This window comes from Acinetobacter portensis (assembly GCF_010646905.1).
In the GTDB taxonomy this organism is placed as follows: domain Bacteria; phylum Pseudomonadota; class Gammaproteobacteria; order Pseudomonadales; family Moraxellaceae; genus Acinetobacter; species Acinetobacter portensis.
Genome location: NZ_JAAARQ010000002.1, coordinates 1,441,788 through 1,499,458, shown reverse-complemented (window position 1 = coordinate 1,499,458; position 57,671 = coordinate 1,441,788). Strand labels below are relative to the sequence as shown.

Annotated in this window: 52 protein-coding genes and 1 pseudogene (1 of these 53 only partly in view); 26 read left to right on the top strand and 27 right to left on the bottom strand. The window is 37.5% G+C overall.

What is annotated here, in order from left to right; translation table 11 throughout:
• The 4 genes from GTK57_RS07145 to gluQRS all read left to right on the top strand — a co-directional run.
• On the top strand, nucleotides 1-372 hold the 3' portion of the coding sequence (locus GTK57_RS07145) for an NUDIX domain-containing protein (RefSeq protein WP_152873711.1). Its footprint begins 249 nt before the window's first position; 372 of the gene's 621 nt are visible here — the last part of the coding sequence; the start codon falls outside the window, past its left edge; it ends in the stop codon at nucleotides 370-372.
• A gap of 5 nt (nucleotides 373-377) precedes the next feature.
• Nucleotides 378-1,190, top strand: coding sequence for a 3',5'-cyclic-AMP phosphodiesterase (cpdA, locus tag GTK57_RS07140; protein ID WP_407925918.1), 813 nt, complete (start codon nucleotides 378-380; stop codon nucleotides 1,188-1,190).
• Nucleotides 1,191-1,406: 216 nt separating this feature from the next.
• On the top strand, nucleotides 1,407-1,934 hold the full coding sequence (dksA, locus tag GTK57_RS07135; protein ID WP_152873713.1) for an RNA polymerase-binding protein DksA: 528 nt from the start codon (nucleotides 1,407-1,409) through the stop codon (nucleotides 1,932-1,934).
• Between the two features lie 3 nt (nucleotides 1,935-1,937).
• Nucleotides 1,938-2,855 (top strand): tRNA glutamyl-Q(34) synthetase GluQRS, encoded by a 918-nt coding sequence (gene gluQRS, locus GTK57_RS07130; protein WP_163122166.1) that lies wholly within the window; start codon nucleotides 1,938-1,940, stop codon nucleotides 2,853-2,855.
• 84 nt (nucleotides 2,856-2,939) lie between these two features.
• On the opposite strand, the gene ftsW is transcribed toward gluQRS, so the two are convergent.
• From ftsW to GTK57_RS07105, 5 genes are all read right to left on the bottom strand, one after another.
• Nucleotides 2,940-4,136 (bottom strand): putative lipid II flippase FtsW, encoded by a 1,197-nt coding sequence (ftsW, locus tag GTK57_RS07125; RefSeq protein ID WP_152873715.1) that lies wholly within the window; start codon nucleotides 4,134-4,136, stop codon nucleotides 2,940-2,942.
• Between the two features lie 19 nt (nucleotides 4,137-4,155).
• Nucleotides 4,156-5,502 carry a UDP-N-acetylmuramoyl-L-alanine--D-glutamate ligase gene (gene murD, locus GTK57_RS07120; protein ID WP_163122163.1) on the bottom strand — a complete coding sequence of 449 codons (1,347 nt, stop codon included), beginning with the start codon at nucleotides 5,500-5,502 and terminating at the stop codon, nucleotides 4,156-4,158.
• Between the two features lie 165 nt (nucleotides 5,503-5,667).
• Nucleotides 5,668-5,919 (bottom strand): DUF6587 family protein, encoded by a 252-nt coding sequence (locus GTK57_RS07115; RefSeq protein WP_152873717.1) that lies wholly within the window; start codon nucleotides 5,917-5,919, stop codon nucleotides 5,668-5,670.
• A gap of 33 nt (nucleotides 5,920-5,952) precedes the next feature.
• A complete protein-coding gene (gene feoB, locus GTK57_RS07110) occupies nucleotides 5,953-7,806 on the bottom strand; it encodes a ferrous iron transporter B (protein ID WP_163122160.1) in 1,854 nt (617 codons plus the stop codon).
• Nucleotides 7,803-8,057: a FeoA family protein gene (locus GTK57_RS07105; protein WP_163122157.1), complete on the bottom strand. Its 255-nt coding sequence runs from the start codon at nucleotides 8,055-8,057 to the stop codon at nucleotides 7,803-7,805. Before GTK57_RS07105 ends, feoB begins: the two co-directional genes overlap by 4 nt.
• Nucleotides 8,058-8,230: 173 nt before the next feature.
• Here GTK57_RS07105 and xerD point away from each other — a divergent pair, with 173 nt between their 5' ends.
• From xerD to thrC, 4 genes are all read left to right on the top strand, one after another.
• Entirely contained in the window at nucleotides 8,231-9,148 is a 918-nt protein-coding gene (xerD, locus tag GTK57_RS07100; protein ID WP_152873719.1) for a site-specific tyrosine recombinase XerD, read from the top strand.
• A 101-nt stretch (nucleotides 9,149-9,249) separates the two neighbouring features.
• Nucleotides 9,250-10,062 carry a DsbC family protein gene (locus GTK57_RS07095; RefSeq protein WP_152873720.1) on the top strand — a complete coding sequence of 271 codons (813 nt, stop codon included), beginning with the start codon at nucleotides 9,250-9,252 and terminating at the stop codon, nucleotides 10,060-10,062.
• A gap of 123 nt (nucleotides 10,063-10,185) precedes the next feature.
• Entirely contained in the window at nucleotides 10,186-11,490 is a 1,305-nt protein-coding gene (locus GTK57_RS07090) for a homoserine dehydrogenase (protein WP_163122154.1), read from the top strand.
• Between the two features lie 57 nt (nucleotides 11,491-11,547).
• Nucleotides 11,548-12,687 (top strand): threonine synthase, encoded by a 1,140-nt coding sequence (gene thrC / locus GTK57_RS07085; RefSeq protein WP_152873722.1) that lies wholly within the window; start codon nucleotides 11,548-11,550, stop codon nucleotides 12,685-12,687.
• Nucleotides 12,688-12,788: 101 nt separating this feature from the next.
• Here thrC and GTK57_RS07080 read toward each other — a convergent pair whose 3' ends face one another.
• Complete coding sequence (locus tag GTK57_RS07080) at nucleotides 12,789-13,847, bottom strand: serine hydrolase (RefSeq protein WP_163122151.1); 1,059 nt, start codon at nucleotides 13,845-13,847, stop codon at nucleotides 12,789-12,791.
• A gap of 218 nt (nucleotides 13,848-14,065) precedes the next feature.
• Between GTK57_RS07080 and gacA the strand changes: the two genes are divergently transcribed.
• The 3 genes from gacA to GTK57_RS07065 all read left to right on the top strand — a co-directional run bounded on the left by gacA (nucleotide 14,066) and on the right by GTK57_RS07065 (nucleotide 17,724).
• Nucleotides 14,066-14,701 carry a response regulator transcription factor GacA gene (gacA, locus tag GTK57_RS07075; RefSeq protein WP_163122148.1) on the top strand — a complete coding sequence of 212 codons (636 nt, stop codon included), beginning with the start codon at nucleotides 14,066-14,068 and terminating at the stop codon, nucleotides 14,699-14,701.
• Nucleotides 14,702-14,727: 26 nt separating this feature from the next.
• Nucleotides 14,728-16,299 carry a sensor histidine kinase gene (locus GTK57_RS07070; RefSeq protein WP_163122145.1) on the top strand — a complete coding sequence of 524 codons (1,572 nt, stop codon included), beginning with the start codon at nucleotides 14,728-14,730 and terminating at the stop codon, nucleotides 16,297-16,299.
• 72 nt (nucleotides 16,300-16,371) lie between these two features.
• The gene (locus GTK57_RS07065; protein WP_407925929.1) at nucleotides 16,372-17,724 is read left to right on the top strand and encodes a sigma-54-dependent transcriptional regulator; all 1,353 of its coding nucleotides are present in this window, start codon (nucleotides 16,372-16,374) and stop codon (nucleotides 17,722-17,724) included.
• 7 nt (nucleotides 17,725-17,731) lie between these two features.
• Here the strand turns inward: GTK57_RS07065 and GTK57_RS07060 are convergent, their stop codons facing one another.
• The 4 genes from GTK57_RS07060 to lptF form a co-directional block, all read right to left on the bottom strand.
• Nucleotides 17,732-18,904 (bottom strand): S41 family peptidase, encoded by a 1,173-nt coding sequence (locus GTK57_RS07060; RefSeq protein WP_163122139.1) that lies wholly within the window; start codon nucleotides 18,902-18,904, stop codon nucleotides 17,732-17,734.
• Between the two features lie 18 nt (nucleotides 18,905-18,922).
• Complete coding sequence (gene gpmI, locus GTK57_RS07055; RefSeq protein ID WP_163122136.1) at nucleotides 18,923-20,470, bottom strand: 2,3-bisphosphoglycerate-independent phosphoglycerate mutase; 1,548 nt, start codon at nucleotides 20,468-20,470, stop codon at nucleotides 18,923-18,925.
• Between the two features lie 124 nt (nucleotides 20,471-20,594).
• On the bottom strand, nucleotides 20,595-21,665 hold the full coding sequence (gene lptG, locus GTK57_RS07050; protein ID WP_163122133.1) for an LPS export ABC transporter permease LptG: 1,071 nt from the start codon (nucleotides 21,663-21,665) through the stop codon (nucleotides 20,595-20,597).
• A gap of 1 nt (nucleotide 21,666) precedes the next feature.
• Nucleotides 21,667-22,767, bottom strand: a complete 1,101-nt coding sequence (gene lptF / locus GTK57_RS07045; protein WP_152873729.1) for an LPS export ABC transporter permease LptF — start codon at nucleotides 22,765-22,767, stop codon at nucleotides 21,667-21,669.
• A 149-nt stretch (nucleotides 22,768-22,916) separates the two neighbouring features.
• Between lptF and GTK57_RS07040 the strand changes: the two genes are divergently transcribed.
• From GTK57_RS07040 to blhA, 3 genes are read left to right on the top strand one after another with little or no spacing between them, the layout of a single operon-like run.
• Nucleotides 22,917-24,365, top strand: a complete 1,449-nt coding sequence (locus tag GTK57_RS07040) for a leucyl aminopeptidase (RefSeq protein ID WP_163122130.1) — start codon at nucleotides 22,917-22,919, stop codon at nucleotides 24,363-24,365.
• On the top strand, nucleotides 24,358-24,765 hold the full coding sequence (locus GTK57_RS07035) for a DNA polymerase III subunit chi (protein WP_163122127.1): 408 nt from the start codon (nucleotides 24,358-24,360) through the stop codon (nucleotides 24,763-24,765). Before GTK57_RS07040 ends, GTK57_RS07035 begins: the two co-directional genes overlap by 8 nt.
• A gap of 21 nt (nucleotides 24,766-24,786) precedes the next feature.
• Entirely contained in the window at nucleotides 24,787-25,392 is a 606-nt protein-coding gene (gene blhA / locus GTK57_RS07030) for a cell division protein BlhA (protein ID WP_152873732.1), read from the top strand.
• An 81-nt stretch (nucleotides 25,393-25,473) separates the two neighbouring features.
• Here the strand turns inward: blhA and GTK57_RS07025 are convergent, their stop codons facing one another.
• The 7 genes from GTK57_RS07025 to glnK all read right to left on the bottom strand — a co-directional run bounded on the left by GTK57_RS07025 (nucleotide 25,474) and on the right by glnK (nucleotide 31,624).
• Nucleotides 25,474-26,019: a VTT domain-containing protein gene (locus GTK57_RS07025; RefSeq protein ID WP_152873733.1), complete on the bottom strand. Its 546-nt coding sequence runs from the start codon at nucleotides 26,017-26,019 to the stop codon at nucleotides 25,474-25,476.
• Between the two features lie 109 nt (nucleotides 26,020-26,128).
• Complete coding sequence (locus tag GTK57_RS07020) at nucleotides 26,129-26,788, bottom strand: riboflavin synthase (protein WP_152873734.1); 660 nt, start codon at nucleotides 26,786-26,788, stop codon at nucleotides 26,129-26,131.
• Between the two features lie 25 nt (nucleotides 26,789-26,813).
• Nucleotides 26,814-28,106 carry a DNA adenine methylase gene (locus tag GTK57_RS07015; protein WP_152873735.1) on the bottom strand — a complete coding sequence of 431 codons (1,293 nt, stop codon included), beginning with the start codon at nucleotides 28,104-28,106 and terminating at the stop codon, nucleotides 26,814-26,816.
• A complete protein-coding gene (gene ribD / locus GTK57_RS07010; protein ID WP_163122121.1) occupies nucleotides 28,103-29,209 on the bottom strand; it encodes a bifunctional diaminohydroxyphosphoribosylaminopyrimidine deaminase/5-amino-6-(5-phosphoribosylamino)uracil reductase RibD in 1,107 nt (368 codons plus the stop codon). Before ribD ends, GTK57_RS07015 begins: the two co-directional genes overlap by 4 nt.
• Before the next feature lie 20 nt (nucleotides 29,210-29,229).
• Nucleotides 29,230-29,694, bottom strand: coding sequence for a transcriptional regulator NrdR (nrdR, locus tag GTK57_RS07005; RefSeq protein ID WP_152873737.1), 465 nt, complete (start codon nucleotides 29,692-29,694; stop codon nucleotides 29,230-29,232).
• 136 nt (nucleotides 29,695-29,830) lie between these two features.
• The gene (locus GTK57_RS07000) at nucleotides 29,831-31,222 is read right to left on the bottom strand and encodes an ammonium transporter (protein ID WP_152873738.1); all 1,392 of its coding nucleotides are present in this window, start codon (nucleotides 31,220-31,222) and stop codon (nucleotides 29,831-29,833) included.
• A 63-nt stretch (nucleotides 31,223-31,285) separates the two neighbouring features.
• Nucleotides 31,286-31,624 (bottom strand): P-II family nitrogen regulator, encoded by a 339-nt coding sequence (glnK, locus tag GTK57_RS06995; protein WP_086174160.1) that lies wholly within the window; start codon nucleotides 31,622-31,624, stop codon nucleotides 31,286-31,288.
• A gap of 276 nt (nucleotides 31,625-31,900) precedes the next feature.
• Between glnK and GTK57_RS06990 the strand changes: the two genes are divergently transcribed.
• On the top strand, nucleotides 31,901-32,125 hold the full coding sequence (locus GTK57_RS06990) for an accessory factor UbiK family protein (RefSeq protein ID WP_152873739.1): 225 nt from the start codon (nucleotides 31,901-31,903) through the stop codon (nucleotides 32,123-32,125).
• A gap of 69 nt (nucleotides 32,126-32,194) precedes the next feature.
• Nucleotides 32,195-33,682 carry a YifB family Mg chelatase-like AAA ATPase gene (locus GTK57_RS06985; RefSeq protein ID WP_152873740.1) on the top strand — a complete coding sequence of 496 codons (1,488 nt, stop codon included), beginning with the start codon at nucleotides 32,195-32,197 and terminating at the stop codon, nucleotides 33,680-33,682.
• 60 nt (nucleotides 33,683-33,742) lie between these two features.
• Here the strand turns inward: GTK57_RS06985 and GTK57_RS06980 are convergent, their stop codons facing one another.
• Nucleotides 33,743-34,522 (bottom strand): TorF family putative porin, encoded by a 780-nt coding sequence (locus tag GTK57_RS06980; RefSeq protein ID WP_163122118.1) that lies wholly within the window; start codon nucleotides 34,520-34,522, stop codon nucleotides 33,743-33,745.
• A gap of 581 nt (nucleotides 34,523-35,103) precedes the next feature.
• Between GTK57_RS06980 and GTK57_RS06975 the strand changes: the two genes are divergently transcribed.
• The gene (locus GTK57_RS06975) at nucleotides 35,104-36,381 is read left to right on the top strand and encodes an OprD family outer membrane porin (RefSeq protein ID WP_163122115.1); all 1,278 of its coding nucleotides are present in this window, start codon (nucleotides 35,104-35,106) and stop codon (nucleotides 36,379-36,381) included.
• A gap of 93 nt (nucleotides 36,382-36,474) precedes the next feature.
• Here the strand turns inward: GTK57_RS06975 and ppa are convergent, their stop codons facing one another.
• Nucleotides 36,475-37,011: an inorganic diphosphatase gene (ppa, locus tag GTK57_RS06970; RefSeq protein ID WP_152873743.1), complete on the bottom strand. Its 537-nt coding sequence runs from the start codon at nucleotides 37,009-37,011 to the stop codon at nucleotides 36,475-36,477.
• 122 nt (nucleotides 37,012-37,133) lie between these two features.
• Nucleotides 37,134-37,535 (bottom strand): MAPEG family protein, encoded by a 402-nt coding sequence (locus GTK57_RS06965; RefSeq protein ID WP_163122113.1) that lies wholly within the window; start codon nucleotides 37,533-37,535, stop codon nucleotides 37,134-37,136.
• A gap of 110 nt (nucleotides 37,536-37,645) precedes the next feature.
• Between GTK57_RS06965 and GTK57_RS06960 the strand changes: the two genes are divergently transcribed.
• Nucleotides 37,646-38,026 carry a hypothetical protein gene (locus tag GTK57_RS06960; protein ID WP_163122110.1) on the top strand — a complete coding sequence of 127 codons (381 nt, stop codon included), beginning with the start codon at nucleotides 37,646-37,648 and terminating at the stop codon, nucleotides 38,024-38,026.
• 42 nt (nucleotides 38,027-38,068) lie between these two features.
• Here GTK57_RS06960 and GTK57_RS06955 read toward each other — a convergent pair whose 3' ends face one another.
• The 6 genes from GTK57_RS06955 to GTK57_RS06930 all read right to left on the bottom strand — a co-directional run bounded on the left by GTK57_RS06955 (nucleotide 38,069) and on the right by GTK57_RS06930 (nucleotide 46,570).
• Entirely contained in the window at nucleotides 38,069-39,745 is a 1,677-nt protein-coding gene (locus tag GTK57_RS06955) for an AMP-binding protein (protein ID WP_163122107.1), read from the bottom strand.
• Nucleotides 39,746-39,889: 144 nt separating this feature from the next.
• The gene (gene parC, locus GTK57_RS06950) at nucleotides 39,890-42,109 is read right to left on the bottom strand and encodes a DNA topoisomerase IV subunit A (RefSeq protein WP_152873747.1); all 2,220 of its coding nucleotides are present in this window, start codon (nucleotides 42,107-42,109) and stop codon (nucleotides 39,890-39,892) included.
• Nucleotides 42,110-42,272: 163 nt separating this feature from the next.
• The gene (niaP, locus tag GTK57_RS06945) at nucleotides 42,273-43,589 is read right to left on the bottom strand and encodes a niacin transporter NiaP (protein ID WP_163122104.1); all 1,317 of its coding nucleotides are present in this window, start codon (nucleotides 43,587-43,589) and stop codon (nucleotides 42,273-42,275) included.
• A 132-nt stretch (nucleotides 43,590-43,721) separates the two neighbouring features.
• Entirely contained in the window at nucleotides 43,722-44,366 is a 645-nt protein-coding gene (locus GTK57_RS06940; RefSeq protein WP_152873749.1) for a trimeric intracellular cation channel family protein, read from the bottom strand.
• 60 nt (nucleotides 44,367-44,426) lie between these two features.
• On the bottom strand, nucleotides 44,427-44,894 hold the full coding sequence (locus GTK57_RS06935) for a YchJ family protein (RefSeq protein WP_152873750.1): 468 nt from the start codon (nucleotides 44,892-44,894) through the stop codon (nucleotides 44,427-44,429).
• Nucleotides 44,895-44,992: 98 nt separating this feature from the next.
• Complete coding sequence (locus GTK57_RS06930) at nucleotides 44,993-46,570, bottom strand: TerC family protein (protein WP_152873751.1); 1,578 nt, start codon at nucleotides 46,568-46,570, stop codon at nucleotides 44,993-44,995.
• Between the two features lie 314 nt (nucleotides 46,571-46,884).
• On the opposite strand from GTK57_RS06930, the gene GTK57_RS06925 reads away from it, so the two are divergent.
• Entirely contained in the window at nucleotides 46,885-47,502 is a 618-nt protein-coding gene (locus GTK57_RS06925) for an LOG family protein (RefSeq protein ID WP_152873752.1), read from the top strand.
• A 66-nt stretch (nucleotides 47,503-47,568) separates the two neighbouring features.
• Here GTK57_RS06925 and GTK57_RS06920 read toward each other — a convergent pair whose 3' ends face one another.
• The gene (locus GTK57_RS06920; RefSeq protein ID WP_163122101.1) at nucleotides 47,569-48,537 is read right to left on the bottom strand and encodes a hypothetical protein; all 969 of its coding nucleotides are present in this window, start codon (nucleotides 48,535-48,537) and stop codon (nucleotides 47,569-47,571) included.
• A gap of 273 nt (nucleotides 48,538-48,810) precedes the next feature.
• On the opposite strand from GTK57_RS06920, the gene mdtD reads away from it, so the two are divergent.
• From mdtD to creD, 7 genes and pseudogenes are all read left to right on the top strand, one after another.
• Nucleotides 48,811-50,202 (top strand): multidrug transporter subunit MdtD, encoded by a 1,392-nt coding sequence (gene mdtD, locus GTK57_RS06915; RefSeq protein WP_163122098.1) that lies wholly within the window; start codon nucleotides 48,811-48,813, stop codon nucleotides 50,200-50,202.
• Nucleotides 50,203-50,278: 76 nt separating this feature from the next.
• Nucleotides 50,279-51,040 carry a glycoside hydrolase family 25 protein gene (locus GTK57_RS06910; RefSeq protein ID WP_163122095.1) on the top strand — a complete coding sequence of 254 codons (762 nt, stop codon included), beginning with the start codon at nucleotides 50,279-50,281 and terminating at the stop codon, nucleotides 51,038-51,040.
• 160 nt (nucleotides 51,041-51,200) lie between these two features.
• Nucleotides 51,201-52,259 (top strand): DNA polymerase IV, encoded by a 1,059-nt coding sequence (gene dinB, locus GTK57_RS06905; protein WP_163122092.1) that lies wholly within the window; start codon nucleotides 51,201-51,203, stop codon nucleotides 52,257-52,259.
• A 228-nt stretch (nucleotides 52,260-52,487) separates the two neighbouring features.
• The gene (gene shiA, locus GTK57_RS06900; RefSeq protein WP_163122076.1) at nucleotides 52,488-53,804 is read left to right on the top strand and encodes a shikimate transporter; all 1,317 of its coding nucleotides are present in this window, start codon (nucleotides 52,488-52,490) and stop codon (nucleotides 53,802-53,804) included.
• A gap of 104 nt (nucleotides 53,805-53,908) precedes the next feature.
• A pseudogene (gene creB, locus GTK57_RS06895) lies at nucleotides 53,909-54,619 on the top strand (two-component system response regulator CreB).
• A gap of 3 nt (nucleotides 54,620-54,622) precedes the next feature.
• Complete coding sequence (gene creC, locus GTK57_RS06890; RefSeq protein WP_163122071.1) at nucleotides 54,623-56,086, top strand: two-component system sensor histidine kinase CreC; 1,464 nt, start codon at nucleotides 54,623-54,625, stop codon at nucleotides 56,084-56,086.
• Between the two features lie 88 nt (nucleotides 56,087-56,174).
• Nucleotides 56,175-57,560 (top strand): cell envelope integrity protein CreD, encoded by a 1,386-nt coding sequence (gene creD, locus GTK57_RS06885; protein WP_163122068.1) that lies wholly within the window; start codon nucleotides 56,175-56,177, stop codon nucleotides 57,558-57,560.
• Nucleotides 57,561-57,671 lie beyond the last annotated feature (111 nt).

Sequence of the window (57,671 nt, the reverse complement as noted above, 5' to 3'; positions counted from 1 at the left end):
GATGAAAGTTCTCCATGGCAACTTGAGATTATTGCGGGTGTACTCGATGGTGATGAATCACCTGAAAGTTGTATCCGTAGAGAATCTTTAGAAGAATCTGGATGTGAAGTAGATGACTTAGAGCATCTCTTTACATTTTACCCATCTGCTGGCGCTTGCTCAGAACTTTTTCATTTATATAGTGCTCAAGTTAAATTACCCAAAGAGGGTGGCATTTTTGGTATGCCAGATGAAGGGGAAAATATCTTACTTCATTTGATTAGCTATCAAGACTTAGCCACACTTTTAACAAATGGACGTTTAAGAAATGCACCTGTCATTATGGCTTTACAATGGTTAAAACAACATATTAAAACCATAAAGGATGTCTAAAGGGGATGGACATGGCTTTATCAGAAAATAATAATCAAAAAGATTTAACGGTCATACAAATTTCAGATACACATCTGATGAATAGAGATGATTTAGAATTTTTACAGATGAATCCATCTGAAACATTTCGTGCCGTTATAAAAGATATTCAACAAAAATATTCACATGCCGACACTATATTTCATACAGGTGATTTGGCTCAAGTTGCTATTCCTGAAACATATTCCAACTATTTAACGTTTATGAATACATTAGGAATTCCACATTATCAGATTCCGGGCAATCATGATAAAGCTGAATATTTTCCATTTTATAAAAATCAAAACCAAGTTCATGCAATTCAAATTGGGAATTGGACTGTCATTTTATTAAATAGTGCAGTCAAAGGTCAGGTTCATGGTTGGATCGATGATGAGCAATTACAACAACTTGATACGATTCTGACAACCCATAAGAATCAACATATCATTATTACGTGTCATCACCATCCTTTAGAAATGGAATCTCGATGGATTGATAATCACAAACTCAAAAATAGTGGAAATTTAACTGATATTTTAAAAAATCATCAAAATATTAAAATTGTTCTTTTTGGTCATGTCCATCAGGACTCAATCAACCTCTGGAATAATATTTATTTCTACTCTACACCCTCTACTTGCGTACAGTTCAAACCCAAAAGTGATAATTTTGCACTCGATGATACCGCACCAGGTTATCGGGTACTTCATTTAAAACAAAATGGAACTTTTAGTACAGAAATACAAAGAGTTGAAGAATATAAACCTAAAATTAATTTAGAAATTTCAGGTTATTAACTTTTCATTTTATACTTTATGCTTTATTTTATTGCCTGATAAATAAAGAATGGCGGGTCAAATCCAAAACATCAAAGACTATCAAAATACATAAAAAGTCTATATGATGACGACCCCCAAAGATCGTTTATCTATGTGGGGAGTGTGGAAACAGACACTTGCATATCACCATATTTTTTGCGTATTGATGTACGTATATGATGAGGAATGCCTTACATGGCGAATGACAATCAAAATCAAGTATTGGACGAACAAACAAATATTGTAGAAGAAAAATCTACAAAACGAGTGCGTAAACCAAAGTCAAAAGCATCAGAAGGTGGCACAACCGCTAGCTTATTTGGTATTGAGCCTTATCAGCCTAAAAAAAATGAAGACTATATGTCCGAAGGGCAACTCGAACATTTCCGTAAAATTCTTTTAGCATGGAAAGAAGAGTTAATGTCTGAAGTGGATCGTACTTTAAATACGATGCAGGATGAAAATACGGCGCTTCCAGATGTGAATGACCGTGCAACACAAGAAGAAGAATTTGCGATTGAATTGCGTACACGTGACCGTGAACGTAAACTCATTCGTAAAATTGAGCAGTCTATCGAAGCAATTAAAAACGATGACTATGGCTTCTGTGAAACATGCGGTATTGAAATCGGTTTACGTCGCTTAGAAGCACGTCCAACTGCAACACTTTGTATTGACTGCAAAACATTAGCAGAAATCAAAGAGAAGCAAAATAACGGTTAATTCATGTTATTCAGTAATCCATCCCTGCCCCTTCCTTTAAAAAAGGAAGGGAAAGAAGTGAATTACGTGGGTCGGTTTGCGCCATCGCCAACCGGCCCTTTACATTTTGGGTCTTTAATTACAGCTGTTGCGAGTTATTGCGATGCAAAAGCCAATCGAGGGCTTTGGCATGTTCGTATTGAAGATACCGACATCCCCCGAATTTATCCGGGTAGTGAAGATCATATCCTTCAATCTATACATGCATTTCAGTTTGAACCCGATTCAGAAATTATCTTCCAAAAAGACCGCTTAGACATTTATGAAGATGTGATTCAGCAATTACATCAAAAAAAAATGGTCTATGCCTGTCAATGCACTCGAAAAATTTTGGGTTCTAACCATATTTATGTAGGAACGTGTCGAGATCTTGCCCTTTCTTTTGATCAGCAAGCGATTCGTGTAAAAGTTGAAAATCTTGAAATCTGCTTTCAAGATGTACTTCAAGGTCAACACTGCTCTAACTTAGCAACCGATTTAGGCGATTTTGTTTTAAAACGTCGTGATGGCATTATCAATTATCAACTTGCCGTTGTTGTAGATGATTATTTGCAAGGTATGACGCATGTCGTTCGTGGTGCCGATTTACTTGATAATACGGAACGTCAAATTTGGTTAGGTGAATTATTAGACTACCCTCGCCTTGAATATATCCATTTACCACTTGCAATGAATGATCAAGGGCAAAAGTTATCTAAGCAAAATATGGCACAAGCACTCGATTTGAGTAAGCCTTCCGAGCTTTTACAACAAGCATTACAGGCCCTCAAACAGCCTTCTGTTGAACTTGATGCGCCCAATAAAATGCTGAAACAAGCAATTGCTCAATGGGATTTAAATCTTATTCCAAAACATACCAACCTAGATGGCTTTTACATCTAATAGATTTAAAGTTTTAAACAAAAAAACCGAGCATTTTAAATACTCGGTTTTTTAAAAATTGCCACTTATAAATAGATGAATCGCTTAGAAACTTGACTCTTCACGACTAGGATTAGCATCCTTCGTTGTTGATTCAATCTTAAGAATAAGGCTAATCATCACAGCACAAACAATAAGAGATGAACCACCATAACTAATAAAAGGAAGTGTTAAACCTTTTGTTGGCAACATGCCCATATTCATGCCCGCATTTACCAATATCTGCATTAAGAAAATAATACTAATACCGTAAGCCAAATAACCTGCTCGAAGATATTGATTTTTCAAAGCACGATGACCAATTCGGATGCAGCAAACCAGCATAATAAAAGAAAGTCCTAAGACAATCGAAATACCGAAAAAGCCAAATTCTTCACCTAGAATTGCAAGCATAAAGTCTGTATGTGCTTCGGGTAAATAAGACATTTTTTGAATACTATGCCCTAAACCAACACCAAACCACTCTCCTCGACCAAATGCCATTAACGCATTTGAGAGCTGATAGCCCGCGCCTAATGGATCACTCCAAGGATTCGAAAATGACATTAAACGTGCAAAACGGTAAGGCTCAAATACAATAAGCACAAATAATGCTGCAAGCATTGCACCAAACGCTGTCGCAAACTGAATTAACGGCGCACCTGCAAGGAAAAACACACCAAGCATGGTTAAAGCAATTACAACCGTTGCACCTAAATCGGGTTCAGCCATGATAAGACCGACTGTAGCCGCCATAATCACCATTAAACGGACTAAGCCCTTAATATTGCTTCGCACTTCTTCTGCACGACGTACAACATAATCTGCGGTAAATATAGCCATCATCACTTTAGCAACTTCAGACGCCTGTAAAGTAAACCCTGCTATTCGAATCCATCGTTTTGAACCATTCACTTCCGTACCCACCACCAAAACAGCAGCAAGCAGAACGATGGTCACAATCCATAAAAAGAAAGTGTTGTTAAACCAAATATTAAGTGGAAATCTATATGCAATTAATGCCGCAACAGATGCCACAAAAATAGAAATACTATGTCTCGTTACATAATGGAATGCATTTTCATGCATTCGATCTGCATAAGGCATAGATGCAGATGCCACCATTATTGTGCCGATACAAAGCAATGCAAGCACACAAAAAATCAATATATTCCGAACATTAACTTCGGCAGGAAGTCTTGGCGTCCACTGATCATATATTTGATTTATTTTATTGATCGCTGCCTGAGCAAACCCAGCCATATCAGTCTTCCTATTATTCTTAATTGAGTTCGTTTACAAGTTCTACAAACTGATGACCACGCTGTGGATAGCCTGTAAACATATCAAAACTTGCACATGCAGGTGATAATAATACAACATCGTTTGGCTGTGTATTTTGCTGACAAAGTTCTACCGCTTCTTTAAAAGTTTTTGCATGTAAAAGCGTAGTTGTGCCTGTAATTGCTTTTTCGATGAGTGGTGCATCCTCACCAATAAGCACAGCAACCTTAGCATATTTGCTTAAAGATTCACGTAATGCGCTAAAGTCTTGCCCTTTACCCTGACCACCTAAAATAATGGCAACTTTACCATTCTGCACTTCAATCGCAGCGCCTAAACCATCAATTGCTGCCAAAGTTGCACCAATATTCGTGCCTTTAGAATCGTTATAATAGCGAACTTGATTTACTTCTTTCACAAATTCACAGCGATGTTCCAAGCCTTTAAATGTTTTTAATGTTTCAAGCATTGTTTCCAAAGGCAAATCAATTGCTTCACCCAAAGCCAAACATGCCAAAGCATTGGCAACATTGTGCGTACCTTGAATGTACATATCTGCGCTTTTTAACAAGCGTTCACGTCCGCGAGCTAGCCAAATTGTGCCGTCATCATCTTTCAAAATGCCATATTGATTCATGTCAGGTGCATTCAAGCCAAAGCTTTGCATTGGCGTTGCATCAGGAACCAAAGGGCGTGTGAGTGAATCATCACGGTTATAAACCACTTTTTTCACGCCTTGGAAAATACGATGTTTTGCGGTGTGATAGCCCATCATGTCTCCATGACGATCTAAATGATCTTCACTCATGTTCAACACAACAGCAACATCCGCATTTAAGTTTGATGTCGCTTCTAGCTGAAAGCTTGATAATTCTAGAATATATAACTCAGGATCATCATTGGTTAAATCCAATGCAGGACGCCCTAAGTTTCCGCCCACAGCAACTTTCTTACCTGCTGCTTGCGCCATAATGCCCATTAAAGTAGTGACCGTACTTTTTGCATTTGAACCTGTAATTGCGACAATTGGCTTATCTGTTGCACGGCGTAAAATTTGAATTTCACTAATAACAGGAATGCCTTTATTTACGGCAGTTTGAATTTGTTCAATTTTAGGATCAAGCCCTGGACTAATCACAATTTCTTCAGCAGAAAGTAAAAGTTCTAAGTCAAGTTGACCAAAGCTTGTTTGAATTTCAGCAGGAATTTGATCATGCCCCGGTGGGTTTTCACGCGAATCGGTTACGGCAACGCGATAACCCTGTTTATGCAAAAAATTAACGGCCGCCACACCAGAAATACCCAACCCAGCAACGACTTTTAAACCACCACGCTGTATCAACATTTTTGCACCATAATTTTGATATATTTTAGAACTGCTGAAATGTTAGCACTTTGATGTTTTATTTGCTTTTTCTGTTTTAACTTTCTTTTCATTTTTTTGTGTCCGTGCGTAAAAAAGCCATCTCATTCGATGGCTTTTTTAGGTCTTAAATTTATTTGAAAGTGATTATTTCCACTTTACAGCTTGTACTTCCACTTTCTTTTCCACAGGAGATTCAGATGCTGAACAACCACAACCACCACCACAGCCCGAAACCATCGCAGGTTTAAGCCACTTTGCTAATGTCGTCCATCCTTTCGATGCACATACATTTGATAAAGACATGAATACTGAGCTTGATGTGTTTGGAAATACTTTCTTAAACACAACAATAGCGCTCCATATCACCAATGCAGCAACAATTAAAATCTCAATCATCTCTATCTCCTATCACAATTATTTTGAGTTCAATTAACCAAAATAATGTGAAGCAATTTGATACGTGAAGAATGACATGATGTATGCCAAACCAAATAAATACAGTGTCATATAGCCCACTGTTTTCCACGAACCTGTTTCACGTTTAACTGTCGCAAGTGTCGCTAAACAATGTGGCGCATAGATAAACCAAACCAGTAATGATAAACCTGTTGCCACAGACCAACCTAAATCACCGCCACTGATTAAAGTCGTTAGACTTTGAGACACAGCATCATCATCTACAGCAGATAAGGCATAAACAGTACCTAAAGCAGCAACAACAATTTCACGTGCAGCCATTGCAGGAATTAAGGCAATACAAATTTGCCAATTAAAACCAAGTGGCGCGAAAATTGGCTGAATTAAATGACCTAACATCCCTGCTAATGAATAATCGATATCAGGTAAAGTTGCACCTTCTGGTGGTTGTGGGAAGGTACATAAGAACCAAAGCAAAATTGATAACGCAAAGATGATGCCACCTACACGTTTTAAGAAAATTTTTGCACGGTCTAATAAACCAATCCACACACTTCTAATATCTGGAATACGATAGCTTGGTAATTCCATCAATAAGGCATGTTGAGATTTATCTTTTTGAAATAATTTCAGCACTGTTGCAACAACTAATGCGCTCACAATACCTGCCATATACAAAGCAAATAAAACCAAGCCCTGTAAGTTAAATAAACCCCACACTTGATACTCTGGAATAAATGCAGCAATCAATAAGGCATAAACAGGTAAACGTGCCGAACACGTCATGAGTGGCGCAACAAAAATAGTGGTTAGACGATCTCGTGGATCACTAATACTACGTGTTGCCATAACACCCGGAATGGCACAGGCAAAACTTGAAAGCAAAGGAATGAATGAACGACCACTTAAACCTGCTTTGTACATAAGTTTATCGAGCAAGAAAGCCGCACGTGGTAAATAACCCGATTCCTCTAAAACCAAAATAAAGAAGAATAGGATTAAAATTTGTGGCAAGAACACAATAACGCCACCTGCACCTGCAATCACACCATCAACCACTAAACTGTTTAACAATGAATGTGAGATAAAGCCACCAACAAACTCACCAAACCATGCAAAGAAGTCTTCAATTAAAGCTTTAAATGGTTCAGCCCAAGCAAATACAGCTTGGAATACAATAAACATCATCACGGCAAGGCTAATTAGACCAAGAACAGGATGAAGGAAGATTTTATCTAGAAAGTCAGAACGTTTATCTTCATGATCTACAGAGTGAACAACATCATTTAAAATCTGCTCGATTTTTTCATGATTTGTACCTGTTAAACCGTTCATTTCGGTCTGAGGAACTTCATATTTACCCAAATCTAGAGCATTGGTTAAATTTTCAATACCTGCATTACGTACCGCAACAGTTTCTACAACAGGTAAACCCAAACGCTCTGAAAGTTTTTGGGTATTAATTTGCATACCGCGACGACGTGCTTCGTCCATCATGTTCAAAACAACTAAAATTGGGCGACCCAACTCAATCATTTCCAACACTAAACCTAAATGTAGACGTAAGTTTGTTGCATCAACAACACATAAAAATGCATCTTGATTATCTTCACCCGCAATTTTGCCTTGAACAACATCACGGGTAATAGCTTCATCTGGGCTAGTTGCGTTTAAGCTATATGCACCTGGCAAATCTAGAACTCGAACAGCCTTACCTGATGGCAAAGTGAATTGACCCACTTTACGTTCAACAGTAACACCCGCATAGTTCGCAACTTTTTGGCGTGTCCCTGTTAAATGGTTAAAAAGAGAGGTTTTACCACAGTTTGGATTACCTACAAGGGCAATACGCAGCGCATCACTCATGCAATTGCTCCTTCGACTTCTATTTTTTCGGCTTCAATTTTTCTCAATGCAAAGCGTGTAAACCCAACTTGAATGAGAATTGGATCTCCACCAAAAATACCTTTTGTAATCACTTGTACTTTTGTACCTGGTATAAAACCTAAGGTTTCCAAACGACTTGCCACAAGGTCTTGTGAACTTTCATTATCCATAGCACGATGTACCTTATGAATAACGGCAATTTGTTTGACTTTCAAATCAGATAAACGCACGCATCTAACCCTTCATATTTTTGAACATTATACAAGCAAATGAGAATAATTCACAAATCAGATTTGATTCCGATTCGCATCTATTGATCAGCATCGACAGTTGAATAAAATTAAACTACAGTGAGCAAAATCAATAATTTTATCGATTTGAAATACTTAAAGTTGATTCAGAAATGTTAAATAAAAAACCTCGTATTCCATCAGCCATCAACATCCCAGAAAAACTTAGTTTTTTACAAGGCTTTAGAGATTATTTAATAGCGCAAACGGTAAGTCCACATACAAGAAATGCATATTTGTCAGATTTAATTCAAATTAGTGAACTTCATTCTTCCTCAATGCCATATTGGTCAAGTGACGATATTTCAGATGTTTTATTAAATTTAACCAAACAAGGAAAAAGCCCAAGATCAATTGCGCGAACGCTTTCTGCTCTACGTTCTTTCTTTAAATTTTTAAGAGAACAAAAGCTTCGCAGTGATAATCCTGTTGCGACACACAAAACACCTAAACTTGGTCGTGCTTTACCTAAAGACTTATCTGAACAAGATGTTGAAGCATTGATTTATGCACCCGACACAAATACCGCATTGGGTTTGCGTGACCGTGCAATGTTTGAAGTTTTATATGCATGTGGTTTACGTGTTTCTGAACTCATTACTTTACGCTTAGAACTCATTAACTTAAAACAAGGTTATGTCCGTATTGTGGGTAAAGGTAATAAAGAACGCCTTGTACCTTTGGGGCAAGTTGCCTGTGATTGGATTGAGCAATATTTAAATACTGCCCGCCCTGCACTTTATAAAAGCTCAACCGATTATTTATTTTTAACACAACATGGCGGCATTATGAGCCGACAAAACTTTTGGTATGCCATTAAGCGTTATGCCTTACAAGCTGGAATTTCTACAGAGCTTTCGCCACACACACTTCGACATGCATTTGCTACGCATTTACTCAATCACGGTGCAGATTTACGTGTGGTACAAATGTTATTAGGTCATAGCGATTTATCGACAACTCAAATTTACACACATGTTGCTCAAGTTCGCATGCAACAACTCCATGCACAGCACCATCCTAGAGCCTAGATACATAAACACTTCACTTATTAGACTAAGAAGTTTTATTTGAAGTCTCGTTTTTTGTTATTCTATTTGCCTATTTTATATCTACAAAGAAAGGGTTATTTATGACTTTTACCCGCTCTAAACTTTTTATCGCATCTGCTATTGCGACAACTATGGCTTTAAGCGCTTGTTCAAATGCAAACGATGAAAATAAGCAAACTCCTTTAACTGCGAGTACGCCTGCTACGGGTGAGGCTTCTAATCTTTCTGAACGAAATGCCCAACAACGCCTAGTTACAACACTAGCCGAACATTTCAAAAAAGTAGGTATTCCTGCCAAAGTTTTAGATGTTAAGGCAACAGAAGTTCCTAACTTGTATTGGGTAAGCTTAGAAGGTATGCCTTCAGTTTATGCAACAAGCGATGGTAAATATATTATTCAAGGTGATATTGTTCGCTTAGGCGATAAGCAATTACACAATGTGGGTGACAACCTACAAGCTGAAGCCAATAAAAAACTGCTTTCTCAACTAAATAAAAAAGACCTTATTGTTTACAAAGCAAAAGGCAAAACCAAACACGTGGTTTATGTCTTCACAGATGTAAGTTGCCCGTATTGCCATAAATTACATGAGCATATGAGCGAAATTAATGCCAAAGGCATTGAGGTTCGTTATATCGCATGGCCACGTGGTGAGCAATTTATGCCTGCAATGGAAAGTGTATGGTGTAGTTCAGACCGTCAAGCTGCTTTTGATCGTGCAATTGCCAATGAACAACTTCCGCCTGCAACCTGTAAAAACCCTGTTCAAGACCAATATAAATTAGGTTTAAACATGGGCGTAAATGGCACACCTGCAATTTATAATGAAGATGGTGTTTACCTTGGTGGTTACCTGACTCCTGAAGAGTTAGACACCCGTTTAAATAACTAATATTTATGTATTAACTCACTGTTTTTTATGGGTAGAGATAAAGTTATTTTTACCCTAGAGTCTCAGCGTTTTTTTAGCTATGATCTTAACTCGCTTATAAACGATTAAATTTTGGAGTGTGACGTGAAACCAGTTCGTCTGGCAATCCTCGGTCTAGGTACTGTGGGTGGTGGTGCCCTTAAACTATTACAAGAAAATGCTGCTGAGATTAGACGTCGCACCGATCGTGAAATTCAAATTACCCATGTGGGTACACGTCGTCCTCGTCCTGATCTTAATCTTCCAGACACCGTAAAACAAAGCGCAGATTTACTCGATATCGTACGTCAACCCGATGTAGACGTTGTCGTTGAAGTGATGGGCGGTATTCATCCTGCTTATGAAATCATTAAAGAAGCTATGTTAAACGGTAAACAAGTTGTTACTGCAAACAAAGCACTTCTTGCTGAACATGGTAATGAACTGTTTAAACTTGCAGATGACCATCATGTACAAATTGCTTATGAAGCTGCCGTTGCAGGTGGTATTCCAATCATTAAAGTGATGCGTGAAGGCTTGGCTGCCAATAAAATTGATTGGTTAGCAGGTATCATCAACGGTACAGGCAACTTCATTTTGACAGAAATGCGTGACAAAGGTCGTGCATTTGAAGATGTCTTAAAAGAAGCACAAGAATTAGGTTATGCAGAAGCAGATCCAACCTTTGACGTTGAAGGTATTGATGCTGCGCACAAACTGACTTTGCTTGCCTCAATTGCATTTGGTATTCCGCTTCAGTTCGATAAAGTCTTCACAGAAGGCATTAGCAAAATTACTGCGCAAGATGTGAAATATGCTGAAGACTTAGGCTTCCGTATTAAACACTTAGGCATTGCAAAACGTGCTGAAACAGGTATTGAGCTTCGTGTACACCCAACGCTTATTCCTGAAGATCAGCTTATTGCCAATGTAAATGGCGTTAAAAACGCTGTTTTAGTTCACGCCAATGCAGTTGGTCCAACGCTTTACTATGGTGCAGGTGCAGGCGCAGGTCCTACAGCCTCAGCGGTTGTTGCAGACATTGTCGATATTGTCCGTGACATCTCTTATACAGAAGATGGTTCAGGTACGATTCCACAGCTTGCTTTTGAAAACTTAACTGACTTAACGATTTTAAGTCGTGAAGAAATGACCACGGGCTACTACATTCGCATTAATGCAGAAGATCAAACAGGTGTTCTTGCAAATGTGACAAGTATTTTAAGTCATAATGGCATTAGCATTGATGCAATCATGCAACAACCACGCTTAAAAGACCTCATTCCTATCGTGATTTTGACAGATCCTGTTAAAGAATCGAAGATGGATGAAGCACTTCAACAAATTCAAGCATTACCAGTGATTCATGGCGAAATTGTACGAATTCGTTTAGAATCGCTTGATAATTAATCGGGTCGAGGGGATATCCTCCCCTTGCCAAGCTCTACACACAATTGGAACATCATCATGTCGAATGCCAATCGTTATACTGGTTTAGTTGACCGCTATCGCGACCGTTTACCAGTGTCTGCCACTACTAAAGCAATTTCTTTAGGTGAAGGTAATACCCCACTGATTAAGCTTGCGAATATTCCGCGCATTATTGGCAAAAATGTTGAAATTTATGTGAAGTACGAGGGCTTAAACCCGACTGGTTCATTTAAAGACCGTGGTATGACCATGGCGGTAACAAAAGCTGCTGAAGAAGGCTCAAAAGCTATTATCTGTGCATCTACAGGCAATACTTCAGCCGCTGCGGCTGCTTATGCGGCTCGTGCAGGTATGAAAGCGTTTGTTTTAATTCCTGAAGGCAAAATTGCTATGGGCAAAATGGCGCAAGCGATGATGTACGGTGCAATCACCATGCAAATTCGCGGTAACTTTGACGATGGTATGCGCCTAGTTAAAGAAATTGCAGATAAAGCCCCTGTAACAATTGTAAACTCAATCAACCCATACCGTTTGCAAGGTCAAAAAACCATTGCTTACGAAATTGTTGATGAATTAGGTCGCGCACCTGATTACCACTGCCTACCTGTAGGTAATGCGGGCAACATCACTGCACATTGGATGGGTTATACAGAGGCTGTTGCAAACCAACCTGCGGGCGAGTTTGAACAAGTTGTTTATGACCCTGAAACTGATGCTTTCACAGGTCCAAAACCTGCAGGCTTGCCAATTATGGCAGGTTACCAAGCTTCTGGCGCTGCTCCATTCTTACGTGGTGCACCTGTTGAGAATCCTGAAACTGTAGCAACTGCTATTCGTATTGGTAATCCTCAAAGCTGGAACCATGCTAAAGCTGTTGTACGTGATTCAAATGGTTGGTTCGATGAATTAACAGATGCTGAAATTTTAGAAGCTCAACGCTTGCTTTCTATGTATGAAGGCGTGTTTGTTGAACCTGCTTCTGCTGCTTCTGTTGGCGGTGCAATCCGTGACATTAAAGCTGGCAAAATCAAAGAAGGCTCAGTGATTGTATGTACTGTTACAGGTAACGGTCTGAAAGATCCTGACACAGCAATCAAACAATGTTCTGATGCTGTTATGCTTTCAATTGATGCAACTTTAGATCAAGTTCGCGATTCAATTTTATCTAATATGTAATTTATTTTAGACACTTAGATAGAAAATAAAAAACCCTGCACATGCAGGGTTTTTTATTGCTAAACCTTTAAGTGTTGAGTCAACTTAAAGATTCCCTCAAATTAAACACGTTTTGGTAATTGGCTTGCCCAGTTCATTAAACGAACAGCATCGTCATTACGTGCTTGGGTATTATTCGCACCTAAAATAACCACGACAGCAGGACGATTATTTAATGTGGTATGCATCACCACACAACGACCTGCTTCATTAATATATCCAGTTTTAGAAATATTAATATTCCAACCACCATTACGCACAAGCGCATTTGTATTGTTCGATTTTAATACACGATACCCTAAGTTAAAATCATAGCTTGGCGTAGTAGAAAATTGACGAATTAAACTATATTGCGATGCCGCAGTAACCAAAATACCAAGATCACGTGCTGAAGCCACGTTACGTGGGTCTAAGCCGCTCGATTCAACATAATGTGTTGACGACATACCCAAACTACGTGCTTTTGCATTCATTGCAGCAAAGAAGGCTGTACGACCACCTGGATATGTTCGCGCTAATGCCGCTGCAGCAGGATTTTCAGATTTCATTAAAGCAAATAATAAAACCTCTGCACGATTCATCTTGTCGCCAACACGTAAAGTCGAACTTGAGTTCTTACCACCTGCCCCAGCAAAGTCAATTTGTTGTAGCGTAATTTGCTCCGACATATTTAAACGTGCATCTGCAGTTACAACAGCAGTCATTAGCTTGGTAAGAGAAGCAATTGGCAATGCTGTATTGGCATTTTTACCAAACAATACTTCACCTGTTTGCGCATCCATCACCAAAGCAGCACGAGCATTTACAGAGGGCTGATTTGAATAACTTGAAGTATCTAAAATTTGTACTGTTTTAGGTGCTGCTTGAACCGCACTAGAGCCACTACGAACAGTTGTCGTAACATTTACTGAACCTTTCGGTGATGGTTCACTATATGCTGCTGTATTCGCAGATACATCCCCATTTAACAGTAAGTTTGCTTCCTCAGAAGACCAACTGATATTTGCTTGGTTTGAATTCCCTGAAGAATTCATCACAATTTCTGCAAATCCTGTTGAACTCATGCAAAGAAGTAATGATGCTCCCAAAGCATTCATTAACGCTTTTTTAGTATTTTTCACGAATATTTACTCAACTTATGGAGGTAATATACATTTGCGTATTACCTCAAATATGCCTTACATTTAACACAAAAGAGTGAACAATATATAGCCCACTTTTTAATGTTCAGATGTTTTCAATTAATATTGATAATAGGATTGCTAATTTTGTCATTTCATTGCAAGCTTATTTTGCGTTATGTAACAAAAAAGATGAATAAACTAGAGGGAGATTGCGGGTGATCACAGTTTTAGTGGTAGATGACCATGAATTAGTACGCACTGGCATTTGTCGGATGCTAGAAGATCATGCCGAAATTGATGTCATTGGACAAGCTGAATCAGGTGAAGAAGCCATTAACCTTATCCGCCAAAATGCCCCAAATGTAGTCTTACTTGATGTGAATATGCCAGGTATTGGTGGCGTAGAAACAACACGTCGCTTATTGCAGTCATCACCAGAGACAAAAGTGATTGCTGTCAGTGGTTTAGCTGAAGAACCATATCCATCTTTACTTCTAAAAGCAGGTGCAAAAGGTTATATCACCAAAGGTGCTCCTGTTACCGAAATGGTACGTGCAATTAATAAAGTAATGCAGGGTGGTAAATACTTTAGTGCAGATATTGCGGAACAGTTAGCAAGTTCATATTTATCCGATACTCAACAATCACCATTCGACAGTTTATCTGAACGTGAAATGCAAGTTGCGATGATGGTTGTAAACTGTATTAGCACACAAGAAATCTCTGATAAGCTTTTTGTTAGTGTTAAAACGGTCAACACTTATCGCTACCGTATTTTTGAAAAATTAAATATTGATAGTGATGTTAAACTCACCCACTTAGCAATGCGATATGGCTTGATTAAACCTTAAATTGAGCACGAGTAACCTACACGCTTATGTATTCTAACTATAGTAATTCTGAGCTCAATAGATATCGATTAGGGACGTGGTATGGCTCATACCGTCTCATTATTGCACTTTGTCTTTTCTTTGTTTTTTTTCTGACCTTTCAAAATTTACAGCACGAATATGCTCATCCGCTACTCTATTTAGCTACCATTAGTATTTATATTTTAAGTAGTCTAATCCAACTCATTTTTTATAAATATTTTTCATCGAAAATTATTCGACAAATCACTCTATTTTTTGCTGTTGATGTCTTATTTTTCAGTGCACTAACTTTTGCTTCTAACGGCCCAAGTTTACACATCAGCCTATTATTCGTGATTGCTATTTTTGCAGCATCACTCCTTTTAGAATCTAAAAATGCCCTATTTATCACACTTATTGCTGTCATTAGTGTGGTTTACCAGCAATTTCTAGGCGGTCTCTTTTCGTTCACATCACTGAATAATATTGGCAATAGTGCTCTACTTTCAATTTTATTTGTCTTTGTTTATATTTGCGGACAAATTACAGTTCGACGTTTTCAATTGCTTGAAAATTGGAGTTTTACCCAATCATTAGAAATCAATAAACTACAAAATATTAATCGATATATTTTAGAACAAATTGAAACAGGCTATTTAGTATTAGATGAAAATTGCCATATTGCACTGAGTAATCCTGCTGCAAGAGAATTATTAGGTATTAGCCCTTTATATGCAATTGAGCCTTTTCCACTTTATAAAGCTCAACCCGATTTATTTGAAATTTTAAAATTTGATCAACTTAAAGATGGGGAAAAATTTGAGTTTGAATCTCAACAAAGTCATTATCACATTCACATTAAAGTTCAAAAATTACTTGTGCCCCATCAAACCTTAACACTTTTAGTTTTACAAGATTCAAAGCGAATTAATCAGCATGCACAACAGCTAAAACTAGCATCTTTAGGGCAATTATCTGCCAGTATTGCGCATGAAATTAGAAACCCTTTGGCTGCAATTATTCAAGCAAATCATCTTTTACAAGGAAGTGATGAAAATCAGCAAGAGCAATTGAGCAAAATGATTAGCAAGCAAGCTCAACGTATTGATCAAATTATTCACGATACCTTAAGCATGGTTAAAAATAATAATGAAACACATGCTTCAACAATCCACTTAAATGAATTCATACCATCTTTTATTCAAGATAATTTGCCAGATATTGCAGATAAAATTCACTTAAACATTGAACCGTCTTCTATAATAAATTTTGATGAATCCCAGATTCAACAAGTACTTATCAATCTTTTACGTAATGCAGTACGCCATAATTCAGCAGATAAAAATTATATTGAATTAAATATCTATAGCCATTTCCAAAGTATACAAATTGATATCATCGATTTTGGTGAAGGCGTTGCAAATAAAAACATTCGCTCGTTGTTTCAACCTTTTTTTAGTACAGAAATTACAGGAACTGGATTAGGATTATATTTATCCCATAGTTTTTGTGAGGCAAATCAAGCTAAACTAAGCTATGTAGAACAACAACTTGGGGCTTGTTTTAGAATTGAATGCCCGCGTATAGTCATAAATTAGCTTTGGGGAATTACTTTGAATTCAACACCACTCATCTTACTTGTAGATGATGAAGAAGATTTATGTACGCTCATGTCTATGACTTTATCCCGAATGGGGATGCAAACACATGTAGCGCATCAAATTACGCAGGCTAAAAAATTACTGGCTGAAAATAACTACAATGCCTGCTTAACCGACTTCAATTTACCCGACGGAAATGGCATTGAACTTGTTCAGCATATTTCTGAAAAATACCCACAAATTCCTGTTGCTGTCCTTACTGCTTATGGAAATATGGATATTGCAATTTCTGCCTTAAAAGCGGGTGCATTTGACTTTGTAAATAAGCCTATTAAACAAAACCACCTTCAACAACTTTTAGATAAAGCCCTTAATCAGCCTCAGATATTAACTGAAAGCAATAACGAGAACTTACTAGAAAATAAAATGCTGATTGGGCAATCTGTACCTATCCAGCAATTAAAAACAACGCTGAAAAAAATTGCACGTTCTCAGGCACCAGTATTCATTACAGGTGAATCTGGTACAGGTAAAGAAGTCGTGGCCAATCTTGTACATCGTTTAAGTAATCGCAATGAAGGACCTTTTATTGCCATTAATTGTGGTGCGATTCCATCAGAATTAATGGAAAGTGAGTTATTTGGACATAAAAAAGGAAGCTTTACAGGTGCAACACAAGATAAACAAGGTTTAATTCAATCAGCACATGGAGGAAGCTTATTTTTAGATGAAATTGCAGATTTACCTTTGAATATGCAGGTCAAATTACTTCGTGCTGTACAAGAAAAACGAATTCGTCCTCTTGGTTCAGATACAGAAATTGATGTGGATTTTCGCGTGATTAGCGCCAGTCATCAAGATTTAGAAGCGCTGGTTCAACAAGGACGCTTCCGCCAAGACTTATTCTTCCGCATTCATGTGATGGATCTTGTACTTCCGCCATTAAGAGACCGCGGTAATGATATTCTGTTATTAGCCGAACACTTTATTCAGCGTGTTTCTCAAGAATGGCGTATCTCACCTAAATATCTAACAGATAAAGCAAAAATACTTTTACTTGAGCAATATTATCCGGGCAACGTTCGTGAATTAAGAAATATTATTGAACGAGCAATGGCACTAAGCGATGACAAATCGATTAATATCCAACACTTACAAAGCACTCCATTAAAGCAATTTTCTATTCAAACGGAAGAAATCACTCAAACACCTGAATATAAATATGAAAAAACCTTAAATACCCATAAATTGCCGACTGAAGGTTTAGAGCTTTACTTAGAAAAAATTGAAAAAGAAATTCTATTAAATGCGTTAAATTTAACACATTGGAATCGAACATTAGCTGCAAAAAAACTAGGGATGTCTTTTCGCTCTTTACGCTATCGTTTAAAAAAATTTGAACTAGATATAGATGAGGAGTAATGCATTATTATTTTTGAGCAATTAGTAATTCTGTAATATGTTCAATATAGCTTTCTTCTTTCATATCCTGCTGTAAAACATACTTCTGATTTGGCTGAATTCCAACGCCTTCAATCATTGCACCTTTTGGGGTGTAATAGTGCGAAACTGTCATTTGTAGCGCAGCGCCATTTGAAAGAGGGAATAACTTTTGCACTACGCCTTTGCCATAACTCTTATCGCCCATCACCCATGCCCGACCATGATCTTTTAATGCTGCGGTAAATACTTCAGCAGCAGATGCAGAGCGATTGTTAATTAATATTCCAAGTTTTAACTTTTGGAACTCTGAACTTGGCAAGGCTTGGAATTGTTGATCACCCTCAGATCTACTTTTAGTTGAAACAATAACACCTTGATTAAGAAATAAATCTGCACTTTCAACAGCTGCCGACAGCAATCCACCAGGGTTATTTCTTAGATCAATTAAAACGCCTTTTAAACGTGGTGTTGTATGTTGTTCAATTAAATTTTTAATTTCATTGGCAGTATCTTGCTGAAAAACTTGTACTTTAATGACAAGAATTTGATTACTGAGTAGTTGAGCTTGAATATCTGTTTCTATTTTTTTATTTCTAACAAGTGTAATAGGAATGCTTTTATCTGTAAGTTGAATCTCTAAAGTTGAACCTACTGAGCCTGATAGCAAATTATTGACTTGATCATGATTGAGTTTTTTTAACTCTTGATTATCAACTTTAAAAATAACCATTCCATTTTTAAGACCTAGCTTTGCTGAATCAGCATCTGCTTTTAAGCCCTTAATAACCCACTGATGTATTTGATTATCATACAATAAGTCAAAATCTACCGAAGCAAACTCACCTTCGGTATATTGTAGAAGTTGCTTATAGTCTTCTGGTGATAAATAGCGAGAATAGCGGTCTAAACCTGAAACTAAACCTTTAATGGCTTGTTGAAATAAGTCATCATCATTTTTTTCAGCAACATAGTTATCTTTCACAATGCCGTAAATTTGAACGAAATTTTGAATTGCTTCAACAGGAACTTCTGCATATTCCTGCTCATCATCTAAAGATAGTACATCTGGCTTTTGAGGCTTTTGTTTCGCCCAAGCAGGTGAAAGGCTCAAACACATTAAGCATGTTGTTATTAAAGCAACAGTATTGTGTCGAGCCATTCATTCACCTTTTATAATTTATGGTATTAGAGTAATTAGATTACGACCTTGCATTTCTTTAGGTACAGGAAGGTGCATTAATGTTAAAAGTGTCGGTGATACATCTGCAAGTACGCCACCTTCAGCAATAGTTGCTTGTGTAGGTCCTACATAAATAAACGGCACAAGTTCTGTTGTGTGTTGAGTATGAACCTGACCACTTACGTAATCTTGCATTTGTTCAACATTACCATGATCTGCTGTCACAATCATATGACCTTTTTGTGCCATAACTGCTTCATACACTCGACCTAGGCATGTATCTACAGCTTCAACGGCTTTCACTGCTGCATCAAACTTACCTGTATGACCAACCATATCACCATTTGCATAGTTCACAACCAACAGATCGAACTCACCTGAGTGAATGGCAGCAACCAACTCATCTGTTACTTCATATGCACTCATTTCTGGTTTTAAATCATATGTTGCAACATTTGGAGATGGAATAAGAATACGTTTTTCGCCAACATATTCATCTTCACGACCACCACTAAAGAAGAATGTTACATGTGCATATTTTTCAGTTTCAGCAATACGTAGTTGTGTTTTACCTAATTCAGATAAATACTCACCAATTGAATTTTTTAATGCTTCAGGCATATAAGCCACAGGTGCATCAATGGTTGCTTGGTAGCGTGTAAGCATTACAAATTTAGATAAATTTGGAACAACTTTACGTTCAAAACCTACAAAATCTTTTTCGACAAATGCTTTGGTAATTTCACGCGCACGGTCAGCACGGAAGTTCATAAATACAACGCTATCGCCATCTTGAATTTTTGCAATATCACCAATGCGTGTTGCTTTGACAAACTCATCGGTTTCTTCAGCTGCATAAGCAAGTTCTAAACCTTCTGTAGCCGTAGCAACTGTGCGTGCAGCTTCACCTTCTGTTAAAAGACGATAAGCTTGTTCAACACGATCCCAGCGGTTATCACGATCCATTGCAAAGTAACGACCAATCATGGTCACAATACGACCTTGACCTGGGTATTGGGCAAAAACTGCATCTAATTTTTCAAGCGATGGTTGAGCACTTTTTGGTGGTGTATCACGACCATCTAAGAAAGCATGAAGATAAACTTTTGCACCACGTTTTAATGCAAGTTCAACCATTGCAACAATGTGATCTTCATGTGAATGTACGCCACCTTCAGACAATAAACCTAAGATGTGTACCGCACCATTTGAAGCTTTGGCTTTTTCTACAGCATCGACCAGCACTTCATGCTCAAAAAAATCACCTGTACGGATGTCTTTGGTAATACGTGTGAAATCTTGATACAACACACGACCTGCACCCAAATTCATATGTCCAACTTCAGAGTTACCCATTTGCCCATCTGGAAGACCAACATCTTCGCCTGAACCAGAAATTAAACCATGCGGATGCTTTTCCTGCATTGCAGTCAAATTAGGGCGTTTTGCTGCTAAAAAGGCATTGTCTTCAACCTCTACGCGGTGCCCCACACCATCCATAATGACTAAAACGTGAGGGATTTTGCCAGCAGTTGCAACCGTCATGATATACACTCTTTTCTGTTTACAAATTAATCAATACATTTTACCGAAATTTCGGTAAAGACTCTATGTGCACTCAATGGTTAAAGCCACTAACGCACATTGTTTTCTTCAATTTACCGTATTTTTAGCGTGCTCGATGGAGTAAGTAACCACCAACAGCAAACATAAAGATAATTGGTAAAAATACAAACCACGCAGGAGATGGTGAATATACTAAGCTTGCATAACCCAAGAAGTCTTGTAAGTAATAAAATCCAAGCCCTGTAAATAATGCAATCACCAAACGAAAACCCATAGACTGTTGGCGTAATGGTCCAAAAATAAATGAACATGCAATCACGACCAATGCAATCAGTCCAAATGGTGAAGCAACTTTTTGCCAAAATGCCAATTGATATGTTTTTGGTACTTGACTGTACTCATGCATATAGCGTGTAAAACTAATAAGCTGACTTGGTGATAATTTCTCAGGATCAATGGTCACCATATGTACATATTTAGGTTGCAATGCCATAGATAGAGGTAGTTTTTCAGCTTTTTCCATTACTGCATTACCATTTGGCAATACATCCGTTTGCTGTACATTTTCTAAAGACCAAGCACCATTTTTAATAAAATTACCTTTTCCCGCAGTAACAACACCATGAAGATTATAATCTTTATCTAAATCAATAACCTGAATATCTTGCAGCTGACCAGATGAGTTTGCATAGTCAATATAGATAAAGCGCTGACCCTCTCGAGTCCAATAGCCACTTACACTTCCCAACTCCGCAACAGTACGATGATCTTTAACGCTTTTTGCTTGTTCATTGGTATAAGGAATAACCCACTGGCTTAAAGCAAAAGATAAAACCACTAAAATTAATGCAGAACGAATCACCCATCCAACAATGCGCCACAAGCTAATGCCTGAAGCTCTCATAATAATAAGTTCACTATTTGAGGCTAAGGCACCTAAACCAAGAACAGCGCCAATTAACGCTGAGATGGGTAAAATTTCATATAAATACCTTGGTGCGCCCCAAAGTACATATTTCAATGCTTCCCATGCACCATAACTACCTTTCAATGAGCCAAGTTCACCCAAATAAGTAAACAGGACTTGTAAGCCCGCTAAAATAAGCGTTGTACCAAGCATTGCGAGCGCAGTGGTTTTGGTCACATGTTTTGCAACTATACGGCGTGCGAACATTTTAAGACCCCACTCGTTGAATTTTTTTCTTAATTTTTGGTGCAAGATTAGGTTTTCTTAAAAACAGCACCGCTACACTGGCATAGATAAACAATACCAACGGATAAGCCCATGCTCCTAATTCATCTTTACTTACACGTGTTTTAACCGCCATTAATGCAACAATTAAACTCGCAAAAATAAGTAACGCAGGGAATAATTTTAAATAGCGTCCCTGACGTGGACTCACTTCAGAAAGCACAACTGAAAGCAATAGTGCAACAAACATTGCAAACGGTACATAAACACGCCACCAAAGTTCGCTTGCAACAACAGGGTCTTCCCTATTTTCCCAAAGTTTAGATGTTGGTAATGCCTCAACCTCTGTGCTTTCAAACTTCGCTTCTTTATTATTTTCTAGACGTAAACGATATGTTTTAAACTCAATATGCGTATATTTCGGGCTACCCGGATAAATCTCGTAACGACGACCTTCTGTTAAATCCACTACATTGGCACTGTCATTTGGCATTTCAATTCGAGTTGCTTCTTTTGCCAAAATAACAACATCTGGACGACCATCTTTATCTGCTTTTTGATAAAAGAAAATATCTTTTAGATTCTTACGATCTTCAGATAAATCACCTGCATAAATGGTGTATGCGCCAGAAGATACAAATTCTTTTGGTCGAACCAAGTCAAAACCTGTTCTGACTGCTTGAGCCGATGTCAGTTGTTCAAACTGACGCAATCCCCAAGGTGCAGCCCATAACATAAGAAAAGACTGAACCGCTAAGAAAACCACCGTCATTGGAACAAGTAAGCGACCTAAACGATTACGACTGAGACCGCTACTATTAAATACTGCCATTTCGTGGTCGACATATAAACGACCAAAAACTAACATTAAACCAATGAAAAAACCTAAAGGTAAAATAAGCGTTAAAAACTCAGGTAAACGGTAACCAATGATGCTAAATAAGATACTTGCATCTAAACGACCTTGAGCTGCTACGCCAAAATATTTGATCAAACGACCACCCATCATGATCAAGGTCAATAAGGAGACCACCACCAATGATGTCGATACAACTTGCTTGACCAGATAACGCCGAATAATCAAATTAATTCTTCCAAAAAACTGGGTAAAAAAACCAACACTAGTTTAACCTAATGTTGAAAATATAGAACTATACTCGTGTTGCACATTGAAACTCTACTCATCAAAATGTTTCAATGGAACCAAACCTTACAAAGGCATGAAAATCGCATATGAAACTCAGTATTAATCAGTCATTCCAAGAGAATGCATCGAACCAATCTTTGTTGATATTAGTTGATTCTGAACAAGTTCAACATGCTACTAATACATATCAAATCAACAATTTAGATACAGTTATTGAATCAACACAGTTTAAAGCAACACTAAGCGAAACTTTACCTTTAATTGGTCAGGTTTCTAATTGTACGCATAGCGTACTTGTTGGTATTGGTAAGGCAACTGAGCTTAAAGCTGCAAAATTATCGAAAATTGCTCAAACAATTATCAAGTCTTCACAAAAAAAATTCAAACAGATTAGTGTTGATATTTCAGCACTTCCTCAAGAATTACATTATTTATTTGCACTTAGCTTAACGCAAGCTGCTTATTCTTTTGATGAATATAAGTCTAAAAAGAATGATTTTATTCTTGAACAAGTTAATCTCATTGCGACGAACAGTCCACTTAATCAACAACAATTGTCACTGATTGAAGCAATTCAATCTGGTCAAGATCTTGCACGTAATTTAGGTAACCGTCCTGGCAATATTTGTTTCCCAGAATATTTAGCTGAACAGGCGCAAGCATTAGCAGCAGAATATCCGAATTTATTAAAAGTAACTGTATTAGATGAGCAACAAATGGCTGATCTTGGTATGGGTGCTTTCCTTGCAGTAAGCAAAGGGTCAGATCGTCCGGGGCGTATCATTACGATTGAATACCAAGGCAACCGCGAAGAAGCACCTGTAGTACTTGTTGGTAAAGGTGTGACATTCGATACAGGTGGTATTTCACTTAAACCAGGCTTAGGCATGGATGAAATGAAATATGATATGTGTGGCTCTGCATCTGTATTAGGTACAATCCGCGCATTATGCGAATCTGAACTTCCTATTCATGTTGTTGGTGCAATTACTGCTGCTGAAAACATGCCTTCAGGTGGTGCAACTCGCCCAGGCGACATCGTAACAACTATGAGCGGTCAAACTGTTGAAATTCTCAATACAGATGCCGAAGGTCGCTTGGTTCTTTGCGATACTCTCACTTATGTTAAACGCTTCAACCCTGCCCTTGTCATTGATATTGCAACTTTAACAGGTGCTTGTGTGGTTGCATTAGGTTCTGTATTAACTGGTCTATTTACCCCAGATGATGAACTTGCAGCAGAATTAAATGTAGCAGGTCAAAATTCATTTGACCGTGTATGGCGCATGCCTGTTCTTGAAGACTACCAAGAACAACTCGATTCACCATTTGCCGATATCGCAAACATTGGTGGCCCTAAAGCAGGTTCTGTAACAGCTGCATGCTTCTTAGAACGCTTTACACGTGATTACCGTTGGGCACATTTAGATGTTGCAGGTACAGCGTGGACTTCTGGTGCAAACAAAGGTGCTACAGGTCGTCCTGTTCCACTATTAATGCAATTTTTAGCGAATCGTGCCCAATCGAATGGCTAAAATAAGCTTTTATCTTTTTGAAAAGAGTCCTGAACGGCAAGTCGAAAGCACTTGCCGTTTATGTCGGAAAATTTTAAAAAAATCCGAAAAAATTTGGTTACTCTGTAATGATTTAACATTGCAGCAGCAACTTGATGATCGTTTATGGAGTTTTGATTCTACAAGTTTCATTCCACATGGAGTTGAAGATACGAGTGCACCTATTTGTATTTCGGATAAACTTCCTGAACAGTCTGATTGGATTATCTTTAATTTTAACGACCAAGCACTTGAACAATTTGAGAAATTTAGTCACATTATTGAGATTATTGAAAATAATGACGTGGCAAAGCAACTCGGTCGTGAAAAGTTTAAACAGTATCGCCGTTTTGGAATAGAACCAAAAACTTATAAACTCTAAGCTATAAAATAAAGGAGAATGATGGTGGCATTAAATGTCGGACAAGATTTTAAACAGCGTTGGTTAGAAGCACCCGAAGCTGTGCGTCAAGCATATCTTGATGACCTCCATCGTATCTTCGATATTCTAAAACCAGAAGTTCAGTTACAAGCTTGGATTGAACGAGATCAACAAGAACAGCAAAAATCTTTGCAAAAAATTGATGTTGCTTATGCAGAATTAAAAGCTCAATTGATTGAAGAAGCGCGTATTCGTCATCAACAAGCTTTAGAAAAGAAACTGGAAGATAAGCGCGCTGAAGAGGCTGCTTTCGCCAAACAACTTCAACTTGATGAAGAAAGAAAATTTGCTGAACAAGCAAAAGAACTTCAAGCCATTCGTCAAGATTTAGTTCAAGAAACGCAAAGCTATACCAATCGCTATGAAAAAAATCCGAATAATCTTCTGGATAATTTATCTGTAAAAGATAGCGAAATGCTTTCTGAGCTAGATAGCGTACGCATTCGATTAGAGTTAGAAGCAGAAAGTTTGATTGAGCAAGCGGTAACTGTGTTCCGTGCAAAACTTCACACAGCAACTCAAGAAGAAATTGAATATATTTTGAAAAGTTCGAAGTTTTCAGATTAATAAGATATTTTATACTACTTAAAATCTAAAGTATGTCTGATGAAATACTTTAGATTTTTATCTTAAATCATCATTTTTTAATTATAAAAAGTCTACAACCGCATGTAACGTATGGCCTAAGCCATAACCAATTCCTAGTAAAGCACCAATCCAAAGCATCCCACCAATGACATTATATGCAGTAAATGATGCAAAATTCATATGTGCCGAACCTGCCGCGAATGGTGCAAATGAACGAACAAAAGGAACAAAACGTGCAACAAGGATGGTTTTACCACCATGCTTGGTAAAATAGTGATTAGTTTTAACCAGGTATTCTGGCTTGAAATAACGAGTATGCTTATTAAAATACTTAATACCCAAAACACTGCCCGTATAATAATTTACGGTATAGCCCAATGTACTTGCACTAAACAACGTAATAGCCATGTAGTGTAGATGAATCACATCTGTGGTTGAACACAGTGCACCTATCGCAAGCAATAAGCTATCACCAGGAAGGAAGAACATGAATACCGAACCCGTTTCTGCAAAAATCACTAAGAATAAAATTGCATAAATCCATGCGCCATAGTTTTCTAACAACACTGGCAACCACTGTTCAAGGTTCAGCAAAAAATCGAACATTCACACCTTTCCCAAATTTAAACTGCTTCTATTTAAACACTAAAATGCACTAAAAAATAAAAAACAGTCTAATTTTTCAACTAGACTGCTTATTTTTCATTCTATTAGCTTATTTTAAAAAGCCATTTTCAGCAAGAAAGTCCATACTAATTTTTGATTGTTGTTTTGTTTCAGCCGCTTTATCGCCTAGTAACAGGCGCTCAATATACCGTGCTAAAACATCAACTTCCAAATTTACTTTCGCCCCTACTTGCCAAGTTCCAATATTGGTTCTTTCAGCAGTATGTGGAATTAAATTCAGACTCAGCACTCGACCATTTAAGTGGTTAATTGTAAGGCTAATACCATCAACAGTGACTGAACCTTTTTCTGCCAAATAGCGTGCAATTTCTGCAGGTGCTGTCACTTCATAGTAAATTGAACGAGCATCTGCTTTCACTACGGTAATTTCACCAACAGCATCAACATGTCCACTGACAATATGACCACCAAAGCGTGTTGTTGGAAGCATCGCTTTTTCAACATTTACACGTTGACCCACTTTCCATTGACCTAAGGTTGTGCGGTTCAAACTCTCACGAGAAACATCGGCAGCATACCAATTGTCACCCCAATCGATCACCGTCAAGCAAATACCATTGGTTGCTATTGAATCGCCTAAATGTACATCTGACATATCTAAGCCTGTTTGAATGCGTAAACGGACATCTCCGCCCACACTTTGCAAACTTTCAACTTTTCCAACACTTTCAATAATGCCTGTAAACATAGGTTTTCTCAAATATTGTAGACTTTTACCATAATGCCAATTGTGTGCTAACACCTGTCGTGTCTACACCACCTAATTCTGCAAAATGGTGTAATTGGCTAAGTAACTGGCGAATAGGTGGACCAGACTTGCCATGTGTATCGGTAATCACAATAAACTCGAGTACACGTGCTCTTTCTGACTGACGTTGCTTACTTACACGATAGCGAGGCACATCTTGTGTTAACAAGGTTACACGCCCGCGCTTTAAGTTCGCTTGTAACAAATCTGTCGCACTAATATTACCATCTGTCGAATAACTCGTCAGAATATATCGTGCATTTATGGTTTCGAGTAATTTCTCATATGCCTTTTGCGCATGCTTAGAAGAGTTATATGGACTTGGTCTTTCTTTACGCCAAGCACGATCAATACCGCTCTTAAAGCCTTTCGTATCTGGTGTTGGTAAATCAACCTGATCCCAAAGTGTTAAGGCATTTAAAACGTGATAATTACTACTATATGCATGTTGATTATAAGGTGGATCTAAATAAGCAACATCAACCTCAAAACCACTCATTTGGTTTGCTAAATGCTGTGCATCTACACACCACATTTCAGCAGCAGGCTTTTTCGAATCACCATTTTCACAAAAGCGACTTGGCGTTAACCAAAGTAATGATTCAATTCGTTCTAAAGCTGTTTGTGTTTTACCGCCCCATCCATGATGGAAGCTTTTAAATACGCCTGATGTATTACTGACAAAACTTGCTGAATACAAAAGTGGTGCAAGTAATGCAGACATCTCTACATCATCAATTGCACCTTGCGCTTGCCATGTTGCAATTTGCTGACGAATTGCATCAATACGCATACCATTACGGCGTTTGAAGAATAAACGGTCTTTAGCAGGATCGTAAATTTCGTCATTTCGTGGGCAAAGATTATGCGTCACCCAACCTTTTACTTCAGGTAAGCGGTTAAGGTAATCAATTGCTTTTTGATAGCCACCCAATTCTTTAAATGCAGGTGCCTCAACGCAAGATAAAATTGCGCTATTTAAAGCATGGCTATAGGGTTCCCAGTCATTGGCAATCACACGATAGCCATTTTGACGCGCTAAACGAGAAACCACGCCAGAACCTGCAAAAAAATCTGCAAAAATAGGTGCGCGACCATCTGCTCGATTTAACGTTCCCGTACTCTCAAGTGCTTCTAAAATCAGATGTAGTAAACGGCGCTTGTTTCCTAAATAAGGAACCAATTGATGGAAAAGGTATTCATCGGTAGTACGCGCCGCATGACGACGCTTGTGATAAACCGTAGACTCTGGATTCATACTGTCTCTTGAGAAGAAGGAATGAGTTTCAAACGAACATCACTCCCTACTTGGGTAACATCTATAAGCTTAAAACGAAGTTGCTCTGCCATACGGCTAAATTCCGCATTAAACATTGCTCGAGCGGTCTGCCCTAGAAAAGTGGGTGCAACATAACTAATTAATTCATCAACCAACTGCTCTTTTAAAAATGCGGTTGATAATGTTGCGCCAGCCTCAACCAAAACATCATAAATTTGATGCTCTTTGGATAAGGTGTGTAAAAGTTCTTTTAACGGCTGAATGTGTAATTGAATAACACCCAAATCTTCAAGTTCTTTTCGATACGGCCCCATGACCATCACGGTTTTAGCTTGCTCTAAGATTTTAGCGCTCAATGGCAAACGCCCTTTACGATCTAAAACAATGCGTAGCGGTTGTACCACTGTAGAAAGATCTTCTACATTGCTTAATTGTCTTACATTCAACTGGCAATCATCGGCTAAAACCGTTTCAATACCTGTAATAACAGCACCTGAAATTGCACGCCAATGTTGAACATCTTGACGTGCCTCAGTGCCTGTAATCCATTTAGATTCACCCGATGCCATGGCAGTACGACCATCTAAACTTGAAGCAATTTTAAGGCGCACATAAGGCATGCCTGTTGCCATTGCTTTTAAAAAGCCTAAATTGAGTTGATGTGCTTCTGCTTCACACACACCGACTTCAACCTCAATACCTGCATCTTTTAGAATTTGTACGCCTTTACCTGCCACCAATGGATTTGGATCGGGGCATGCAACAACAACTTTTGCTACACCTGCTTCAACCAACCCTTTTGCACATGGAGGCGTTCTACCGTAATGTGCGCATGGCTCTAAGGTGACATAAGCAGTCGCGCCTTTTGCAAGTTCACCAGCTTCGCGCATAGCAAATACTTCAGCATGTGGCTGACCTGCTTGAGGATGAAAACCCTCACCCATCAATTGACCGTCTTTAACAATGACACACCCTACATTGGGATTGGGTTTTGTTGAATATTGTCCAAGCCTTGCAAGCGTGATGGCACGTTGCATCCACACCTGATCTTGGTGTTTTGGATTTTGATTGAACTCGGACATGGTGTACTAAATCTCTAAACTTAATCTTGAAGATCGCGATATTGCATCTGTTCGATTTGACGACGGAATGCTTCTACATCTTGGAAATCTTGATAGACAGATGCAAAACGTACATACGCAACATGATCTAATGCAAATAAAGATTGCATGACAATTTCGCCAATGGTGCGTGATTTAACATCTCGCTCGCCCAATCTACGAATTTGTAAATGAATGTCACTTAATACTGTTTCTATTTGCTCTTGCGTTACAGGACGTTTTTGTAAAGCATGCATCAGCGAACGACGCATTTTAGCTTCATCAAATGGTTCACTTTTACCATCTGATTTAATCACGCGTGGCATTACAACTTCGTAGGTTTCAAACGTTGTAAAGCGCTCACCACAACTAATACATTCACGACGTCTACGAATTTGACAGCCTTCAGCAGCCAAACGCGAATCTATCACTCTACTATCTTCGGCGTTGCAAAAAGGACAATGCATAGCGGTTTTATTAAACAAATTTCAATGAGTTTAGAGTGTAGCAAAAATAATGGTATTTGTAGAGTATTGTTCTAGATATGGAAATAAAACAGCCCTTTCGGGCTGTTTTATACTATATATTGATAATGTGCTTTTATTATTCTATGCGTTCGCCATGTTGACTTAAGTCTAGACCCATGCGTTCATCATCAGATTCAACACGAATACCAATCACTAGATCAATAATTTTCAAAATAATGAAAGTCATAATACCTGAGTAGACAATCGTTGCGAGTACACCTTCAACTTGAACCCATAATTGAGCAAGCATATCTTTTGGTGCACCATCTCCCATAATGAATTCGCTTGCGAATACTGCTGTTAATAGCGCACCCACAATACCACCCACACCATGAAGACCAAATGCATCTAAAGAGTCATCGGCTTTAAGGATGCGTTTCAATGCTGTAATGCCCCAGAAGCAAACTACACCACCAATAAGCCCCATAATTAAGCCACCGCTTACAGTAACAAAACCTGCAGCTGGTGTAATAACCACCAAACCTGCAACCGCACCAGAAGCACCACCTAATACAGACGCTTTACCACGTACAAGTTTTTCAACAAATAACCAAGAAAGTGCTGCTGCCGCTGCTGCAATTTGAGTCACAACAAGCGCATAACCTGCTGAACCATTTGCACCTAATGCAGAACCACCATTAAAACCAAACCAACCTACCCAAATTAAGCTTGCACCAACAACGGTTAATGCCAAGTTATGTGGAGCCATAGATTCACGACCTAAGCCCATACGTTTACCAAGCATGTATGCAGCAACTAAACCAGCAACACCCGAGTTGATATGTACAACCGTACCACCAGCAAAATCTAGTGCACCATCGTTACCTAACCAACCACCACCCCATACCCAATGAGTAATTGGCGCATAAACAACAATAACCCAAATAGTGATGAAAGCGACAAATGCTCCAAATTTCATACGTTCTGCAATAGAACCACTAATAATGGCAACAGTAATAATAGCAAACGTCATTTGGAAAATAACAAATAGAATTTCAGGAATTGTGCCTGAAAGGGCTTCTGTGGTTATACCCGATAACATGAACTTATCTAGGCTACCAATAAAGGCATTTCCCTCGCCAAAAGCAAGCGTATAACCAATAACAACCCAAACAATACTTACAACAGCAGCAGCAACAAAGCTATGAGCCATTGTGCTTAATACGTTTTTCTTACGAACCATACCGCCATAGAAAAGTGCTAAACCAGGAATAGTCATTAAAAGAACAAGAGCTGTAGATACTAAAATCCACGCTGTATCACCTGTATCTAATTTTTGTTCTTCTTCAGCAGGTGCTGGAGCTTCTTCTGTAGCAGCCGCAGTAGGTGCGACTTCTGATACTGTAGCAGTTGTTTCAACCACTGTTACTTCTGATGTATTTGGTGCTGATGCAGCTTCTTCAGCCCATGCAACAGAACCACCTAAAAGCGCGCCAGACAAACTCAGCGCAAGTAGCATCTTTTTCATTCGTGTCCCCCAACCTAGTTTTTTTTGAGTTATTAGGTACTCAGCAAACTTCGTGCCAAATTATTAAACGGCATCTGCACCTGTTTCACCTGTACGAATACGGATGACTTGCTCTAAGTTAGTCACGAAAATTTTTCCGTCACCAATTTTGCCTGTGCTTGCAACGCGAGTAATAGACTCAATCACTGAATCAACCATTTCATCGCTAATTGCAATTTCAATTTTTACTTTTGGTAAGAAATCAACAACATATTCAGCGCCACGATAAAGTTCAGTATGACCTTTTTGACGACCAAAACCTTTGACTTCCGTTACAGTGATCCCTTGAACACCAATATCTGACAATGCTTCACGCACGTCATCAAGTTTAAAGGGTTTTACAATAGCAGTTACTAGCTTCATGTTTGTTTTCCTTCGGCTTGTTTCACCAGTAAGGTTTTATGTTCAATTTTCATGCCAAAATTTTTAAGGTCGGGGGAAAATAAAAATTTAAGCATGTTTTTTTCGTTTTTATATTCTATACCCATAATGATTTTTATACGCTAGTAAATCCGCATTTTTCCTAGAAGATTTACGATTTTAATGATTGAATAAACCCATCTTATACTGAAATGCAGTAGCCTATATTTCAGACGTGTTATACACTTCCACAACCACTCTCCTGCTTTGAGAAAACAAATGATCGAAACATTATTACAAGCAATTATGGAACAAGTAGATCTCCCAAAAAAAGATATTGAACATAATTTACGTGCACTCTTAAATGAAGCTGTAACCAAGATGGATTTAGTGTCGAAAGATGAAATTGAGCGCCAAAAAACAGCATTAAATAATGCAAATATTCGCTTAGATGAACTTCTTAAACATGTTGAAAACTTAGAAGCTCAATTAAAAAATAAATAATAAGCACCAAATTTGTGCATAAAAACATCAAAATTAATAATAAATAACGCACTATAATGGATCATAAAAATGTCGTTTGCCAAAATTTATACTCGGGGGCTGCTTGGCCTCCACGCTCCTTCTATTGAAGTCGAAGTTCATATCAGCCAAGGACTTCCATCGCTTACTATTGTTGGATTACCTGAAGCTGCAGTTCGTGAAAGTAAAGACCGAGTACGCTCAGCCATTATTAATAGTGGCTTTCAATTTCCAACCAAACGCTTAACCATTAACTTAGCACCTGCCGACTTGCCCAAAGATGGCTCACGCTTAGACCTCCCTATTGCTTTAGGAATTCTAATTGCTTCAGGTCAACTTCCTGAAAAAAGTACAGATGGTTTTGAATTTATTGGTGAACTTGCTTTAGATGGTCAATTGAGACCAATCACAGGTACGCTCAGCATTGCAATTGCCTGTCAGCAAGCCAATCACAAATTGATTTTACCTGCACAAAATGCACAAGAAGCATCTCAATTACCAAACTTCGAAGCATTTTCCGCAGATCACTTAAAGCAAGTATGTAACCACTTAAACAATGCACAACCTCTAACCGCATTTGAAAATCAACAAGACTTTCAAATCAACAAATCTAAATATGATCTTTCAGATGTAAAAGGACAATTACGCCCAAGACGCGCTTTAGAAATAGCTGCAGCAGGTGGACATTCATTGCTATTTAAAGGTCCACCCGGCACGGGGAAAACTTTATTGGCTTCTCGTTTAGCGAGTATTTTACCGCCATTAAGTACACAAGAAAATTTAGAAGTCGCAAGTATTTACTCTGTTGCAAATACAGCACATGATTTTGGTCAACGCCCTTTTCGAGCACCTCATCACACAGCATCAGCGGTTGCATTGGTTGGTGGTGGCTCACATCCAAAACCAGGTGAAATTACACTTTCCCATTTAGGCGTTTTATTTTTAGATGAATTACCTGAATTTGATCGAAAAGTTTTAGAAGTTTTACGTCAGCCTTTAGAAGCTAAAGAAATTGTGATTTCTAGAGCATCAAGACAAATTACTTTCCCTGCAAATTTCCAGCTGATTGCAGCAATGAATCCTTGCCCTTGTGGTTATGCTTTTAACCAAGATGTCCGTTGCCAATGTTCGGCAGATGCTATTAAAAGATATCAAAATCGCATTTCAGGTCCCTTATTAGACCGCATTGATTTACATATAGATGTACCACCATTACAAGCTTCTGAACTACAAGATACAAAACCTGTTGAAGATTCCAATACTGTACGTCAGCGTGTTGTTGATGCTTATCATCATCAAATTGAAAGACAGAATTGTTTAAATATGGCACTTAATCCAAAACTATTGGAAAAATATGCAACTTTAGATGTTCAAGCAGCGAAAATTATTGAACTTGCGCAACAACGCTTAAACTTATCTGCTCGTGCATATCATCGCGTTTTACGTGTAGCTCGAACCATTGCAGATTTAGCACAAAGTGAAAATATTCAAAGTACACATCTTACTGAAGCATTGTCTTATAGAAGTCAACAAACCTAAAAAAGAAAACCCGTTACAGATTCCTGTAACGGGTTTTCATAAACTGTAACTTTGTCTAAATTAGAAAGACTTCGTTAAAGTAAATACCGCACCAGTTTCTACACCACGCTTATAAGTAGATGCCGTATTCTTAGTTTCAATATTTGTTCCTACAGCAGCTAATTCAGCACTGAAACCTTCAATAGATTTAAATTCGTACGCTACACCTGCTTTCCAATCCCAATAACTATCATCTTTAGAAGCTGCATCAAAATAGTACTTATCTGTTGTTGTATAACCAATATTTGCTATACCGCTAAAGCCTGTATCTGCAAATGGAATTGTATACCCCAATCCCAAATACCATGCATCAATATCTAAACCTAAATAGTCATTCGTATAATTTACTGACGTTGATAAACTATCACCCTCGGTAATTAAGCCTTCAAAACCTACACCTGCATAGTATTCAACAAAGTTTAAATCGCTATTCCCTGGATACGCATAATAATAAACACCAACGTCCAATGTAGGCTTACCAGCAACACCTTCAAATGTTTTTGCATAACCAAGGTAAGGATCTAATTCTAAGTGAGCAACCCCTGCATCACCATTAGCGATGTAAACATTAGACCCCCAAACACCTGCATACAAACCCGATGCATGATCTAATTGAAAACCCACTTGTACTGCAGGATCATTTTCTGTTTGAGACATACCACGGAAACGATAATCTGTGGTCATAGCAGCTGAGCCACTAAATTCTAATCCGAAAGGTAAAGCCGGTGCTTCATCTGCAAAAGCTACTGTAGATACTGAAGTAACTAAAGCCAAACTTAATGCCTTTAAAGTGAATTTCATTGTGTATTCCCCCGATATCGTTAAAACGACTCTTTTTTGATTAATTTAAAAACTCATAAATGAATTAGCAATTGCTATGCCAATTTTTAAAAATGGGTCATCAACAAAAAAAACTGATAGAAAAAAGAGACGGAATCACACATACAACTTTTATATATGTAAGTATCAGTACTTAATAATTCCTACATAGAAATGAGCTACAAACTATTTCTTAAACAAAAAATGCATCAAAATTAAACAATTTCACAGTAATGTATTTACATTTTTATCAAATTGCACAAAAATAACCCACACATAAGTTAAGATAAAATAACAATATTTAGACAAGATCTCCTTTATAGATATTTTATTTATGATCTTAGTTTATTTTTTTATACCCAAAGTGCCTATAAGTCATATATATTATGGCTTGTTAACTGTATTTTTGATTAAATTAAATGCATGTTTTCTATAGGCAAATATATAAACCTCATTGGAAGAGTGTTTAACCTTAATTAATCAGGATTAATTATAAGCATCTTTTAAATGTGTTTTATATAAATCACCCATTTCACCACTATTTTGTATGAGGCTCTCTCCCAATGCAAAAAACACAAAAATTATTACTTGCTGTACTTGTTCAAACAGCTTTTATTTCTACTGCTTTTGCAAGCGAACAAAGCGAATCTAAAGGCTTTATCGATGATGCCGAAGGTTCTGTACTTTTCCGTACAGGCTTTATTGATCGGGATAAAAAAGATGGAAAAGCAGATAATCGCTCATCAGCACAAACAGCTATCGTAAAACTCGAATCTGGCTACACTCAAGGTACAGTTGGTTTTGGTGTTGGTGTTATTGGTGATTGGTCATTTAAACTTGGCTCAAATGATCACGCTGGCAATCAGATGATCCCATTTGATAAAAATGGTAATGCACATGACCAATGGACTCGTGGTGGTGGTTTTGTTAAAGCACGTATTTCAAATACAACTGCAGTTTACGGCACTCAAGTTTTAGATGTACCTGTTTTTGCAAGTAATACTGCACGTTTAGTTCCTGAGTATTTCACTGGACTATTAGTAACGAGTCGCGAAATTAAAGACTTAGAGTTAACAGCTGGTAAATTTACTAAAGACCAAATGTCTGATCAAATTTCAACAGACGGAAATGCTTTAGATCGTGCATATATCTGGGGTGCTAAATACAAAGTTAACGATGCAGCAAATGTTGCATATTTTGGTTTAGATTCTAAAAATAAATTAGAACGTCACTACGTAAATGCTAACTATAAACAAGCTTTAGCTAATGATGCCTCTTTAACTTATGACTTCAGTGGCTACCACACTAAGTTCGATAAAGAAGCTTCTACAGGTTACAGCACTGCTACAAATGCTTCTGATCGTTCTAACAGCATTTGGGCTGTTTCAGGTACCTATAACCAAGATGCTCACAGCGTAATGCTGGCTTACCAACAAAATACTGGTAATACTGGTTATGATTATGGTGGCAATGCTGATGGTTTCCAAAGTATTTACTTACCAAACTCATATCTTGCTGACTTCAATGGTCTTAAAGAAAAGTCTGCTCAAATTCAATATAACTTAGATTTTTCTAATTATGGCGTACCTGGCTTAAATTGGACGTCTGCATATGTATATGGCTGGAATATCAAAACAGCTACTGACGACAAAGCTAAAGAAAGCGAAATCTTTAACCAAGTAAAATATACAGTACAAGATGGCTTTGCTAAAGATGCAAGCTTACGTGTACGTTATTCTCATTACCGCTCAAATGGACCTGCAGCTGAGATTGGTAACTACTTAATGCCAGACACTAACGAATGGCGTATCTTCCTTGATATTCCTGTGAAATTATTCTAATTTTCAGAAATATTAAAGCATAAAAAAACCTGCACATTGTGCAGGTTTTTTTATGGCTAAATTTTAAAAAATAAAACTTAAACCATCAAACAATTACTTGTTTGCTTCTTCGTAAGCAGCAATTGAGCTAAGAACTTCTTGTTTTGCAACTTCAGAACCTTCCCAACCACTTAATTTAACCCACTTACCAGCTTCTAAATCTTTATAGTGAGCAAAGAAGTGTTCAACTTGTTTGATCAATAATTCAGGAAGATCTGTGTATTCTTTAACGTCTTTATAGATAGGCGTTAATTTGTCGTGTGGAACAGCGATTAATTTCGCATCTACACCACCGTCATCTTCCATATTCAATTTACCAACAGGACGGCAACGAATTACAGAACCTGGTTCAACTGGATGTGGAGTTACAACTAATACGTCTAGTGGATCACCATCCAAAGATAATGTATTAGGAACATAACCGTAGTTTGCTGGGTAGAACATTGCTGTACCCATGAAACGGTCTACAAATAATGCATCAGAATCTTTATCAATTTCGTATTTGATTGGTGCTGCATTTGCAGGAATTTCAATAATTACATAGATGTCGTTTGGCGCATCTTTACCCGCTGGGATATTGCTGTAGCTCATAGCATCACTCTTTAACAAGTTAAATCTTTTTTAATCCAGGGCGATTATAACCGCTTTCTAGATCGAATTTAGTGTCGATTATACATCTGCACAGGAAAAATACATATTTTCATCTGTGTTACTCATCCAGTAATTTTAATCACCAATAAAAGTAGCGATACTGAACAAAGTAATGAAAGCACCCAAAAAATAGAGCGTAAAGTCGCCCAATTTATTAAATAACAGATGCCATATAGAATTCTAAATACAATGTACGCAATACCAAAAGTCATCACAACAACTTGAGGAACGACCATATACTCTGCCAGTAACACCGAAGCAATGAATAAAGGTAAAGTTTCATAACTGTTTTGTTGTACTGCATTTGCTCGTGCAGCTAAACCCGTCGTATGAGCTAAAAAATCTCTAGGGTTTTGATTATCTTGTATTTTAAAACCACCCGCCTTTCTTGCAATGAATGAGAAAACATAGGGTAAAAGACATGCAATCAAAATTAGATAAACGATTCCACTTATACTTTGCATGAAGGCAATTCTCATGAGCATTTTATTGTCATATCATAGCATGGCGTTTGACGGATGATTTTCGTTTAATGTCGTATTTTATCAATTTTAATGATTTAAAGGATCCCTTTATGGCACAGCCAGATCAAGAAGAAATGTTCGATATCCTTGAGATGCAACATAAAAATCAGGTTCGAGTAGATCGTGCTTTTAAAATTGTCATTCCTATCACTGCATTTTTGCTGTGTGTTATTTGTGCCAATTTCAATATTTGGTCAACCATTTTTACTTTTGTAGTTTTATGGATTTCATTTTACGCTGTTTCTATTAAACGTCTTTCTTTGGGATTATGGGTTGCCATTATTTGTGTTTATTGCTTAATAGATAACATCTTAAGTTATGGCGCATTTAAAAACCCTAGCTTTATTCGTCAATTTGGCACTATGTTTATTTTTCTGGGTATTTTTGGCGTTGGTCGTCCATATATCGACAGATGGTTTTTAAAAAAATAATGATAAAAAAAGCGCCTTAAGGCGCTTTTTTTATTGGAGAATTTAAACTGGTTTACGTAAATCTTTACGCAGGATTTTACCTACATTAGATTTTGGTAATTCATCCATAAATTCAACATAACGTGGGCGTTTGTAGCCTGTTAAGTTTTCTTTCGCAAATGCCAAAATTTCTTCGGTTGTTAAAGATTGATCTTTTTTAACAACAAATAGCTTTGGCACTTCACCTGATTTCTCATCTTGAACGCCAATGACTGCTACTTCCAATACTTTTGGATGTTGAGCAACCACTTCTTCAATTTCTGAAGGGTATACGTTAAAGCCTGATACTAAAATCATGTCTTTCTTACGATCGACAATTTTAACGAAGCCTTGCGAGCTCATAACGCCAATATCACCTGTACGGAAGAAACCATTGGTCATTACTTTTTCAGTTTCATCAGGACGGTTCCAATAGCCTTTCATGACTTGTGGACCACGAATCGAGATTTCACCTTGTTCACCAAGTGCAACTTCATTACCATCATCATCTAAAATAGCAACTTCAGTTAATGGCAATGGAATACCAATTGAGCCACTAAATTCCATAGATGCAGGTGGGTTTGCTGTTGCAACAGGTGAGGTTTCAGATAGACCATAACCTTCAATAATATTTGTGCCTGTTACTTTTTTCCAAGCTTCAGCGGTAGATGGCAATACAGCCATACCACCACCCATCGCCATTTTCATTCGGCTGTGATCAAGTTGTTTAAATTCTTCGTTATTCACAAGTGCATTAAATAATGTGTTTACAGCAGGGAAGAATGTCGGTTGGTATTTACGAAGCTCTTTGATAACAGCAGGTAAATCACGCGGGTTTGGAATAAGAACATTGGCTTGACCTTTGTACATACCGTAAAGCGCACACACCATGAATGCAAATATGTGATAAAGCGGTAAAGCACAGAAAATACGATCATCTGGTTGACCATCTTGCTTACCAAATTTACTTTGGAAAATACCATCACACTGCAACATATTTGCAACTAAGTTGCGATGTGTGAGTTCTGCACCTTTAGAAACACCTGTCGTACCACCTGTATATTGCAGTACAGCTGTATCGCTGAGTGTTAAGCTTGGGCGTTTGTAGTTACTAACATTGACCTTAGACATTGCCGTATTAAAGCGAATATGACCAGGAATATCCCAAGCAGGAACTTGTTTACGAACAGAGCGTAAAACAAAGTTTACGATTGTACCTTTAAGCGTACCGAGTAAATCACCTACAGACGCAACAACCACATGTTTAACAGGTGTTTCACCTAAAATTGCTTGGTAAACAGCTGCAAAGTTTTCAATAATAATAAGTGCTTCAGAACCAGAATCATTTAATTGATGCTTTAATTCACGCGCAGTATAAAGTGGGTTTACGTTTACAAGAACTAAGCCTGCACGGAAAACACCTAAAGCTACGATAGGATATTGAAGAACGTTCGGCATCATTACCGCTACACGTGCGCCTTTAGCCAATCCTAAGCTTTGTAAATATGTTGCAAACTTACGACTTTCTTCATCTAATTGACCAAAAGTTAAAACTTTATCCATGAAGATAAAAGCATCACGCGAAGCAAACTTTTGAAAGTTGCGTTCGAAAACATCATTAAGAGATGTATTTTCTGCTGGAAGTGCAACAGTCTCTGGAATGCCTGTTTTTTGGTATTCACTAAACCAAATTTTTTCCATAACGTTCAATACTCCTACCTATAATCCTTAATATTTAACTATTCTTTTCAGTACTAAGCTCATTATTTAACTTTTTGTGCTTAATACTGCATCCATTTTGAACACTTTGCATATATAACGTATTTTGTTTAATAGATGCTAGCATTATCTTTGAATGAACAGTTTATTTGCTTTTTGATAACCTCGTGGTAAAAGTTGCCCCTTGGTTCCCCTTTTACCTACATATTTTTGAAGGTCATCACCTTTTAGTTTTAGTTGTTGCTGTCCTGCAAGCAGTTGAATTATTTCATCTAAGTTAAGAGTTGTCATGGATAAAATTTGATCTTTCGCATCAAGTTGTATCAATTTATTACCCTTACCTTTATTTAATGAAGGTAATTCTTCTAAATCTAAAACCAATAACCGACCCGCAGAGCTTAATACAGCTAGATGCGTAGCACCGTCAATAGTTTGTAAATCTAGTGCAGATGCGCCTTCAGGCAAGCTTAAAAATGCTTTACCTGCCTTTGCACTGGTATCTAATTGCTTAGCATGTGTTTTGAAACCATAACCTTTGTTACTTGCGACTAAAATTTCAGTTTCATCATCTGCAATAAAGACTTGTTTAAAGCCAATGCCACTTGCTGGTGCAAGTTTTGAGCTTAAAGGTTCGCCCATACCACGTGCAGATGGCAAAGTGTTTATAGCAAGTGCATAACTGCGCCCTGCTTCATCTAATACATAAACACGTTGATTTGACTTGCCTTGTGCATGGCTTAAATATTTATCACTTGCTCGATAATTTAAATTTTCAACATCGACTTCGTGACCTTTTGCACTGCGAATCCAACCCGCTTCTGAAAGTACTACTGTCACAGGATCTGCTGGTAACATATCTTGTTCGTTAATTGCTTCAGCCGTTGCACGTTGCACGATTGGTGAACGTCGATCGTCACCATATTTTTTCGCATCATCTTTAAGCTCATCAATAATCAAAGCTTTTAAAGATTCAGGATTTGCTAACTGTTCACGAATAATTGCAGCACGAGCTTCTAATTCTTCTTGCTCGCGACGCATTTCCATTTCTTCAAGTTTCGCCAAATGACGTAATTTGAGTTCTAAAATGGCTTCCGCTTGAACTTCATCAATATTAAAACGCAACATCAGCACAGGTTTAGGCTGATCTTCTTCACGAATAATTTGAATAACTTCATCAATATTCAAATAGGCAATAATTAAACCACCCAAAATATGAAGACGCTTTTCAATTTTATTTAAATGATATTGCAGACGACGTGTGACCGTTTGTTTACGAATTTCGATCCATTCAAGCAAAATTTTACGAATAGATTTCACTTGTGGACGACCATCGGCACCAATCATGTTCATATTGACGCGATAGCTCGATTCCAAATCTGTCGTTGCAAATAAGTGGCTCATCACCGCTTCTGCATCAATTCGATTTGAACGTAAAACAATCACCAAACGTGTTGGATTTTTATGGTCAGATTCATCTCGTAAATCTGCAACCAATGGCAATTTTTTCGCCTGCATTTGGTCTGCAATTTGCGAAATAATTTTAGATCCTGAAACTTGATACGGTAAATCCGTAATCACAATTTCATTTTTTTCAATTTTATAAACTGCACGAACGCGATAACTACCGCGCCCTGTCGTTTGAATTTTTAATAATTCTTCAGGTGCTGTGATAATTTCTGCATTCGTTGGTAAATCTGGTGCAGGAATATATTCGGCAACTTTTTCATCTGTGATGTTTGGGTTGCGAATTAACGCAATTGTACCTTTTACGACTTCACGTAAGTTATGTGGCGGAATATCTGTCGCCATACCTACGGCAATACCTGTCGTACCGTTTAATAGAATGTTTGGCACACGTGCAGGCAAATTCACAGGTTCTTTCATTGAACCATCGAAGTTGTCTTGCCAATCGCAAGTGCCTTGACCTAATTCAGATAACAACACTTCACTATATTGTGAAAGTTTTGCTTCGGTATAACGCATTGCAGCGAATGATTTAGGATCGTCTGGCGAACCCCAGTTTCCTTGCCCTTCAATAAAAGGATAACGATAACTAAAAGGCTGTGCCATAAGCACCATTGCTTCATAACAAGCAGAGTCACCATGTGGATGGTATTTACCAAGTACATCACCCACAGTACGTGCAGATTTTTTTGGCTTGCCACTGTGTTTTAAGCCCAACTCGCTCATTGCATAGACAATACGGCGCTGTACGGGTTTTAATCCATCGCTAATATGTGGCAATGCACGATCCATAATCACGTACATGGCATAATTTAAATAAGCTTGTTCAGTAAATTCTGCTACGGAACGGTTTTCTGTCGCATGATGCGCAAGGCTTGTCATAACAACTTGTTATCCTAAATCGTTTTTGTGTGTTTAAGTTCTTATGCTATGTCGCAGAGGTTTTCTATACAAGGGTATGAAGTATCACTCTGCGACAATTTATGTCTTATGTCGTAAAAGTATCCATTTTATTTCAAATGATCAACTAAAAAATAACCAACCCCTAATGAATGGAGTCGAGTGATTTTCCTTTTGTCTCTTCACCCAAAACTAAAATGACACATGCAACTGCAAGTAAAACAGCAGTAAACATCATAAAGACATAGCTAAAACCATTATTCATCACCATCATGTGTGTAACCACCAATGGCGCTACAATTCCGCCCATTCGCCCAATTGCAGATGCCCAACCTGAACCAAATGCACGAATATTTGTAGGATATTGTTCTGGTGTATAAGTATAAAGTACGCCCCATGCACCTAAATTAAAGAATGACATCAAGCATCCCCAAAGTACAATTTGCTCAACGCTATTAGACTGTCCAAAGAAATATGCAGATACTGCACACATGCCAATAAAGCCTGCCAATGTCGCCTTACGTCCTAGTTTTTCAACCAACCACGCTGCTGCAACATAGCCTGGAAGCTGTGCCAAAATCATCACTAAAACATATTCAAAAGATTGGACGATGGTGTAGCCTTCTTTCACCAATAAACTTGGTAACCACGTAAAAATACCGTAATACGAATAAACAATACCAAACCAAATAAGCCACAACATGAGTGTGCGACGAGCAAAAGTACCTGACCATAACTGTGTAAATGAAACATTTTGCTTTTCTGATACAGGTTTAACGTCAATGGTCTCAATAACTTCTACACCACATTGACGTTCAAAACTTTGAACCAATGCATGTGCTTCTTCAATTCGACCACGATTGATTAAATATGGAATAGATTCAGGTACTTTTTTCCAAATCACAATAGCGTATAAAGCAGGTAAACCACCCACTAAAAATGCAGCATGCCAATCAAATTTTGGAATAACAAAATAAGCAATGAGCGCGGCACAAAGCCAACCAAGCCCCCAAAAACTTTCGAGCAATACAATAAAACGACCACGAACATGCGAGGGAATATATTCACTCACCAAGGTTACCGCAACAGGCAATTGTCCACCTAAACCTAAGCCAACAATAAACCGAAAAACCAATAACCACGTTAAATTTGGCGCAAATGCACAAGCAGCTGTCGCAATACTATAAATCACTAAAGTAATGGCAAATACGGTTTTACGCCCCCACTTATCTGCCAAACCACCTGAAAAGACTGCCCCAATTGCCATACCGACAAAACCAATAGATACCACCCAACCTTTTTCAGTAGGTGACATTGCCCAATCTTCTGACATTTTTGCCAAAATAAAAGAAATGAGACCTGTATCCATTGCATCGAACATCCACCCCAATCCGATGACCCACAATAAAGTGTAATGAAATTTACCAATAGGTAAGCGCTGTACTCGTGAGACTAAATCCATAACGATATCTCTGATTTGGTGAAAGATTGCATACTGCTTTCCCAACAGGATTTTATACTTTTACTATTTTTATAAGAGTAATTTAAAAAAGTAACTACTTTTTATAGCAGTTACTTGGTCTTTTTAGAATAGTTAAGAGGCATCTTTCGATGAAGCGGATTGCTCATCATCTTCTTTATAAATAAATTTTGGCATTTCCAAACCAAAGTAAATGGCAATTAAGCGAAGGGTAAAACCAAATATTAAAGTAGCAATAACCGTTAACTCTAGTGATAAGCCTATTTCCACGCAAATCCAATAACAAATGACTGAAACAAAAGAAATACTTGCATAAAGTTCACGACGGAAAACCAAGGGCACATCATTACATAAAATATCACGTAAAATACCACCAGATACGCCTGTTAATACCCCAGCAACAGCACATACAACAAAACCATGTCCCATTTGTAAAGCAATTTGGCAACCAATAATGGTAAAACCAATTAAGCCTAAAGCATCTAAAATTAAGAAGATGGAGCGTAATTGACTCATCCATTTTGCAATAATAATAGTGACAAATGCAGCGCAACAAGTGAGGACTAAGTATTCAGGATGCTTGACCCAAGTTAAAGGATAATGCCCAAGAAGCACATCTCGAACAGAACCGCCACCAAGTGCGGTAACACAGGCAATGAGCGTTACACCAAACCAATCCATACTGCGCCGCCCCGCAGACAAAGCGCCTGTCATTGCTTCAGCAGTAATTGCGATAATATAAATAATGGTTAACAACATCGCCCTGATTCCGTATAGGGTAATAAGTGTGCGCTATTCTAAGGCATATCTCAGATAAATTTACAAAAATTGCGCACAACATTGTTTAAATTTTTTATCTGAACCACAAATACAAGGCTGTTTCATAGTGATTTTTTGGTCTGTGGTTGGATCTAAGAAGTACCATGCACCACCATGCTTCACAAAATGTGAAACTTCATGATGAATGTGCTCTTTTTCACCATCATGATAATGCGCTTTAAATTCGACTTTCGCATGATTTTTATCTAACTTCTCTTTGGCTTGCACAACTTCGAGTTTTAACCATGTATTGGCTTTACTCCAATCTGTAATGGCGTGAACATCTAAAGCCTGTTGCTGTCCAATAGCTGTGGTTTTTACAATGTAATCAATTTCATGTTTGGCAAATGCGCTATATCTTGAACGCATAAGTTGAGCCGCAGTTTCAGCTTTAATTTGACCTAAATGCAAAGCTTGGCAACAGCTTTGATATTCGCCTTCACCGCAAGGACATACGTTTAATGACATTTGATTTTCCATAAAAATAGCCCGAAATATCGGGCTATTTTAGCGGAACTAGCATGCAGATTTTGAATATTTAAATCTGTTTTAAATTTAGCGCTACTTTATTCCTGCGTTTTGTCTTTTGCAGTGATGTGAACTTTTTCGATTTTTTGACCTTCCATTGTCACAATTTCAAAGATATATCCATCAATTTCAATATTCTCACCATTTTCAGGCAAATGACCTAAATGGAATAAGATATAACCTGAAAGCGTTGAATATTGCTCAGACTCATCGACAAGATCACGCCCTAAAAGCAATGATACATGACGAATATCTGTTGAACCTTCAAGCATGAGCGAACCATCTTCAAGGCTTTCTGCTGCTGTATCAAGTTCGTCTTCATCGGGGAATTCACCTGCAATGGCTTCAAGAACATCAATTGGTGTTGCAATCCCTTCAATAGAGCCATATTCATTAAGAATAAGTGCCATTTGTAGAGGTGCTTGGCGTAATTGTTCCATCACCATTAAAACTTGTGCATTCTCGTGAACAATCACAGGTTCACGCAAATGAGCTTCAAAGTTCAACTCACCTGTTTCAATGTATTCGTTCATCACTTTATGGGTGAGAACTACACCTGCAATATTATCAAGTTCACCATGCGCCACAATTAAACGTGAGTGCGTCGTACTTAATAGTTGCTCGCGAATCGATTCTTGATCTTCATCTAAATCAATCCATTCAAGCTCTGGTCGAGGAGTCATCACAGACTTCACAGGGCGTTCAGATAAACCTAAAACACCTTGTACCATCACGCTGTGATAAGCACCATTTTCTTCATCAAAAACTTCATCTGCAAAAGCACGTGTTGCCAATACATTTTCTGAATGATTTTCTTGAGATTCTGTACCGCCTTTACCACCTAACATACGCATAACTGCAGATGCGGTACGGTAACGCAAGTCCGTTGTTGTGACGGTTTTCTCTTGGTTATGACGCATGGTTTGGTTAAGGAACTCAATAAGTACCGAGAAACCGATGGCAGCGTATAAATAACCTTTTGGAATATGGAATCCAAAGCCTTCAACCAATAATGAAAAACCAATCATCATTAAGAAACAAAGACATAGAATAACCACTGTTGGATGTTTATTAACGAAATCCATCAATGGCTTAGATGCCCAAAGCATAATACCCACAGCAATAACTACGGCGATCATCATGACTGAAAGTTCTTTCACCATACCAACAGCTGTAATCACGCTATCGAGTGAAAAAACTGCATCTAAAACAACAATTTGAATGATAACCATCCAAAATGTAGCATGTACAGGGTTTTCTTCTTTGAACATTGGCTTACTTTCAAGACGTTCACGTAATTCCATGGTGCCTTTAAATAAAAGAAACACACCACCGAACAGTAGAATAAGGTCACGTCCTGAAAATGCATGATCAAAAATATAAAATAAAGGATTGGTAAGCGTAACAACCCAAGCAATAGATGCGAGTAGAATTAAGCGCATACCAAGTGCTAAAAGTAGTCCAACAATACGTGCTTTATTACGCTGTTCTGGTGGTAGTTTTTCCGCCAAAATTGCAATAAATACGAGGTTATCGATACCCAGTACAATTTCTAAAATAACAAGTGTGAGTAATCCCACCCATGCAGATGGATCGGACATCCATTCAAAGATCATGCGTTCTTCTCCGGAATACCATCTATAGATTGAGATTTAACGAATTTCGCATTCACCTGAAATGAAGAATTTGCAAAATTAAAGGAACTAATTGCGTTGGAAATCCAACTTCCACTACCCATGTCGGTTCTATTGTTGTGAAACAGATTTTTAGTATAGGAAAGATTTTATTTAGAATCATCTTTTTTTATACAAAGTTTGTTGTTCATTTTATAAATAAATGAGTTAAAGCTAAATGCAAGTCCATATGACTGTCACATTTTTTCTCTATGCTAAATCAAAAATATAGCAGATGATAAGGAGATGACAACAAGATGAATAGTGCGCTACCCATGATTGAATATAAAAATCCCTCTCCTAAAACAACCCAACCACTCGTTGCACTTTATTGTGGTTCTCGCTCTGGTAACAATCCAATTTATAAAGAAAAAGCCATTGCGCTTGCCAAAGGTTTAACGGAACACAACCTTGGCTTGGTTTATGGCGGTGCAAGTATTGGCTTAATGGGTCAGGTTGCAGATACAGTTATTGAACATGGTGGTGAAGCTGTTGGTGTGATTCCTGAATTTATGTTGGATTATGAAATTGCCCACAACACATTAACCGAGCTACATGTAGTCAGAACCATGCATGAACGTAAAGCAATGATGGCTGAACGTGCATGTGCCTTTGTTGCATTACCTGGTGGCTTAGGAACATTTGAAGAAATTTTAGAAATTGCCACTTGGGCACAGTTAAATCAACATCAAAAACCTATGATGCTTTATAACGTGAATGGCTTTTATGATGCTTTGATTGCCCAACTTGATCATGCGGTTCAAGAAGGCTTTTTACCGCCACAACATCGGGCAAAACTCATTGTATGTAATTCTTCAAAACAAATTTTTAATGCATTAAGCAACCTAGATTGTCCTAAGCGCTTTGTGGTTTAAATTTGCATTTAAATAGCACATAAAAAAGCGAGCATTCAGCTCGCTTTTTTACACTCATATTTTGAACTATAAACCAGAAACAAATTTATAGAACCACGGTAAGGTCATCGCCAAGAATACACTCATCGCTAAACCAAGCATGAGCTTCATGGCATCCTTACTCACATTACGTGAAGTTCGATGTTTATTTACTTCATTCAAATGCATCGACATTGCAAATTCACGACCTGCAAGTAAACCTAAGAATACCCAAGTGGTACTCATTGGAATATTGCTCCACTCTTTGAACACCAAAAGAATGACTGCGTACATAAAGTCAATAATGGTTGCCGAGCGAATATCTGCAACACCTGTTTTTGTATCAATAATCTTTTGAATTGCACCACCACGTTGGTACAAAATCACACCAAGCAATACAACAAAAACAGAAATAGCAAAAACAAGAAACTCAAAGGGAACTTGACGCGGCACATATACAAAGATGTTTGCTAAATCTTGAATGAGCCACTGACTCCAAAGAAAAGCGGTAGATACCCACTGCAAACCAATCCAAATATTAGAAGGCTTTTTATCTCGAGTTTTACTGAAATAAATCGAAATTTGTTTAATGACAAAGCGGTAAACAATAATTGCGACAACGAAAGCGACGGCATAACCCATCATCGATTTCGTTAGCATTGAACTTAAACTACTTGGTGAAAATATCGTAAGTACCAAGAAGGTTGTACTTACGGGAATACCATATTTCGTCAGGAGAATAAGTAAAATAGGTGGAACAATATAAAGCCACGTCACACCATCTTTAGGGAATGGAATGGTTTCTAAACGGCCATAAGATGCATCACCAACGCCTGATGCATACCAGCCATAAAGCAATACAATCACTAAAATTGTACTGACATAAATCCAAAGCACCCACCACGGACGATGCGCATTTGATGAAATAAAAGTACCTAGTGTTTGTGGTACATCATTTCCGACGATAGAGTATGCGGCTAAGCAAAAGCCTATCACCATCAATATTTCGATTGTCATATAAAGAACAAAACCTTTATTGCCAAAGACAGATGTCTAGCAGTACCAAAATTTTTTCAAGATTATGACAGGTTTATGGCATTTTAATGCTACTTTAATCATGAAAATTTCGTAAACAATGAATATAAAAGAGAATTTTCAATGGTTTTAAAATTTTCTTATTTAAAATGAAACTTATAATTTTTATCAAAGATTCAATAAATAAGCATTTTCGCAACATGTTTTTTCCATGTATTCAGATAGACTAATCATAAATTCAAAATTGTAACAATTATGAACGCCACGCCAACGCATCAAGCATTACAACCTGAATTTCGACTATTGGTACTTTTGGTATCCATCGGCTTTTTCATGCAAGGGCTAGATACCACTATTGTGAATACAGCAATTCCCGCTATGGCACGTAGTTTGGGTGAAGATCCTTTGCAAATGCATAGTGTTGTAGTGGCTTATGTATTATCGGTTGCAGCATGTATTCCTTTAAGTGGTTGGCTTGCAGATCGTTTTGGTGTTCGAAATACTTATTTTTCTGCCATTATTATTTTTACTCTTGCATCTTTAGGTTGTGGCTATGCTGAAAGCTTAAATGAACTTTTAGCATATCGAGTGATTCAAGGCATTGGTGGAGCTTTACTCCTACCCGTTGGGCGTTTAGCTATGCTCAAAGTTATTCCTCGAACGCAGTTTCTTGCTGCTATGAGTTTAATGAGTCTTGCAGGACTTATTGGGCCACTTATTGGCCCAACTTTAGGTGGATGGATGGTTGAGGTTGCCACATGGCATTGGATTTTTCTTATTAACATTCCAATGGGCTTGCTTGGCGTTCTCATCACCTTTAAAGCCATGCCAAACGTAACCGAGCCAACAGTTCCTACTTTCGATTTTGTCGGTATTATTTTGCTTGTATTGGCAATGGTTGGTTTATCTTTAGGCATTGAAAACTTTGCCAATCCACAACATTCTTTATGGTGGAGTTTAGGCTTAATTATTACAGGTATCTTGGCATCCTTATTTTATGCATTACATGCACACACACATAAAAATGCTTTATTTCGCAGTAAATTATTTAAAAATCATGTTTATGCGATAGGTATTATTGGCAATTTTTTTGCACGTTTAGGTGGTAATGCCTTACCCTTTTTATTGCCTTTAATGCTACAAATTGCTTTTGGATTCGAGCCTTTCATTACAGGTTTATTGATGATTCCAACGGTACTTGGCTCATTAGTATCTAAACCGATTATCCGTCCAATTATTCAAAAATTTGGTTATCGCCAAGTGCTTTTAGTAAATACACTTTTAGTGGGTGCTTGTATTGCAAGTTTCGCCTTAACCTCGGCAGATACGCCTATTTGGTTACGTGCAATTCACTTCTTTATATTTGGCGTACTCAACTCACTACAATTCGTGTCAATGAACACACTCACTTTAAAAGATTTACCACAACAAGATGCAAGTAGTGGCAATAGCTTTTTGTCGATGATTATGATGGTCTCAATGAGTATTGGCGTTGCACTTTCAGGCACTTTAGTGAATCTATTTACAGCTTATTTAGGCACAGAAAATATCACTACTGCATTCCATTTGACCTTAATTATTTTAGGTACTATCAATATCATCACCGCTGCCATTTTTTGGCAAATTCCTAAGAATACGCCTGTGTGAATTGCATACAGTATGAACGTGGTTTGTTATTTTAGAACAGCGTATGATAAACCTAAATAAAGCTATCTTTTAAATCATGAGCACACGAAAAAATAAGATTTTAAATCAACGTACATATAGCTCCATTTTAGGTGTTGGAGGATTATGTCTTGCGCTCGTGATTTATCTTGTTTTTTTTCAACAACGTTCAGCTTCTGCCAATGAATATCCCATTAAAGGCTTCGATGTTTCACATCATCAAGGAGATATTCAATGGAAAAAAATATCCCCTAAAACCTATAAATTTGTTTATCTTAAAGCCACAGAAGGTGGTGATTTTAAAGATCGTAAATTCCAAGAAAATTGGCTACAAGCACGTGAACAAGGCTTTTTAGTCGGTGCATATCATTTTTATAGAATTTGTCGTGATGGCACAATCCAAGCACAAAATTTTATAGAAACGGTACCCAATAAAGACAATGCTTTACCGCCCGTAATCGACCTAGAATACGACAGCAATTGCATCAATACATTTACCAAAGAACAGTTGCTCCAAGAAATTCAAACCATGCACGATCAGGTTTATCAACATTATGGCAAGCAACCTATTTTTTATATTTCTAAAACTTTTTATAACATTGTGCTTGCAGGCGAATTCAAAAATACGCCACTCTGGGTACGTGAATACAAAGGTAAACCCGACTTGAAAGACAATCCTGAATGGTTGATGTGGCAACATACCAATCAAGGAAAAATTTCAGGTATTCCAACTGTTGTCGATATGAATGTATTTAATGGCGATGAAAAAGATTGGGCAAAATTTCTCCAAAAGAATCAGCTGATAGATTCATCTAAATAATCATTATTTTCAATATTTAGGTTCTTTCATCCAACATTTTTTCTTTATGAAAAGACTTTATTACTTCCGACATAAGCTGTCGTATACGAATCAATCAAACTTCAACATGCCTTAAAAAAATGCGATACTGATTTTACAAAATAAATGATATTAAGCGTGCATGCGAAAAATCATACACATCGATATGGATGCATTTTATGCTTCTGTTGAACTGCGTGACCAACCAGACTTAAAGCACTTACCTGTGGTGATTTCATCGCATCATCCACGTGCGGTCATTGCTGCAGCATCCTACCCTGCCCGTACCTTTGGTTTACGTTCTGCAATGTCGATGACTCAAGCAAAAAAAATCTGTCCACAAGTGGTGGTGATTGAACCTAATTTTAATAAATACCGTGAAGTTTCAGCTCAAATTCATCAAATATTCCAAGAATACACCCCCATTATTGAGCCACTTTCACTTGATGAAGCTTACTTAGATGTAACCGAAAATTTGCAAAATATTTCCAGTGCAACAGAAGTGGCTATGCGTATTCGTGATGATATTTTTCAAATAACAGGGCTAACAGCATCGGCAGGTGTTGCACCCAATAAGTTCTTAGCAAAAATTGCATCTGACTGGAATAAACCCAACGGCATTTGCGTGATCAAACCATCTCAAGTACAAAATTTTATTCAAAATTTAGAGTTAAAAAAAATTCCCGGAGTTGGAAAAGTCACACAAGAAAAACTAAAAACAATGAACTTAGAAACCTTGGGTGATTTACACAACATTGAAGAAGCCTTTTTAACGCATCACTTTGGTAAATATGGCAAACAACTGTTTTTATATGCCAAAGGCATTGATGAGCGAGCTGTACAAACAGAGCGTGAACGCCAATCTATATCTAAAGAAACCACTTTTGATCAAGACCTTAACTTGGAACAATGTCGCCCCTATTGGCCTCAACTGATTGATCAAGTTTGGGAAATATTGGAAAAGAAAAGTCTTGCTGCACGTGGCGTATCTGCAAAATTAAAGCTTAAAAATTTTCAAGTTTTACAGCACAGTAAAAGTTTTAAAAATCCATTAAAAAATAAAGATGAACTCCGTCAAATTTTAGACATGTTATTAGCTGAAATGCATGTACCGTCTGAAGATCAATTTAGATTAGTCGGTGTTGGCGTATATCAATTGTCTGAGAAAAAGCATCAACCGCAACTTTCTCTTTGGGATTAACACTTTTTTAAATTGAATATTTTTCACTCAAAAGAATAAAAATAAATCAATTTCTTCTTCACATTCGCATTTTTTGGAGTACTCTATTCGGGCGATGCATTATCCATGTATGCGCTGAGTTGCTGAAAATCACCTTTACTTTCAGCAATTTGTCCTGTGATTGGCGAGATGATCAAATCCGAATATTACAGGGCATCTCTGTTGTCACCTCATGGAAATCTCTCCTGCATGTCTAGCGCAAACCCTTCAAATCTGAACACCCAAAATTCAACTTCTCAAGAACAACGCGCACGTAAAGCCGCATTAAGTAGCTTTGTTGGTGCTGTGGTCGATTGGTACGACTTTCTTCTTTACGGTATTGTTGCCGCACTCATTTTTAAAGATCAGTTTTTCCCAAGTATTGGCGAAAACATGGGAACTTTAGCAGCACTCGCAACTTTTGGAGTCGGCTTCCTATTTCGACCTTTAGGCGGTGTGGTATTCGGACATTTTGGCGACAAATTAGGTCGTAAAAAAATGCTGGTTTTAACTGTTGTGTTGATGGGTATTTCCACCGTTGGTATTGGCTTATTACCTAATTTTGCATCTATTGGATGGTGGGCGCCTGTTTTACTTGTGACCTTACGTGCGATTCAAGGCTTTGCCGTTGGCGGTGAATGGGGTGGAGCTGCTTTAATGGCAGTTGAAAACGCACCTAAAGGCAAAAAAGCATTCTATTCTAGCGGAGTCCAAATTGGTTATGGCGTTGGTTTAGTTCTCGCGACAGGTGCTGTATCCATTATTATTACCACTTTAGGTGAAGAAGCCTTTGCCGAATGGGCTTGGCGTATTCCATTTATCGCAAGTATCGTTCTGATTGCAATTGCCATGTGGATTCGCCGTGATCAAGATGAATCTACCGAATTCATGGAAAAAGTAGTTCAAGCAGATCATAAACCTCAGAAACTCCCCATCCTGCAAGCCATCAGCAAACATCCAAAAGCATTTTTCTACATTATTGCCTTACGTTTAACCGAATTACTCACCATGTATTTGGTGACTAACTTTGCGCTAAATTATTCAACCAATAATTTAGGTATGGATAAACAATTTTTCCTTAATATTACCTTGATGGTTGGTGCAATTAGTTGTTTCAGTATTCCATTCTTTGCGTGGTTAGCAGATAAATTTGATCATCGAAAAATGTGCGTTTTAGGTGGATTGATTGGTGCTCTTTCTGCGTTTCCATTCTTTATGGCTTTAGATGCACAAAATACATGGATGATTATTATCGGTGCAATATTACTGGCAAATATTGCTCACGATATGGTGGTAAGCGTACATCAACCTATTTTCACGTCACTTTTTGGTACAGAATACCGTTACAGTGGTGCTGGTGTTGGCTACCAAGTTGCAAGTATCATTGGAGGTGGTTTCACCCCGTTTATTGCTGCATCATTGGTAATTTGGGGCAACGGTTCGTGGCATTATGTCGCTATTTACCTTGCAATAGGCTGTTTATTAACAGCAATTGTTGCTGCTTTAATGCCTAAACATCAGGATTAAAATTAGGTTTTAACCCTTGTAAAATAGAGCAGACAAAAGAGGATGTTGTTTGCTCTTTTTTTAACATACAATGGGGTAGCTTAAAAACTTCATTACTTGTGAAAATGCATAATAAAAAACAAATTCTATGTGTCGAAGATGATGCCGCAATATTAATGCCCTTACGTTATGCGCTTGAACGTGAAGAGTGGACAGTGCAATGAGCAAGCACAGGTAATGAAGCTATTCAACTCATTGGAAATCATGCTTTCGATTTTATAGTTTTAGATGTTGGATTGCCTGATATAAACGGCTTTGATGTCTGTAAAAAAATAAGAACTTTCACTCAAACTCCCCTACTTTTTCTGACCGCACGTAATGATGAGATTGACCGCATTATTGGACTAGAAATTGGTGCAGATGATTATTGTCAAAAGCCGTTTAGTTCACGTGAAATTGTTTCGCGTATTAAAGCAATTTGGCGAAGAATGGAAATCCAAAATACAGCCCAAAACCAACAATTGCCTACATCAACCACAAAAAATAAGACATGGATTTTCAATGAAAACTTATTACAAATTCAATATCTAGGCTATGATTTAAATTTAACGCGTTATGAGTACCGTCTTTTAAAACTATTAATTCAATATCCTGAACAAGTCTTTAGCCGTCAACAGTTGATGGATCATATTTGGGAAAATCCTGAATATAGCTTAGAAAGAACGGTTGATACACATATTAAAAGTTTAAGACAGAAACTAAAGAATGTTTCTGAATTCCACAATCCAATTATTACGCATCGTGGTTTTGGTTATAGCCTAAAAAAAATGGACTAAATTATGTCTATCTTTATTCGTATCTGGTTCTTTTTTGGCTTAATTATTTTGTTGGGTTTGTGGTTTATTTCTTATACATTCAATCAACAAGTTAAACCCAATATTCGTCAGGTTGTTGAAGACACATTGGCGGAGAATGCAAACATTATTGCCATGCTCGTCGCTGAAGATGTTTATGACAATAAAGTGGCAAACCCTGAGTTCGATCAAAAAATTCAAAAGGCATTAAACCGTAAGTTAAATGCTCAAATTTGGCAACACAATAAAAAAGACATCAGCCAACAAATTTATATTACGAATGCAAATGGTCGAATAATTTATGATTCAAATCATCTTGTAGTCGGACAGGATTATTCTAAATGGAACGACGTATATTTAACGCTAAGAGGAAAATATGGCGTTCGCTCTACCCGATCAGATCCGAATAAACCTGAATCAAGTACGATGTATATTGCAGCTCCTATTTTTTATGAACAAAAATTAATTGGTATCGTGAGTATTGGAAAACCAAATAGTTCGGTTCAACCTTATATTCAACGTGCCGAAAAACAGCTCAGTAAGCAAGCGGTGCTTGTTTCTTTAATTTCATTATTTTTAGCAAGTTTAGTGGCTTACTGGCTAAAGCATAGTATCGATCGTGTTCGTAAATATGCGCAGAATTTAGCACCAGTCAATGAAGCTCCACATTTCAGATCTGCCAAAGAACTTAATCAAGTAACTACAGCTGTAGAAATGATGCGAGAGAAACTAGAAGATAAAGCTTATGTTGAACATTACGTAAATACACTTACACATGAGTTAAAAAGCCCTCTTACTGCAATTCAAGCAAGTGCAGAGCTACTCAAAGATGATTTACCTCTCAATGATCAACAACAGTTTGCACAACATATTGAAAGTCAAAGTAAGCGTTTAAAAAACCTAATTGATAGAATGTTATTGCTTACACGCTTAGAAAACGCCAAACAAAATTTAGATCCTCAATCTTTTGAATTAACTAAATTAATTCATATCGTTATCGATCAACAAAAAAGTCTAATTCAACAAAAAGATATCCAACTCATATTTAAGACTTCAAAAGAAATATATATTTGTGCTGATTATTTCTGGATCCACCAAACCCTAAATAATCTCATCGACAATGCAATTGATTTCTCAAAAACTAGTGGAGTTTTAGCAATTAACATAGCTGAGATATCTTCGAAAGACATTCAAGTTCAGATCTTCAATGAGGGTGAATATATTCCTGATTATGCCTTAGAACATATTTTTGAAAATTATTTCTCGCTTCCTCGCCCATCAACTTCACAACGCAGTTCAGGCATCGGTTTAAGCATAGTCAAAAATGTTATTCATCAACATTCGGGAACTGTTCATATCCAAAATATTCCTGAGAATAATATTGAGTTTCTAGAACAGCATGATGCAGGCGTCTTAGCCAGTATTACGTTGCCTAAGAACTTCACATAAACTTCATATAAAACTCATTTTCTTTTCATTTAAAACGCATTTTAGTTTTGCAAACTTCGTTTCATTACCATGAACATGAAGCTCTACTATGAAAAGAAATTATTTAACCATCAAAATGTTAGCCATTAGCGGACTTATTTTTCTGTTCTGTATTGGTCTTTATTACTTATCTAATCTCGTATCGGAACGACGCGCATATCAAGAATCTTTTTTAGCAGATATTTCTCAATCACAAATTAGCCGACAAAGTATTGTATCTCCATACATTCGAGTTCCTTATCAACAAAAAAATGATTGTGTTAATCAAAAAGGAAAAGCTGATACATGTATAACAAAAAAATGGTTCTATCTTGGTGCTGAAAGCACATCTTGGGAAACAACACTAAACGTTACGAATGATGCCTATAAGCGCAGCATGTACAGAGCAATCAGCTATAACTCTGACATGAATGCCATTGGTGTATTTAATAAAAATCAGCTACCAAAATACGATTATAAATGGGATGAAGCTGAAATCGTTTTTCCAGTACACGATAGTCGCGGGCTAAATGCTAATCCAACTATTTTGATTAAAAATACAACCTATGAATTTAATTTCACAAAAGATACTAAAGATAAAACTGGCTTCGATTTCATGGTGGTGAATGCAACACAACATCCTGAATTGATTGATGCAATACAACAAGGCTTTAAATTTAATGTAAAACTTAACATTAATGGGCTAAGTAAATTAACACTCATACCAACCAGTGACGAATTTAAATACTCAGCAAATGGTAATTGGGAAGATGTTAAATACGATGGTCAAATTCTTCCATTCAACAAAAAAAGTAACAATCAAAAATTCACAGCTCAATGGAATAATCTCGCAATTGGTCAAAACAATTTATCAAGACTCTCAAGTTGCACAAATACAGATTGCTTCAGATCTCTAAGTTCAGAATCTCTATATACAAATTTTGATTATGAGTCTGAAAAGTTCGGTATAAGTGCAGAATTCCTAGATTCAGTAAACATTTATAGTCAAACAGATCGTGCGCTTAAATATGGTGTAATGATTATTCTGATTACATTTGCGAGCTTCTTCTTATTTGAAATTCTTAAAGGTCTTAGAATTCACCCAATGCAATATACGCTCGTTGCATTTGCACAAGGGATCTTTTTCCTACTTTTATTGGCAATAAGTGAATATTACTACTTTGTATTCGCATACCTACTGGCTGCGACTGCATGTGTCACACTCATTAGTTGGTATTTATTCTTCATCATGAAAGGTTTTAAATCGGCCCTGCTCTTCGGAACAATCATGAGTGCTTTATATGTAGTGGTTTACTTTCTTCTTCAATCGAGCGGAAAAACATTCTTAATTGGTTCCATCATTTCATTCTGTCTATTGGCTTGCATCATGTATCTCACTCGACATATCGATTGGTACAGATTAAATCAACCAAATGACCATATTACCCCTCGCTAAGACCAATCTTAATGACAGAAGACCCCTGCTCTTCTGTCATTTCATCCTTATTGAAGTGCTGGAGTTACTATGTCTAATAAATCGAATAGCAATCTTTTAAAGTTGGATTTT

Bases quoted from the DNA above. Each gene is read 5' to 3' on its own strand.
- mdtD (WP_163122098.1), top strand. From the start codon at position 48,811: ATGAACGCCACGCCAACGCATCAAGCATTACAACCTGAATTTCGACTA.
- GTK57_RS07070 (WP_163122145.1), top strand. From the start codon at position 14,728: ATGTATTCTAACTATAGTAATTCTGAGCTCAATAGATATCGATTAGGG.
- GTK57_RS06955 (WP_163122107.1), bottom strand. From the start codon at position 39,745: ATGGAAAAAATTTGGTTTAGTGAATACCAAAAAACAGGCATTCCAGAG.
- GTK57_RS07025 (WP_152873733.1), bottom strand. From the start codon at position 26,019: ATGTTCGATTTTTTGCTGAACCTTGAACAGTGGTTGCCAGTGTTGTTA.
- murD (WP_163122163.1), bottom strand. From the start codon at position 5,502: ATGTTGATACAGCGTGGTGGTTTAAAAGTCGTTGCTGGGTTGGGTATT.
- GTK57_RS06980 (WP_163122118.1), bottom strand. From the start codon at position 34,522: ATGAAATTCACTTTAAAGGCATTAAGTTTGGCTTTAGTTACTTCAGTA.
- niaP (WP_163122104.1), bottom strand. From the start codon at position 43,589: ATGGATTTAGTCTCACGAGTACAGCGCTTACCTATTGGTAAATTTCAT.
- glnK (WP_086174160.1), bottom strand. From the start codon at position 31,624: ATGAAGCTAGTAACTGCTATTGTAAAACCCTTTAAACTTGATGACGTG.
- GTK57_RS06965 (WP_163122113.1), bottom strand. From the start codon at position 37,535: ATGCAAAGTATAAGTGGAATCGTTTATCTAATTTTGATTGCATGTCTT.
- GTK57_RS06935 (WP_152873750.1), bottom strand. From the start codon at position 44,894: ATGTCATTAAACGTATGTCCTTGCGGTGAAGGCGAATATCAAAGCTGT.
- feoB (WP_163122160.1), bottom strand. From the start codon at position 7,806: ATGAGTGATGCGCTGCGTATTGCCCTTGTAGGTAATCCAAACTGTGGT.
- GTK57_RS06920 (WP_163122101.1), bottom strand. From the start codon at position 48,537: ATGACAATCGAAATATTGATGGTGATAGGCTTTTGCTTAGCCGCATAC.
- GTK57_RS07015 (WP_152873735.1), bottom strand. From the start codon at position 28,106: ATGAATCCAGAGTCTACGGTTTATCACAAGCGTCGTCATGCGGCGCGT.
- ppa (WP_152873743.1), bottom strand. From the start codon at position 37,011: ATGAGCTACAGCAATATCCCAGCGGGTAAAGATGCGCCAAACGACATC.
- GTK57_RS06985 (WP_152873740.1), top strand. From the start codon at position 32,195: ATGTCGTTTGCCAAAATTTATACTCGGGGGCTGCTTGGCCTCCACGCT.
- GTK57_RS06925 (WP_152873752.1), top strand. From the start codon at position 46,885: ATGAATAGTGCGCTACCCATGATTGAATATAAAAATCCCTCTCCTAAA.
- gluQRS (WP_163122166.1), top strand. From the start codon at position 1,938: ATGTTATTCAGTAATCCATCCCTGCCCCTTCCTTTAAAAAAGGAAGGG.
- blhA (WP_152873732.1), top strand. From the start codon at position 24,787: ATGGTGGCATTAAATGTCGGACAAGATTTTAAACAGCGTTGGTTAGAA.
- GTK57_RS07095 (WP_152873720.1), top strand. From the start codon at position 9,250: ATGACTTTTACCCGCTCTAAACTTTTTATCGCATCTGCTATTGCGACA.
- lptG (WP_163122133.1), bottom strand. From the start codon at position 21,665: ATGTTCGCACGCCGTATAGTTGCAAAACATGTGACCAAAACCACTGCG.
- xerD (WP_152873719.1), top strand. From the start codon at position 8,231: ATGTTAAATAAAAAACCTCGTATTCCATCAGCCATCAACATCCCAGAA.
- ribD (WP_163122121.1), bottom strand. From the start codon at position 29,209: ATGTCCGAGTTCAATCAAAATCCAAAACACCAAGATCAGGTGTGGATG.
- GTK57_RS07035 (WP_163122127.1), top strand. From the start codon at position 24,358: ATGGCTAAAATAAGCTTTTATCTTTTTGAAAAGAGTCCTGAACGGCAA.
- dksA (WP_152873713.1), top strand. From the start codon at position 1,407: ATGGCGAATGACAATCAAAATCAAGTATTGGACGAACAAACAAATATT.
- gpmI (WP_163122136.1), bottom strand. From the start codon at position 20,470: ATGACGGTTGCAACTGCTGGCAAAATCCCTCACGTTTTAGTCATTATG.
- GTK57_RS06910 (WP_163122095.1), top strand. From the start codon at position 50,279: ATGAGCACACGAAAAAATAAGATTTTAAATCAACGTACATATAGCTCC.
- GTK57_RS06960 (WP_163122110.1), top strand. From the start codon at position 37,646: ATGGCACAGCCAGATCAAGAAGAAATGTTCGATATCCTTGAGATGCAA.
- nrdR (WP_152873737.1), bottom strand. From the start codon at position 29,694: ATGCATTGTCCTTTTTGCAACGCCGAAGATAGTAGAGTGATAGATTCG.
- GTK57_RS07060 (WP_163122139.1), bottom strand. From the start codon at position 18,904: ATGGCTCGACACAATACTGTTGCTTTAATAACAACATGCTTAATGTGT.
- dinB (WP_163122092.1), top strand. From the start codon at position 51,201: ATGCGAAAAATCATACACATCGATATGGATGCATTTTATGCTTCTGTT.
- thrC (WP_152873722.1), top strand. From the start codon at position 11,548: ATGTCGAATGCCAATCGTTATACTGGTTTAGTTGACCGCTATCGCGAC.
- GTK57_RS06930 (WP_152873751.1), bottom strand. From the start codon at position 46,570: ATGATCTTTGAATGGATGTCCGATCCATCTGCATGGGTGGGATTACTC.
- GTK57_RS06975 (WP_163122115.1), top strand. From the start codon at position 35,104: ATGCAAAAAACACAAAAATTATTACTTGCTGTACTTGTTCAAACAGCT.
- GTK57_RS07000 (WP_152873738.1), bottom strand. From the start codon at position 31,222: ATGAAAAAGATGCTACTTGCGCTGAGTTTGTCTGGCGCGCTTTTAGGT.
- GTK57_RS07065 (WP_407925929.1), top strand. From the start codon at position 16,372: ATGTCTATGACTTTATCCCGAATGGGGATGCAAACACATGTAGCGCAT.
- GTK57_RS07020 (WP_152873734.1), bottom strand. From the start codon at position 26,788: ATGTTTACAGGCATTATTGAAAGTGTTGGAAAAGTTGAAAGTTTGCAA.
- creD (WP_163122068.1), top strand. From the start codon at position 56,175: ATGAAAAGAAATTATTTAACCATCAAAATGTTAGCCATTAGCGGACTT.
- shiA (WP_163122076.1), top strand. From the start codon at position 52,488: ATGTCTAGCGCAAACCCTTCAAATCTGAACACCCAAAATTCAACTTCT.
- GTK57_RS07040 (WP_163122130.1), top strand. From the start codon at position 22,917: ATGAAACTCAGTATTAATCAGTCATTCCAAGAGAATGCATCGAACCAA.
- cpdA (WP_407925918.1), top strand. From the start codon at position 378: ATGGACATGGCTTTATCAGAAAATAATAATCAAAAAGATTTAACGGTC.
- GTK57_RS06940 (WP_152873749.1), bottom strand. From the start codon at position 44,366: ATGTTGTTAACCATTATTTATATTATCGCAATTACTGCTGAAGCAATG.
- ftsW (WP_152873715.1), bottom strand. From the start codon at position 4,136: ATGGCTGGGTTTGCTCAGGCAGCGATCAATAAAATAAATCAAATATAT.
- creC (WP_163122071.1), top strand. From the start codon at position 54,623: ATGTCTATCTTTATTCGTATCTGGTTCTTTTTTGGCTTAATTATTTTG.
- GTK57_RS06990 (WP_152873739.1), top strand. From the start codon at position 31,901: ATGATCGAAACATTATTACAAGCAATTATGGAACAAGTAGATCTCCCA.
- GTK57_RS07115 (WP_152873717.1), bottom strand. From the start codon at position 5,919: ATGATTGAGATTTTAATTGTTGCTGCATTGGTGATATGGAGCGCTATT.
- parC (WP_152873747.1), bottom strand. From the start codon at position 42,109: ATGACAAGCCTTGCGCATCATGCGACAGAAAACCGTTCCGTAGCAGAA.